Here is a 55,330-nt window from a genome sequence, read left to right as displayed (position 1 = left end):
AAGTACCCGGTGAGCTGCTGGATGAGCGCGGCGAGCACGATGCCGATGGCGACCGCGACGAGCGCGAGGATACGCGGGTCGCCGGGGTGGCCGGCGATGTCCGCCGGGACGCCCTTCAGCTCGCCGTAGGTGGCCGGCAGGTAGAGGTAGACGGCCACGGCGACGAGCACCATGGAGATGACGGCGGAGATGAAGAAGCCGCGGTTGATGGCGGTCATCCCGCTGCGGTCGGAGCGGCGCGGCGCGACCGCGAAGATGCCGACCATCGCGGTGAGCACACCGATCGCGGGGATGAGCAGCGGGAACGCCAGCCCGGCGTCGCCGAACGTCACCTTGCCCAGGATGAGTGCGGCCACCAGGGTGACGGCGTAGGACTCGAAGAGGTCGGCCGCCATACCGGCGCAGTCGCCCACGTTGTCGCCCACGTTGTCCGCGATGGTCGCGGCGTTGCGCGGGTCGTCCTCGGGGATGCCCTGTTCGACCTTGCCGACCAGGTCGGCGCCCACGTCGGCGGCCTTGGTGAAGATGCCGCCGCCGACACGCATGAACATCGCGAGCAGGGCCGCGCCGAATCCGAATCCCTCCAGCACCTTGGGCGCGTCGGCCTTGTAGACGAGCACGACGACCGAGGCGCCCAGCAGGCCGAGGCCCACCGTGAACATCCCGACCACACCACCGGTACGGAAAGCGATCTTCATCGCGCGGTGCGAGACATCGGTCAGATCCGCTTTCGGCTCACCGGGCGCGGGCGTGGCCGCCCGTGCGGCCGCGGCCACGCGCACATTCGCGCGCACCGCCAGCCACATGCCGATATAGCCGGTGACCGCCGAGAAAACGGCGCCCACGAGGAAGAACACCGAACGGCCGATTCGCTGCGAAGTGTTGTCCGAGGGCAACAGCATGAGCAGGAAGAACGCCACTACGGCGAAGATCCCCAAAGTACGGAACTGCCGTGCGAGGTAGGCGTTGGCGCCTTCCTGCACGGCAGCTGCGATGCGCTTCATGCTGTCGGTGCCCTCGTCCGCCGCGAGCACTTGACGTACCAGCACTCCGGCGAGCACCAGTGCCGCCAGCGCCACGGCCACGATGATCAGTACGAGATTCCGATTGCCGTCGGTCAGTACCGGCCCGGCGGCCAGTGCCTGAGCGATGTCGTGCGTGTGAGGGGTAAGTGGCCCCGCCATTCGTCCTCCTTGACGTTTGGCGCATGGGCGCGCGGCTCCATCCATCGACTCCCACAGCCGCGACGCTCAGCGAGCTGAGCAAAGATGGACGGATTGTAGGGAGCGGGACTAGATCAAAACAGTGCGCGGGATCAGAATTCGCCTGTGTCGGGGAAGACGGAATTCCCCACGAGCGCGTAAACCACCGAATGCGGTGAAGAATCGGGCGCGGCGAAGGGCGCGGGCGCGGCGCCGAGGGGGTGCGGAGGGCGCGGCCGTGGACGCGCGGAGGGCGCGGCCATGGGCGCGGCGTTGGGTGCGGCCGTGGGCGCGGCGTTGGGTGCGGTGGCGACTCGGGGCGGCCCGGGGGCCGGGCAGGGGCGCGAGCGGAACGCGGGCGGGGCGGCGCGGGCGGTACGGGGCAGCACGGGAGGGCGCCGCGGGGCGTGCGATTCGACCGGTGCGGCTGGGCCGTTCGGGTGAGGCGCGCCGTCAGGCGACCGGTGGCGGCGGGCAGGCCGAGGCTCGGGACGGGTCCTGGCCGGACCGGTCCTGGAGGGCGGCGGGCGGGACGGGTCCTACCGGGTCGAGCCCGTCAGGGGAGCACGACCACGGGCGCCGTCGGCCAGCTCATGCGGATGATCCCGCCGTGCTCGCCCACGGTGACCTCGACGTCGTCGACCAGGCCGCTGATGACGGCCAGGCCCATCTCGGACTCCTCGTCGGAGTCGTCCGCGCCTGCGGCCCGGGCCGACGGGACGGTGCCCGCCGGCGCGCCGGGTGCCTCGTCGCCGACCTCGATGGAGAACTTCTTCTCCTCCTCGGTCAGCAGGACCCGCACGGGCCGGTCCACGCCGTTGCTCAGGTGCAGACCGACAGCCCGGCTGCACGCCTCGCCCACGGCAAGCCGCACCTCGTCAAGGACTGCCTCGTCCACCCCCGCCCGGCGCGCTACCGCAGCCGCTACGAGCCGTGCGGTGCGCACGTGCTCGGGCTGAGCGCTGAAGAGCAGTTCTACGGTGGGCATGGCCTCCCCCTCGCTCCTATGGGTGGGCATCACAGGGGACCGGGCGACGAAACCGCCCGGTACCCCCGTCCTGCGACGATCGGGACGGTCAGTCGTTCGCCGCGACAGCCTCGTCGACCGAGGTGTGGATCGGGAACACCTTGGTCAGGCCGGTAATCCGGAAAATCTTAAGAATGCGCTCCTGGTTGCACACCAGGCGCAGCGAGCCTTCGTGCGCACGCACCCGCTTGAGACCGCCGACCAGCACACCCAGACCGGTGGAGTCGAGGAAGTCGACTCCCTCCATGTCCACCACCAGGTGATAACTGCCGTCGTTCACCAGCTCAACCAGCTGCTCACGCAGCTTGGGCGCGGTGTACACATCAATCTCGCCGCCGACCTCGACGACCGTACGGTCGCCAACGGTTCGAGTCGACAGGGACAGGTCCACGGATCCTCCAGCACCTTGCATCGAGCGGCGTCGCCCCCGGGAACCTCCCCGTCGAAAGGGAGGGTACGGATCGGCAGCCGCGATGGCATTCAATCACTTCAAAGCCGGCCGGCACGACGCCTTCCTGCGATTGTCCGTCATGCCGGTGACACACTGAGTGCCGATGGCTAAGGATCAACTGCCGCAGTCGGCGCACGGCCGCCCGTCCCCCCGCACCGTTCTTGAGCGGCTCGCCACGGGGGCAGGCCGAGCCGCACGCATCACCCATACGGAGCACTTGCCCCCGCGGGTGGGTCGCCATGCCGATTGGCCTGATCAGATCCGTCCGGAAGTGCTGAACGCCATCCGGACGGCGGGTATCGCCCGCCCCTGGGAGCACCAGGCACGCACCGCGGAGCACGCGATGCGCGGCCAGTCGGTGGTCGTCGCCACCGGAACGGCCTCCGGCAAGTCCCTCGCCTACCTCGCCCCGGTCCTCAGCGCCCTCCTGGACGGCTCGGAGGCCCCGAACGGCCGCGGGGCCACCGCGCTCTATCTGGCGCCCACCAAGGCCCTCGCAGCGGATCAGCGGCGCGCGGTGGCCGCACTCGCCCGCCCGCTCGGCTCGGCGATCCGTCCGGCCCTCTACGACGGCGATACTCCGTTCGAGGAACGCGAGTGGGTCCGCCAGTACGCCACGTACGTCCTCACCAACCCCGACATGCTGCACCGCGGCATCCTCCCCGCCCACGCCCGCTGGGCCTCCTACCTGCGCCGACTGCGGTACGTCGTCATCGACGAGTGCCACACCTACCGGGGTGTCTTCGGCTCGCACGTCGCCCAGGTGCTGCGGCGGCTGCGCCGGCTCTGCGCCCACTACGGGGCCGATCCGGTGTTCGTGCTCGCCTCCGCCACCGCCGCGGACCCCGCGGTGGCCGCCGGCCGCCTCACCGGCGTCCAGGTCGTCGAGGTCACCGACGACGCCTCCCCCCGCGGCGAACTGGCCTTCGCCCTCTGGGAACCACCGCTGACCGAGATGAGCGGCGAGCACGGCGCGCCCGTCCGCCGCACCGCCACCGCCGAGTGCGCCGACCTCCTCACCGACCTGGTCGTCCAGGGCACCCGCACCGTCGCCTTCGTCCGCTCCCGGCGCGCCGCCGAGCTGATCGCCCTGATCGCCCAGGAGAAACTGGCCGCCGTCGACCCCTCGCTGCCCTCCCGGGTCGCCGCCTACCGCGGCGGCTACCTCGCCGAGGAGCGGCGCGCCCTGGAACGCGACCTGCACTCGGGCCGGCTCCTCGGCCTGGCCTCCACCACCGCCCTGGAGCTGGGCGTCGACGTCTCCGGGCTCGACGCCGTCCTGCTCGCCGGCTATCCCGGCACCCGCGCCTCCCTGTGGCAGCAGGCGGGCCGCGCCGGGCGCGCCGGGCAGGGCGCACTCGCCATCCTCGTGGGCCGTGACGACCCGCTCGACACCTATCTCGTCCACCACCCCGAAGCGATCTTCCAGCGCCCGGTGGAGTCCACCGTGCTGGATCCCGACAACCCCTACGTCCTCGCCCCCCATCTCTGCGCGGCCGCCGCCGAACTCCCGCTCACCGACGACGATCTGACGCTCTTCGGCCCCGAGACCGCCGCGCTGCTCCCGCAGCTGGAACGCCGCGGCCTGCTGCGGCGGCGGCCCGGCGGCTACTTCTGGACCCGCCGGGAGCGGGCCGCCGACCTCACCGACATCCGGGGCGCGGGCGGCAAGGCCGTCCAGGTCGTCGAGTCCGCCACCGGCCGGCTGCTCGGCACCGTCGACGACGCCTCCGCCCACGCCTCGGTCCACGACGGCGCGGTCCACCTCCACCAGGGCCGGACGTACCTGGTCGAGCGCCTGGACCTCGAGGACGCCGTGGCGCTGGTCGGCGAGGCAGACCCCGACTACTCGACGATGGCCCGCGAGAACACCTCCGTATCCGTCCTGTCCACCGACTTGGAGGAGTCCTGGGGCGCGGCCCGCGTCCACTTCGGCTCGGTCGAGGTCACCCACCAGGTCGTCTCCTTCCTGCGCCGCCGCCTGATCACCGGTGAGGTGCTCGGCGAGACCAAGCTCGACCTCCCGCCGCGCTCCCTGCGCACCCGCGCGGTCTGGTGGACCGTCACCGACGACCAGCTGGAAGCGGCCCGCATCCACCCCGAGGAGCTCCCCGGCGCCCTGCACGCCGCGGAGCACGCCTCCATCGGCATCCTCCCGCTCTTCGCCACCTGCGACCGCTGGGACATCGGCGGCGTCTCCATCCCGCTGCACGCCGACACGGGCCTGCCCACCGTCTTCGTCTACGACGGCCACCCGGGCGGCGCGGGCTTCGCCGAGCGCGCCTTCCACACGGCCCGCGGCTGGCTCACCGCCACCCGGGAGGCCATCGCCTCCTGCGAGTGCGAGTTCGGCTGCCCGTCCTGCGTGCAGTCCCCCAAATGCGGCAACGGCAACGAGCCCCTGGACAAACGCGCCGCCGTCCGCCTCCTGGACTGTCTGCTGACCCGCGAGACGCCCCCGGACCCGGAAACCGAGCCGGATGCCGAACCAAGTGCCGAGCCGGAAACCGAGCGTGGCACCGAGCCAGGTGCCGACGGCGGCACGGGAGCGGGCCCGGCGGGGAGCTGAGGGTCAGCCGGCGGGGCGGGGCCCGCGCGGGAGCGGGCTCTCGCCCGGCCCACGGCGGCGGTGACGTCGGCGGTGTCGCCCGTCATCGCGCACCGGACGAGCCGGGCGCCCTGGGCAGTCGCCGTCCGGGCCGCCCGGGCGCAGGCGGCGGCCGGGCCGTCCGCCGCGTGGTCGGCCGCGGCCAGCGCGGCCAGGTCGGCCGCGGCGCCCGCCCGGTGGCGGGCGACGATCGCCTGGCCCATGGCCAGGGCCGCGCCGAAGGCCAGGCACAGCACCCCCATGAGCAGCGCGGCCCAGACCGTCGCCGACCCCCGGTCCCCGCGCCACCCGCCGCTCACCGGACCGTCTCCTCGGCGAGCGCCGCCGCTTCGGCGTGCAGCGCGACCTTCAACACCGGCGCCCGCGCGGTGACCCGCACCCTGACCAGCTCGCCGTCCCGGGTCAGCGACACGGCGGCTCCCCGCGGTGCGGCGGAGCGGGCCGCCGCCAGGGCGGCGGCCTCCGGCTCGGACCGCGCCGCGGCCCGCGCGCCCGCCCGCGCGGCGTCCACGCACTGGATCTGCGCCGCCACGGCCATCAGGCCGCCCAGCAGCGCCGTGGTGAAGAGCACCATGACCGGCAGCGCGACGGCGGCCTCCGCGGTGACGGATCCCCGCTCGGACAAGCCTCGACACGGCCTCTCCGGCGGACCCTCAGAAGGACACATCGAGGGCCCTCTCGATCAGTCCGCTGAGCGCCGACTTCACCGCGCCACTGGTCACGATCTTGTAGAGCACGGCGGCGAACCCGCAGGCCGCCAGCGTGCCGACGGCGTACTCCGCCGTGGTCATCCCCGCGTCCGCGGCCGACCGAAGCCGCCCGGCCGCCCTGTGCAGCATCCGGATCATCATGACGTTTCCCCCTGTGCATCGATGTCTGTCGAGCGGGATTCGGAAGGGAGTTGAGCGGGAGTCGGCCCGTGGTCGCGCACGTCGCTCTCACGGGCCCTGGCCGGAGCCGCCGGCGAGGATCCCCGCCGCCAGCCCCAGGACCACCGGCACCACTCCGACGAGCAGGAAGGCCGGCAGGAAGCACAGGCCGAGCGGGGCCGTGGCCAGCACTCCCGCGCGCCGGGCCCCGGCGAGCGCCGAACGGCCGCGGGCGGCGCGGTAGTCGGCGGCCAGGCGGGCCACCTCGTCCACCGGCGCCACTCCGCTGTGCGAGGCACGGGCCAGGCAGCGGGCGAGCCCCTTCGCGGCGGGCAGCCGGCCGAACCGCTCCCAGCACCGTTCGGGGTCGCCGCCCAGGCGGACCTCGGCCGCGACCCGTATGAGCCCGCCGCCCAGCGGGCCGCCCAGTGACCGGCCGACCGCCTCCGCCGCGTCGCTCGGCCGGGCCCCGGCCGCGAGGCAGGCGGCCATCAGGTCCGCGCAGAGCGGCAGCTGACGCGCGGCGCTCCGATCGCGGTCGCGGCCGCCGGCCGCCCGCGACCGGCGCTGCCAGTGCCGTATCCCGCACGCGGCGAGCAGGCCGGCCGCACACCCGGGAAGTCCTCCGACGAACACGGCGGCGCCGAGCGCCGCCGCCGCGACCGGAGCCCAGGTCCGCAGCGCGGGCCCGCGCGTCCACCAGGCGGCTGCGGAGCTCTGGGCGACCCGGGCCCCGAACAGCAGCCGCAGCCGGCCGAGGGCGGCGCGCTCGCGCCTCGCCTCGATCACCGTCACCACGGCGCACAGGACGGCGGCGCCGACCGACACGGCTGTCCCCAGGCTGTGGACCAGCTCGCCGGTCACCAGGACTCCTCCGCGGACCGCACGATGCGACCGGTCCAGGCGAGCCCCGCCCACTCCAGCAGGCCGCCCGCCAGCAGGCAGGCCAGCCCCGCCGGAGTGCCCAGCAGCGTCCCCACCGGGTCCGCCCCGAGGCCCGCGCCCAGCACCACCCCGAACAGCGGGAGCAGCGCCAGCATCAGCGCGGTCGAACGGGGCCCGGCCAGTTGGGCGCTCAGCTCGTCCCGCTGATCGCGTTCGGCCCGCAGGGCCGCGGCGATCCGGTCGAGGCCCGCGGCCAGCCCCGCGCCGCCGTCGACGGCGACCTGCCAGCAGGCGGCGACCGCCGCCAGCCCCTCGGCCCCCTCGAAGCGCGCCGCCGCCCGCAGCGCCTCCGGCACGTCCCCACCGAACCGGGCGGCGGCCAGCAGCAGTCGCGCCGCGTCCACCAGCTCGGGTGCGTCCGGCCAGCCGTCGTCCTCGATCGCGCCCGCCAGCGCGGGGTGCGGCGGGCTCCCGGCGCGCAGATCACCCGCCACCGTCGCGCACAGGGTGCCCACCGCGGTCAGCCGGCGCTCCACCGCCGCCCGCCGGGCCCGCTTCCGCAGTCGGCGGCCGACCAGCGGCACCGCGACCGCTCCGGCCAGCGCGGGCAGCACCGAGTGCGCCGCCAGGGCGAGCACCAGCCCGGCGGGCAGGCAGAGCAGCTCCCGTCCGAGCCGCCACCCGAAGCGCTCCCGCAGCGATGCGAGCAGCGCCTGCCCGCACGCCGTCGGCCCGCGCCACATGCCGGGTCCCCACGTCCACCCGGCGCCCGGCCGCTGGCCTCCCGCCAGCATCAGCCGGGCCCGGCGCAGGGCGGTGTCCCCGCCGTACATCAGCCACCCGGCGGCCCCGGCGCAGAACACGGCCGCCCACAGCGCCGTCCCGGGCCTCATGCCGCACCCCGCTCGCACAGGGCCGCCAGCCGGTCCCAGCCCGGCCCGCGCTCCCACGCGCCCGGAGCGCCGCACACCACCGCGGGGACGGTCACCACCAGCCCGTCGGCGCGGCGCTCCAGCACATGGATCTCGGCGACCCGCCGCAGCCCCGAACGGTCCCTGGCCAGATGGACGACGACGGACAGCGCCGCCGCCAACTGGCTGTGCAGGGCGGCCCGGTCGAGCCCCGCGGTCGACCCGAGCGCCTCCAGCCGGGCCGGCACGTCGCAGGCCGCGTTGGCGTGCACCGTCCCGCACCCGCCCTCATGGCCGGTGTTGAGAGCGGCCAGCAGCTCGGTGACCTCCGGTCCGCGGACCTCGCCGACCACCAGCCGGTCCGGCCGCATCCGCAGGGCCTGGCGCACCAGGTCCCGCAGCTCCACCAGCCCGGCGCCCTCCTGGTTGGCCGGCCGGGTCTCCAGCCGGACGACGTGCGGGTGGTCGGGACGCAGTTCCGCGGAGTCCTCCGCGAGCACGATGCGCAACCGCGGTTCCACCAGGCCCAGCAGGCAGCTGAGCAGGGTGGTCTTCCCGGTGCCGGTGCCGCCGCTGATCAGGAAGGAGAGCCGGGCGTCGAGGACGGCGCGCAGCAGCCGCGCCGTCTCGGCGTCCAGGGTGCCGGCGGTGATGAGCTCGTCCAGGCCGAAGGCCCGGGCCCGCACCACGCGCAGCGACAGGCAGGGCGAGCCGACGACGACGGGCGGCAGCACCGCGTGCAGCCGGGTGCCGTCGGGGAGCCGGGCGTCGACCCACGGCCGGGCGTCGTCCAGCCGCCGGCCCGCGGTGGTCGCGAGCCGCTGGGCGAGCCGGCGCACGGCGGCGGCGTCGGCGAACCCGACGTCGCTGCGCTCCAGGCCGTGCCCGCGGTCGACCCACACCTCCTCCGGCCCGTTGACGAGCACGTCGGTGACGTCCGGATCCGCGAGCAGCGGCTCCAGCGGACCCGCGCCGACCATCTCGGAGCGCAGCGCGGTGACGACGCCGAGCACCTCGGTGTCGCCCAGCAGCCGCCCTTCGGCACGCAGCGCGGCCGCGACCCTGCTGGGCGTGGGGTCCCCGCTGTACTCGGCGAGGCGGAGTCGGACGGCGTCCAGGAGCGCCGCCCTCGGTGCCGCACGGTCCGGGCTCATACCGGCACGCTCCCGCCGCTGGGCAGCGCCTGGGCCAGGAAGGCGGAGCAGAAACGGGCCAGCGGCCCGCGGCCGCTCGCGCCCGGTGGCCGGCAGCCCTCCCGCGCCTCCAGCAGGTCCGGCTCCGACGGCAGTTCGCCCGCCAGCCGCAGGCCGATGAGCCGGGCGATCTCCTCGTCGTCGAGCCCTGCGCCGAAGGGGCCGCGGGCGACCACCCGCAGGTCCTTGAGGAGCATGCTGACGGCCGAGGCGACCCGGGTGGCGGCGGCCACCGCCCGCAACTCGGCGGGGACGACCAGAAGTCCGACGTCGATCTGGGCCAGCGACTCCGCGACCGCGTCGTCCACCCGCCGGGGCAGGTCCACGACGACGACTCCGCCCCGGCGCCGGGCGGCGCCCAGCACCGACCGCATCGCCTGCGGCGGGATGACCACGGAGTCGCTGCGGTCCCAACTGAGGACACTCAGCGCGTCCAGCCGCGGCAACGACTCCTCCAGCGCTCCGCTGTTGACCCGCCCCCGCGAGTCCGCGAGGTCCGGCCAGCGCAGCCCGCCGGCGCGTTCCGCGCCGAGCAGGATGTCCAGGCCCCCGCCCAGCGGGTCGCCGTCGATGAGCATCGCGCGGCGGCCGTCGCGGGCCGCGGTGACCGCCAGGGCGCACGCCAGCGTGCTGGCCCCGGCGCCGCCCCGGCCGCCCACCACGCCGATGGTCAGGGCCGGCTCGGTGACTCCCTCGGCGACGTCGGCGATCCGGTCGACCAGCCACGATTCGGCGTCCGGCAGGAAGAGGACGTGGTCGGCCCCGATGTCGACAGCTCTGCGCCACACGTCCTGGTCGTCCAGATCCCGGCCGACCAGCAGCACGCCTTTTCGCCGGACCGCGCCGCGGAGCCGGCCGGTGTCGGCCGAGCCGACGAGGACCAGCGGCGCGGACTCCCAGCTCCCCGCGCGGGGCGGCGCCCCGAAGGCCACTTCGGGCTCCGCGCCCGCCGCAGCGCACAGCCTCAGCAAATCGTCGAGCAGCGCCTCGTCCTGAGTGACGATCAGCGGCCCGCCCGGTTCCCGCGCTGCCGCCGGGCTCCGGTCGGGTGTGATGGATTCAGCCACGGCCCTGCCTCCTCGTTCGTCCCGCGAGCACGGTGTGCATCGCCTGCGAACAGAGTCGGGCCGTTCCGGAGAATCAGATGATCTTGGTTCGTATCGGTGGATAACTCGGAGGTTGTGGATAACTCCGTCACTCGAACGGGTGAGTTCGCCACCGAGGCGCAACGATTACGGACCGTGACACGTCGTACCGGATGAAGGCAGCGCAAGAGGAGTGCGAGCTACCGCATAAAGGAAGGAAGAAGAGCTACCGGGACGTCGGTCCGAAAAGACATGAGGACATGCGACGACCCCCGCCGGGGGGGAGAGCGGGGGTCGTCCCCACAGTCCGACTCGGGGGGGGAGGAGCCAGACCGGGTTAGCACGGTCGCGAACGATCCGTGACTTCCATGGTGTACCCGACAGCCTTCTCAGGCAAACCCACGCGCCGCAGCTTACGCCGAATGGTGGTTGCTTATGCTCGTGCTCGTGGAAAACCACCTGTCCCCGCGCACCGCAGCATTCTTCGACCTCGACAAGACCGTGATCGCCAAGTCGAGCACCCTCGCCTTCAGCAGATCCTTCTACCAGGGCGGCCTGATCAATCGTCGGGCCGTGCTGCGCACCGCCTACGCCCAGTTCGTGTACCTCGTGGGCGGCGCCGACCACGACCAGATGGAGGGGATGCGCAAGTACCTCTCCGAGCTGTGCCGCGGCTGGAACGTGCAGCAGGTCAGGGAGATCGTGGCCGAGACCCTGCACGACCTGATCGACCCGATCATCTACGACGAGGCCGCTTCCCTCATCGAGGAGCACCACGCCGCCGGCCGGGACGTGGTCATCGTGAGCGCGTCCGGGGCCGAGGTCGTCGAGCCCATCGGCCGGATGCTCGGCGCCGACCATGTGATCGCCACGCAGATGGTCGCCGAGAACGGCTGCTACACCGGCGTGATCGAGCACTACGTCTACGGCCCGGCCAAGGCCGAGGCCATCCTCGAACTCGCCGAGGCCGAGGGGTACGACCTGGAACGGTCGTTCGCGTACAGCGACTCGGTCACCGACATCCCCATGCTGGAGGTCGTCGGCCACCCGTACGCGGTGAATCCGGACCGCGGGCTGCGCAAGGAGGCGACCGGCCGGGAGTGGCCGATCCTCACCTTCAACCGGCCGGTGCGGCTCAACCAGCGCATCCCGTCCCTGTCGATGCCGCCGCGCCCGGTGCTCGCCGCCGCGGCGGTCGGTGCGGCCGCCGCCACGGCCGGCCTGGTCTGGTACGCGGCCCGCCGGCGCCGCCCATCGCTTTTGTCCTGATTGCAGGGCAAAAGTAAAGAAGTGCGCTCAGGGGTTCCACTTCGGCCCCGGCGGCGGTAAAAAGGACTCAGAGGCCCGCGAGACCACGGACTTCCGAGAGGAAGACCGCAGAGTATTAGGCCCACGGACCCAAGCATGGAAGTCGGGCACCCACGCGCAGCCGACCCGCTGACCGGGCCAGCCGTACCAGGTGACGGGCAAAGTCCCGACCTGATAGGCGAATATCGAGCACGCATGGTAACGCGACGGACATGCCAGCGGCGGCACCCCAGGGTGCCGCCGCAACCCTTTCCAGGACGTGTCAGGTCCTCAGGTCCGGGGACTTCTCAGGCCGCGCCCCGCTGCAGCGCCTCGCACACCGCGACGCTCTCGCGCACGCCGAGTTCCAGCGCCTTCCCGCAGTGCCCGATCCAGGCGGCCATCCCGTCGGGCGTACCCGACGTGTACCCCTCCAGCGCCTTGAGGTAGTCCGCCCGCCCGAGTTCGGCGTGGCCCACCTCGGCGGGACAGATCGACTTGGGGTCGAGCCCGCTGCCCACCAGCACGATCCGCTCCGCCGCCCGCGCGACCGGCCCGTTGAACGAGCCGAAGGGCCGCAGCGACAGCAACTCGCCGTGCACCACCGCGCCGACGACCAGCGCGGGCGCCTCGCCCCCCGCGCGCAGCAGCCCGGCCAGCCCCTCGAGCCGGGCGGCCACCTCCGCCGAGTCCGGGAGCGGCAGTTCTACCAGCGGCTCGTCGACCGGTTCGCCGGCCAGCCGCGGCCGGCCCACCGTGTCGTCCGGGGCGGCGCCGCCCGCCGCCACCAGGTGCAGCCGCGCCAGCGCCTGCACCGGCGACCGGCGCCAGACGCTCAGCAGCTGCCCGGCCTCGGCGGTCAGCCGCAGCGCCGCACCCACGGTGTGCGCCTCGGCGTCGGCGGAGAAGTCGCTGCGGCGCCGGAGCTCCTCCAGCGGCCAGTCGGCACCGGCCAGCGCGGCGGAACCGCGCGCTCCGCGCAGCGCCGCCTCGGACGTCACCTCTTCGGACCGGCGGCGCATCACGCGGTGCCCGTAGACCTTGTCCACGGACTGCCGCACGGAGTCCACCGCGTCGGACACGCCGGGCAGGGAACCGAGGATGGCGAGCGGATCAGCGTTCGTACCCATGCGTACGACCCTACGCACAGCGGAACGCCCCGATGGACCCCGATCGAGTGGCCTTCCCCACTCGAAACCGTCACCCAACGTGCGTATCCGACTACCCTTGGCGAACATGAAGATCGCTTTCGTTGGAAAGGGCGGCAGCGGCAAGACCACGCTGTCCTCCCTGTTCATCCGCCACCTCGCGGATATCCGTGTGCCCGTCGTCGCCGTCGACGCGGACATCAACCAGCACCTCGGCCCGGCGCTCGGCCTGAGCGAGGAGGAGGCCGCCGCGTTCCCCGCGATGGGCGCCCACCTGCCGGAGATCAAGGAGTACCTGCGGGGTGCCAACCCGCGGATCGCCTCCGCCGAGACCATGATCAAGACAACTCCGCCGGGCAGCGGCTCGCGCCTGCTGCGGGTGATGGAGGAGAACCCGGTCTACGCCGCGTGCGCGCGCACCGTTCCGCTGGACGACGGAGCACGGGTGCGCCTGATGGCGACCGGGCCGTTCAGCGAGTCCGACCTCGGCGTCGCCTGCTACCACTCCAAGGTCGGGGCGGTGGAGCTGTGCCTGAACCACCTGACCGACGGCCGTGACGAGTACGTCGTGGTGGACATGACGGCGGGCAGCGACTCGTTCGCCTCCGGGATGTTCACCCGGTTCGACATGACGTTCCTGATCGCCGAGCCGACCCGCAAGGGCGTCGCCGTCTACCGCCAGTACAAGGAGTACGCCCGCGACTTCGGCGTCGCGCTGCGCGTCATCGGCAACAAGGTGCAGGGCGCCGACGACCTGGCGTTCCTGCGCGACGAGACGGGGGACGACCTGCTGGCCACCGTCGGCCACTCCGACTGGGTGCGCGCCATGGAGAAGGGCCGTCCGCCGAGCTTCGAGCTGCTGGAGGAGGCCAACCGGCGCGCGCTGCGGACCATGCACGAGACGGCCGACGCCTCGTACGAGGGGCGCGACTGGGACCGCTACACCCGCCAGATGGTGCACTTCCACCTGAAGAACGCGGAGAGCTGGGGCAACGCGAAGACGGGCGCCGACCTGGCGTCCCAGGTCGACCCCGTCTTCGTGCTCGGTGAGGCCGGATCGGTGACCACGGCCGGGGCAGGTGCCGGATCGGTGACCACGGCCGGGGCAGGGGCCCGATCGGCCACCGCAGCCGGGGCCGCGGCCGGAGCCGGGGCGCTGTCGGCTAGCTGACGTCCGCCCCGGGCCGGGCCGCGGCGGGCGCCGAACCGTGCCCGGAACCGGAGGCTCCCGCAGGTGCCGCGAGGAAGGCCGGCCAGCCTTCCTTCGGCGCCTGCCCGACGTCCAGCTTGCGCAGCTTCGCCAGCACCGCCGGGTCCTGGGCGTCCATCCAGTCCGCCATCTGCTTGAACGACACGCAGCGCACACCGTCCTTGCGGCACACCGACTTGATGGTGGACTCCACGGCCTTCATGTAGACGCCGCCGTTCCACGACTCGAAGTGGTTGCCGACGAACAGTGGCGCCCGGTTGCCCGAGTAGGCGCGGTCGAAGGCGGCGGCCAGGCCGCTCTCCATCTGGTGGCCCCAGTAGTCGCGCTTCGACGGGTCGCCCTTGGTGGTGCCGGACTGGTTGGCCAGGAAGTTGTAGTCCATGGACAGCGTCTCGAAGGCGCGGCCGGGGACCGGGATGTCCTGGAGCGGGAAGTCCCAGACGCCGCCGAGCTGCGACGGCCAGACCTGGCGGCCGCCCACCGAGCTGGCGTCGTAGCGGAAGCCCATCTCCCTGGCGGCCGGGATCAGGTTGCGCTGGCCCTCCAGGCAGGGGGCGCGGCCGCCGACCAGCTCCTTGCTGTAGTCGAACGGCAGCGGGGCCAGCTGGGTGAGGCCGCTGTTGGTCTTCCAGTTCCTGACGAAGCCCTCGGCCTGCTCGATCTCGCTCTTCCACTCCTCGGACGACCAGGTGCCGACCCCGCCGTTGGACCCGCAGAAGTGGCCGTTGAAGTGGGTGCCGATCTCGCTGCCGTCCAGCCACGCCTGCCGGATCTGCTCCAGCGTGTCGGTCATCTCCTGGCGGTCGGTGAAGCCGATGTCGGAGGCGCCGCGCGGGTGCCGAGGCGGGTCGTAGACCTCCTTGCGGTCGCCGGGCAGCAGGTAGACGCCGCTGAGGAAGTACGTCATGGACGCCTTGTTCTCCTTGCCGACCTCGCGGAAGTGCGAGAACAGCTTCTGGCTGTCCTCCCCCGCGCCGTCCCAGGAGAAGACGACGAACTGCGGGGGCTTCTCGCCCGGCGCGAGCCGCTGGAACCGCGGCTGGTTGGGCTGGGCCCCGGTCTCGGCGGTGGAGCCGTCGCCGATCAGCTTCATCACCCGCGCGGGCGGTTTCTGCACGGCCGCGGCGGGGCCGTCGTGCTGCCGGCTGCTCTGCCCCGTTCCTCCCGAGCCGCTCGAACCGCCGGAACAACCCACCACACCGAATGCCAACGCGGTAACGGCGGCCAGGGCCGTGCTCTTCCGCAGGGAATGCATACGAACCTCGATCCAAAGGGGCGAGCAGGGATTCGAGAGCAAAAACTGACATGTTCCCGCGATTTGGTCATCACGACCGGCCAAACCCCTTCTCGATTCACTCGATAGGAGCAAATCTCCGCCCGAGTGGATCTACGGACTTCACCGAACCGTATATCCGCATTACTCTCCTTTTACCGACGCTTGAGAGTAGCCATACAGTTACGTACGGCTACCACGTCCCGCCGCCCTGAAGGAGACGGGAACCATGCAGACGCCTCACAGGTCCGATCTGTCCGCCTCGATCACTGTCTTTCTGATCGCCGTGCCGCTGTCGCTCGGTATCGCCCTCGCCACCGGTGCGCCCCTCCAGTCCGGCCTCGTCGCCGCTGTCGTCGGCGGCATCGTCGCCGGATTGCTCGGCGGGGCCCCTTTGCAGGTCAGCGGGGCTGCCACCAGCCTCGTGGTCGTCACCGCCGAACTCGTCCAGCGCTACGGATGGCGCACCACCTGCGCCATCACCGTGCTCGCCGGCCTCGCCCAGATCGCCCTCGGCGCCCTACGGGTGGCCAGGGCGGCGCTGGTGGTCAGCCCCGCCATCGTGCACGGCATGCTCGCCGGGATCGGCGTCTCCATCGCCGTCGGCCAGGTGCACGTCATCCTCGGCGGCACCGCCCAGGGCTCCGCCCTGGCCAACCTCGGCGCGCTGCCGCGCCAGTTGGCGGCCACGAGCCCGGCCACGCTGGGGATCGGCGCGCTCACCGCCGTCGTCCTCATCGGCTGGCCCCGGCTGCCCGGCAGCGGGAGCAGGTACAGAGCCGTGCGCGCGCTGCGGGCGGTTCCGGCGGCGCTGGCGGCGGTCGCCGCCGCCACGGCCGCGGGCCTGGCGCTGACCGTGCCGCGCGTCGACCTGCCGTCGTGGACCGCTCCGGGGATGCCCCGGCTGCCGGAGGGGCCGGTGCTCGGCCTGCTCGCCGCGGTCGTCACCGTCACCCTTGTCGCGAGCATGGAATCGCTGCTGTCCGCGGTCGCGCTCGACAAGATGCAGTCCGAGTACCCGGACCGGCGGGCCCAGCCCGCGCGGCTCGACCGCGAACTGCTCGGCCAGGGCGCGTCGAACATGTTCTCCGGGCTGCTCGGCGGCCTGCCGGTGGCAGGCGGGGCGATGCGCAGCTCGGCCAACCTCCGGGCCGGGGCCGTGACGCGCTGGTCCACCGTGCTGCACGGCGTGTGGGTGCTGCTGTGCGCGAGCCTGCTGGCCGGCGTGTTGGACCTGATCCCGCTCGCCGCCCTCGCCGTCCTGGTGCTGGTCGTCGGCGTGAAGATGGTGAGCTTCGCGCACATCAAGAACATCAGGCGGCACCGGGAGTTCCCGGTGTACGCGGCCACCATCGGCGGGGTCGTGCTGCTCGGCGTCCTGGAGGGCGTGGTGGCCGGGATCGCGGTCGCGGCCTTCACCTCGCTGCGCCGCCTCACCCGCACCCGCATCACCGTCTCCCCGGAGGCGGCCGGCTACCGGGTGCGCGCCCACGGCCAGCTGACGTTCCTCGCGGTGCCCCGGCTCACCCGGGCCCTCGCCCAGGTGCCCGACGGGGCGCACGCCGTCGTCGAACTGGACGGCTCGTTCATGGACCACGCGGCGTACGAGGCACTCCAGTCGTGGTGCACCCGGCACCGCGCCCGCGGCGGCTGCGCCGTCCTCGGCGACCGCGCGGGGCGGGCGGTGATCGAACCGGGCAGCGCGCACGCCTGCCGGCCCTGGACGCCGTGGCGCAACCACCACTGCACCCGGCCCAGCCCGGCCAGCGTCACCGTCACCGCTCCGGCGGGCAACCAGCTGATCGGGGGCGTCAGCAACTTCCAGCGGCACACCGCGCCCCTGGTGCGCGACGAGCTGGCGCGACTGGCGAGGGAGGGCCAGCGGCCCACCCAGCTCTTCCTGACCTGCGCCGACTCCCGGCTGGTGACCAGCATGATCACCTCCAGCGGGCCCGGTGACCTCTTCACCGTCCGCAACATCGGGAACCTGATGCCCCCGCCCGGCTCCGACAACACCTGCGACTCGGTGGCCGCGGCCGTCGAGTACGCGGTGGACGTGCTGAAGGTCGGCAGCATCACGGTCTGCGGGCACTCCGGCTGCGGCGCCATGCAGGCGCTGCTCGGCAGTGACCACCCGCCCGGCGCGCAGACCCCGCTGGCCCGCTGGCTGCGGCACGGCCGGCCGAGCCTGGAGCGGCTGGCGCGCGGCGGCCCGGGGCTGACGGACCGGGAGCCGGCCGACGACCTGGAGCGGCTGAGCCTGGCCAACGTGGTGCAGCAGCTGGAGCACCTGCTGGACCATCCGTGCGTGGCCCGCCGCTACGCGGAGGGCACGCTGCAGCTGCAGGGCATGTACTTCCACGTCGCCGAGGCCCAGGCGTACGTCCTGGACCACGCCACGGGAGCCTTCTCGGCGGTGCACCCGGAGGTGCTGGACACGGTCTGACAACGGTCCGACACCGGACGGGGGGGCCGTGCTGCGGGGCACCGGGAACGCCACGCCGCACGGCCCCCCGTGCGGACCGCTCACGCTATAGGTCTAAACCAATTTTCCTGCGACCCTTGTCATCGTGCCCCCGGCCTGATGAGCTATGGCCGGGACATCTGGGACAGCCTGACAAGGAGTTGGCGTGAGCAGCAACGAGAGCCTGGCCAATCTGTTGAAGGAGGAGCGGCGCTTCGCTCCGCCGGCCGAGCTGGCCGCATCCGCCAACGTCACCGCGGACGCGTACGCGCAGGCCGAGTCCGACCGGCCGGCCTTCTGGGCCGAGCAGGCGCGCCGGCTGAGCTGGGCGGTCGAGCCGACCCAGACCCTGGACTGGTCGAACCCGCCGTTCGCCAAGTGGTTCGCCGACGGCAAGCTCAACGTGGCCTACAACTGCGTGGACCGGCACGTCGAGGCCGGCAACGGCGACCGCGTCGCGATCCACTTCGAGGGCGAGCCCGGCGACAGCCGCGCGATCACCTACGCCGAGCTCAAGGACGAGGTCAGCCGCGCCGCGAACGCCCTCACCGAGCTGGGTGTGCAGGCCGGCGACCGGGTCGCGGTCTACCTGCCGATGATCCCCGAGGCCGTGGTCGCGATGCTGGCCTGCGCCCGGATCGGCGCCGCGCACTCCGTGGTCTTCGGCGGCTTCTCCGCCGACGCCGTCGCCTCCCGCATCCAGGACGCCGACGCCAAGCTCGTCATCACCTCCGACGGCGGCTACCGGCGCGGCAAGCCCTCCGCGCTCAAGCCCGCCATCGACGAGGCCGTCGCCAAGTGCCCGACCGTCGAGCACGTCCTGGTGGTGCGCCGCACGGGCCAGGAGACCGCGTTCAGCGAGGGCCGCGACGTGTGGTGGCACGACATCGTCACCCGCCAGTCCGCCGAGCACACCCCGCAGGCCTTCGACGCCGAGCACCCGCTGTTCATCCTCTACACCAGCGGCACGACGGGGAAGCCCAAGGGCATCCTGCACACCTCGGGCGGCTACCTCACCCAGACCTCCTACACCCACCACGCGGTCTTCGACCTCAAGCCGGAGACCGACGTCTACTGGTGCACCGCCGACATCGGCTGGGTGACCGGCCACTCGTACATCGTCTACGGGCCGCTCGCCAACGGCGCCACCCAGGTGATCTACGAGGGCACCCCGGACACCCCGCACCAGGGCCGCTTCTGGGAGGTCATCCAGAAGTACGGCGTGAGCATCCTCTACACCGCGCCCACCGCGATCCGCACGTTCATGAAGTGGGGCGACGACATCCCCGCCAAGTTCGACCTGTCCTCGCTGCGGGTGCTGGGCAGCGTCGGCGAGCCGATCAACCCCGAGGCGTGGGTCTGGTACCGCGAGCACATCGGCGGCAACCGCTGCCCGATCGTGGACACCTGGTGGCAGACCGAGACCGGCGCGATGATGATCAGCCCGCTGCCGGGCGCGACCACCACGAAGCCCGGCTCCGCCCAGCGCGCCCTGCCCGGCATCGCGGCCACCGTCGTGGACGACGAGGCGAACGAGGTGCCCAACGGCTCCGGCGGCTACCTGGTGCTCACCGAGCCGTGGCCGTCGATGCTGCGCACCATCTGGGGCGACGACCAGCGCTACATCGACACCTACTGGTCGCGCTTCGAGGGCCGCTACTTCGCCGGTGACGGCGCGAAGAAGGACGACGACGGCGACATCTGGCTGCTCGGCCGGGTCGACGACGTGATGCTGGTCTCCGGCCACAACATCTCCACCACCGAGGTGGAGTCCGCGCTCGTCTCGCACCCCAAGGTCGCGGAGTCCGCCGTCGTGGGCGCCGCGGACGAGACCACCGGCCAGGCCATCGTCGCGTTCGTCATCCTGCGCGGCACCGCCTCGGACTCCGACACCCTCGTCGCGGAGCTGCGCGACCACGTCGGGAAGACCCTGGGCCCGATCGCCAAGCCCAAGCGCATCCTGATCGTCAGCGAGCTGCCCAAGACCCGCTCCGGCAAGATCATGCGCCGCCTGCTGCGCGACGTCGCGGAGAACCGCGAGCTCGGCGACGTCACCACGCTCACCGACTCGTCGGTGATGGATCTGATCCAGACCAACCTGCCGGGCGCGAGCAGCGAGGACTGACCGCAGGACGGGCAGAAGGGGCTTCCGGCATCGGGCCGGGAGCCCCTTCTGCCCGTAATGTGTGGATTGCCGGAAGGCATGGCGTCCGAGCCGCTAAGCTGGTCCCCGCGTCAGGAACGCGTCAACACAGGTGCGCCGGGAAGTCTGGTCGGCAACGGAGTCAGCCACGTCCAGTGGATGACGGACCGACCGGAGGCTTCTCACCCGTGACCGAGCGACCCACGACCGACCGATCCGCGACCGGGCGACCCGCTGCCGACGGCCCCGCCGCCGACGGTCCCGCCGCCGGACGGTCCTTCCTCGGCCGGCTGTCCCTTCCCGAGCGGACCTACGTCGCCGACGCGCTGCGTGCCGAGACCGTGGGCGGCGTCCTGCTGCTCCTCGCCGCCGTCGCCGCGCTGATCTGGGCCAACACCCCGGTGCACCACACCTACGAGACGGTCAGGGAGTTCCACTTCGGTCCCTCCTCCCTCGGGCTGGACCTGTCGGTGCAGCACTGGGCGGCCGACGGGCTGCTCGCCGTCTTCTTCTTCGTCGCCGGGATCGAGCTCAAGCGCGAGCTGGTCGCCGGCGAGCTGCGGACGCCGTCCGCGGCGGCGCTGCCGGTCGTCGCCGCCCTGTGCGGCATGGCCGTGCCCGCCCTCGTCTACGTGGTGGTCAACACCGTCGGCGGCGGAGCGCTGGACGGCTGGGCGGTCCCGACCGCCACCGACATCGCGTTCGCGCTGGCCGTCCTCGCGGTCATCGGCACGTCGCTGCCGTCCGCGCTGCGCGCCTTCCTGCTGACGCTCGCCGTCGTCGACGACCTCTTCGCGATCCTGATCATCGCGGTCTTCTTCACCTCGTCGATCGACTTCGTGGCGCTCGGCGGCGCCGCACTGGGCCTGCTGGTCTTCTGGGTGCTGCTCCGCCGGGAGGTGCGCGGCTGGTACGTCTACGTGCCGCTGGCCCTGGTCATCTGGGGGCTGATGTACAACAGCGGGGTGCACGCCACCATCGCGGGCGTCGCCATGGGGCTGATGCTGCGGTGCACCCGCCGGGACGGCGAGGAGCACTCCCCCGGCGAGCACGTCGAGCACCTGGTGCGCCCCCTCTCCGCCGGCTTGGCGGTGCCGCTGTTCGCGCTGTTCTCGGCGGGTGTCGCCGTCTCGGGCGGCGCGCTCGGCGACGTCTTCTCGCGGCCCGAGACGCTCGGGGTCGTCCTCGGCCTGGTGGTCGGCAAGACCGTCGGCGTGTTCGGCGGCACCTGGCTCGCGGCCCGGTTCACCCGGGCGGAGCTCAACCCGGACCTCCGCTGGCCGGACGTGCTCGCCGTCGCCTCCCTGGCCGGGATCGGCTTCACCGTCTCGCTGCTGATCGGCGAACTCGCCTTCGACGAGGACCCCGCGCTGGCCGACGAGGTGAAGGCCGCCGTGCTGATCGGCTCCCTGATCGCGGCCGTTGTCGCGGGCGTCCTGCTCAAGCTCCGCAACGACAAGTACCGGGCGCTGTGCGACGAGGAGAACCGTGACGAGGACGGGGACGGCATCCCGGACATCTACGAGCAGGACAACCCGGAGTACCACCTGCGGATGGCGGAGATCCTGGAGCGGAAGGCCGCCGAACACCGCAGGCTCGCCGAACTGGCCCGGGTCGACGGCGCGGGCGGCGGGGACTGAGGCATGATCTGTGGGTAACAGTCCCTACCACCAGGTAGCCGGGCATGGCGGGTACCGACGCATGACGGATACCGACTACCGACGGAGGATGCGATGAGCGCAGTGGAGCAGACCGAGGGCGCGAGCCGCAGTCTCGGACAGCTGTTCGCCTCCGCCACGGCGGAGATGTCCGCCCTGGTGCACGACGAGATCGCCCTCGCCAAGGCCGAGCTGCGCGAGGACGTCAAGAAGGTCGGCCTCGGAAGCGGCGCGATCGCGGGCGCGGCGGCGCTGGCGTTCTTCGCCCTGCCGATGTTCAGCATGGCGGCGGCCTACGGCATCCACGCCCTCGGGCTGGGCCTGGCGTGGTCGTTCCTGATCGTCGGCGGCGCGTACGTGCTGATCGCCGTCGTCCTCGGGGTGTTCGCGCGGGCGAAGTTCAAGAAGGTGAAGAAGCCGGAGCGCAGCATCGCCTCGGCCAAGCAGACGGCAGCCGTACTGCAGAGCGTCAAGCCGCATCCGCGAGCCCTGGAGTCCGGTGGCACGGAGGACCTCAAGGTGTGACACGCTCAGCTGCATGACGGTCGTTGCTCATTCCTCGGTCGCACGGCTCGAAGGGCCCTGGACACACCGGGATGTCGCCGCGAACGGCGCGCGATTCCACATCGCCGAGGCCGGCGACGGTCCGCTGGTGCTGCTGCTGCACGGCTTCCCGCAGTTCTGGTGGAGCTGGCGGCACCAGCTGACGGCGCTCGCCGACGCGGGCTTCCGCGCGGTCGCGATGGATCTGCGCGGGGTCGGCGGCAGCGACCGCACGCCGCGCGGCTACGACCCGGCGAACCTGGCGCTGGACGTGACCGGGGTGATCCGCTCGCTCGGTGAGCCGGACGCGGCGCTGGTCGGCCACGACCTCGGCGGGTACCTGGCCTGGACCGCGGCGGTGATGCGGCCGAAGCTGGTGCGCCGGCTGGCGGTCTCCTCGATGCCGCACCCGCGGCGCTGGCGCACGGCGATGCTCACCGACATGAAGCAGAGCGCGGCCGGCTCCTACATCTGGGGCATCCAGCGGCCGTGGCTGCCGGAGCGGCAGCTGGTCGCGGACGACTCCGCGATGGTCGGACGGCTGATCCGGGAGTGGTCGGGGCCGCTGCTGCCGGACGAGGAGACGGTAGACGTCTACCGGCAGGCGATGCAGATCCCCTCGACGGCGCACTGCGCGGTGGAGCCGTACCGCTGGATGGTGCGCTCGATGGCCCGTCCCGACGGCATCCAGTTCAACCGGCGCATGAAGCGCCCGGTGCGGGTGCCGACGCTGCACCTGCACGGCTCGCTGGACTCCGCGGTGCGCATCCACAGCGCGGCGGGCAGCGGTGAGTACGTGGAGGCGCCGTACCGCTGGCGGCTCTTCGACGGGCTGGGGCACTTCCCGCACGAGGAGGACCCCATCGCGTTCTCGACCGAGCTGATCAACTGGCTGAAGGACCCCGAGCCGGACCGGTAGGGGCGGCTGGGGCCACAGCGGCGGGCGATGCGGCACCGTCATGGAGCAACCGTTACTACTAACTGACGATCAGCCAAATGCCGGACGCATAGGCCAATTGGCCGCGCCCCGCACGATTACCGACCTTGAGGCGCGGGCACGTAGCTCCGTATGGGTTGGACGCACGACTACCGTGATGTAGAACGCAACCGCCGCACCCTCGTCGCAGCTGTCAACCGCGCGACGCCTGCGGCCGTACTCCCCGAGGGGGAGCACCAGATCGGTATCCCACGCATTCTGCAGCGGCGCGCGCGGTGGGTGGGCGCGCGCCTGCGGCACCCCCGCAGCGACTGACCGGGCCCGGGACCGTCCGTCCGGTTGGCCGTCCGTCCGATGACGAACGGCCGGCGAACGCACGGCCAGCGGGGTCCCGCCCGGCTTCCTAGAGTGCGCAGCCCTGGCTGTCGACCTGGCGGTCGGCCGTGCGGCCTGCGGTGATGTCGTCACGGATCTCGTCCGCGGTCAGTGCGTAGCCGGTGTCCGCGTCGTCGAGGGACTTGGCGAAGATGACGCCTGCCACCTTGCCGTCCGGGGTGAGCAGCGGGCCTCCGGAGTTGCCCTGGCGCACCTTCGTGAAGAGCGAGTAGACGTCGCGGTGCACGGTGCCCCGGTGGTAGATGTCCGGGCCGTTCGCCTGGATGCGCCCGCGCACGCGGGCCGCCCTGACGTCGAAGCCGCCGTTCTCCGGGAAGCCCGCCACGATCGCGTCGTCGCGGCTGTGCGCGTCGCCGAAGTTCAGCGCGGGCGCGTTCAGCTCGGGCACCTGCAGGACGGCGATGTCGCGCCGCCAGTCGTAGAGGACGACGCGGGCGTCGTAGAGCCGGCCCTCGCCGCCGATCTGCACGGTGGGCTCGCTGACCCCGCCGACGACGTGCGCGTTGGTCATCACCCGGTCCCTGGCGAAGACGAAGCCGGTGCCCTCCAGCACCTTGCCGCAGCTGGGCGCGGTGCCGACGACCTTCACGATGCTCCGGCGGGCCTGGTTGACGACGGCGCTGCTCGCGAGCCGGGGGTCCGGCGCGGGCACCGAGGTGATCGGCTCGCTGCCGAAGGGGCTGAAGACCTGCGGGAGGCCGTTCTGGGCGAGCGTGGAGCTGAAGTCGGTGAACCAGGTGTCCGCCTGCTGGGGGATGACCCGGGAGACGCCGAGCAGCACCTTCGAGGAGCGCACCTCGCGCCCTATCGTCGGCAGCGCCGTCGTGGCGAGCGCGGAGCCGATCAGCCAGGCGACGAGCAGCATCGCGGCGACGTTGACGAGCGCGCCGCCGCCCGCGTCCAGCGCGCGGGCCGGGGACCACGTGATGCGGGTGCGCAGCTTGTTGCCCAGATGGGTGGTGCAGGCCTGGCCGACGGAGGCGCAGACGATCACCACGACCACGGCGACCACCACGGCCACGGACCCGGGCGAGGAGTCGTCGGTGACCTTGTCCCAGATCATCGGCAGCAGGTAGACGGCGGCCAGTCCGCCGCCCAGGAACCCGATCACCGACATGACGCCGACGACGAATCCCTGGCGGTAGCCGACCACCGCGAACCACACGGCGGCGAGCAGCAGCAACAAGTCCAGCACGTTCATCTAGGTTGACCTCGCGAGGACGGTCCAGCTCGACCGGGGCATCGGCCGGGCTTCCCCGGGGTGCCCCCCAGGAAGACACAGCACGAGCACACGGTCTCATGCCGTCCTATGCGAGTGGCACCGTCCGGCTCCGGTCCCAGGGCTGCTCCCAGCCCGCGAAGTGCAGGATCCTGTCGATCAGACCGGCTGTGAAACCCCAGACCACGGCGTTCTCGACGAGGAACGCCGGGCCCCGGAAGCCGCTCGGATGCGTCATCGTCGCCCGGTTGGCGGGGTCGGCGAGATCCGCGACGGGGACCCGGAAGACCCGGGCGGTCTCGGCCGGGTCGACGGCGCCGACCGGGCTGGGGGTGCGCCACCAGCCGAGCACCGGGGTCACGACGAACTCGCTGACCGGGATGTAGAGCCGGGGCAGCACGCCGAAGATCTGCACCCCCGACGGGTCCAGACCGGTCTCCTCCTCCGCCTCGCGCAGGGCCGCGCGCAGCGGGCCGTCACCCTCGGGGTCGCCGTCCTCGGGGTCGAGCGCGCCGCCGGGGAACGAGGGCTGGCCCGCGTGCGACCTGAGCGAGGACGCGCGCTCCATCAGCAGCAGGTCCCGGCCGTGCTCGCCCTCGCCGAAGAGGATCAGCACGGCGGACTGCCGGCCCCGGCCGGACGGGGGCGGCAGGAACCGGCTCAGCTGCTCGGGCAGGACGTCCCCCGCGGCACGCGCCACCGGCTGCAGCCACTGGGGCAGCCCCTGGATCGACACGGCCGCCTCGCCGCCCCGCGTCGTCGTCATGCGCTCCCCTGCGTCCGGGCCGTGGTGGCCGCCGGGGCGCCCATGGGCGGTGCCGGATCACCCGGATAGTCGGACGGGGGCTTCAGACGCTGGCCGGGGGCGCCGCCCAGCTCGTACTTCAGCAGCTTCTTCGCCTTCTCCGGGTCCGTCTCGCCCTCGCCGTACGACGGGCAGAGCGGGGCGATCGGGCAGGCGCCGCAGGCGGGTTTGCGGGAGTGGCAGGTACGGCGGCCGTGGAAGACCACCCGGTGCGACAGCATCGTCCACTCGCTCGTCGGGAAGAGCGAGCCGACCTCCTGCTCGACCTTCTCCGGATCCTCGGAGGTGGTCCAGCCGAAGCGGCGCGCGAGCCGGCCGAAGTGGGTGTCCACGGTGATGCCGGGGACGCCGAAGGCGTTGCCCAGGACCACGTTCGCGGTCTTGCGGCCCACTCCGGGGAGCGTGACCAGGTCCTCGAGGCGGCCCGGCACCTCGCCGTCGAACCGGTCGCGCAGCGCCGCCGACAGGCCCAGCAGCGACTTCGCCTTGGCGCGGAAGAAGCCGGTCGGCCGGATCAGCTCCTCCAGCCGCTCCGGTTCGGCGTCCGCGAGGTCCTCCGGCGTCGGGTAGGCGGCGAAGAGGGCGGGGGTCGTCTGGTTCACCCGCAGGTCGGTCGTCTGGGCGGAGAGGACCGTCGCGACGAGCAGCTGGAAGGGGTTCTCGAAGTCGAGTTCCGGATGGGCGTACGGGTAGAGCTCGGCGAGCTCGCGGTTGATCCGCCGCGCCCGGCGGACCAGGGCGACACGGGATTCCGGTTTCTTGGCGGGCTTGAGCGAAGCTTGTTCGCTCACAGCGGAACCAGGGGTTCGGGTCACTCGCTTGGCCGTCACACCCTGCCGTTTACTCTGCGAACTCGGCGTATCAGACACCCGGCCAGCCTAAGCCTCGGCACAGACATCCGGCCGTGGCCACAAGGAACCGACCCCCAATCGGACCCCCGGGGCACGTGCTCGGCGATACATAAGACAGACTTGTGATTGATCGCACTGTTTTGCCAGCGGGCATCACGGGGGATCATCCGGCGATGTCGACAAGGAGAGAGCTCGTGGACGACGTTCTGCGGCGCGCGGCGCTTTTTGCGGCGCTCGACGATGAGCAGGCCGCTGAACTGCGCGCCTCGATGACCGAGGTCACGCTCGCGCGTGGCGACGCGCTGTTCCACGAGGGCGACCCCGGGGACCGGCTCTACGTCGTCACCGAGGGCAAGGTGAAGCTGCACCGCACGTCCCCCGACGGCCGCGAGAACATGCTCGCCGTCATCGGTCCCGGCGAGCTGATCGGTGAGCTGTCGCTCTTCGACCCCGGCCCCCGGACCGCCACGGCCACGGCGCTGACGGAGCTCAAGCTCCTCGGCCTGGGCCACGGCGACCTGCAGCCCTGGCTGAACGCCCGCCCCGAGGTCGCGACCGCGCTGCTGCGCGCCGTCGCGCGCCGGCTGCGGCGCACCAACGACGTCATGTCGGACCTGGTCTTCTCGGACGTGCCCGGCCGTGTCGCGAAGGCGCTCCTCGACCTGTCGCGCCGTTTCGGTGTGCAGTCCGAAGAGGGCATCCACGTGGTGCACGACCTCACGCAGGAGGAGCTGGCCCAGCTCGTCGGCGCCTCGCGCGAGACCGTCAACAAGGCGCTCGCCGACTTCGCCGGCCGCGGCTGGCTCCGTCTGGAGGCTCGCGCGGTGATCCTGCTCGACGTCGAGCGGCTCGCCAAGCGCAGCCGCTGACGGACCGCCCCAGCGCCTGTCGAAGGCCCCGCCCGTCACCGGGCGGGGCCTTCCGCGCGTCCAGGACGCTCCTGCGGGCCCGGACGCCCGCTGCGGCCCCACAAGACTCCCCACGGCGCCCTCGGGCCCCGCTAGCCCCCCGGCGTGACCAGGCGGGCCTCGTAGGCGAACACGGCCGCCTGGGTGCGGTCCCGCAGGCCGAGCTTCACCAGGACCCGGCTGACGTGGGTCTTGACGGTCGACTCGGCGACGACGAGGTGCGAGGCGATCTCGGCGTTCGACCGGCCCTGGGCGACCAGGACGAGGACCTCGGTCTCCCGGTCGGTCAGATCGCCGACCCGGTCCTGGGCCGGCGGCCTGGGCGTACCGAGCCGGGAGAACTCGGCGATCAGCCGCTTGGTGACGGCCGGGGCGAGCAGCGCCTCGCCGGCCGCCACGATCCGTACGGCGTCGCCCAGCTGCCGCGCCGAGGCGTCCTTGAGCAGGAAGCCGCTGGCTCCGGCGCGGAGCGCCTGGTAGACGTACTCGTCCAGGTCGAAGGTGGTCAGGACGAGGACCTTGGCGTCGGCGTCGGCCGCGACGATCTCGCGGGTCGCCTCCAGGCCGTTCATCTCGGGCATCCGGATGTCCATGAGGACGACGTCGGGACGGAGCGCGGCCACCTGGGCGACGGCCTCCCGGCCGTCGACCGCCTCCCCCACGACCTCGATGTCGGGCTGCGCGTTGAGCAGGACCGAGAACCCCTCCCGGACCATCATCTGGTCGTCGACGATCAGCACCCGGATCGTCATGCGGGTTCCCCGTTGGACTTGGCCAGGGGCCAGGGCTTCCGCTGCGGTGGGGCTTGCGGTGCCGCCGGCTCCGGGTTCGGGTCGGGTCTCGGCTCCGCCGCCACGGGGATGAAGGCCGTCACCTCGTACCCGCCTTCGGCGGTGGGTTCAGCCGTCATCTCACCGCCCAGCATCGACACCCGTTCCCGCATGCCCAGCACCCCGTGGCCCGCGCCGTGCGACGGCCGGACCTCTCCGGTGGCGGGGCCGTTGACCACGCGCAGGCCGAGGCCGCCCAGGACGTACCCGATCTCGACGCGGGTGGCGGCGCCCGGAGCGTGCCGCAGGGCGTTGCTGAGCCCCTCCTGGACGATCCGGTACGCGGAGAGCTCCACGCCCTGCGGCAGCGTCCGGACGGCGCCCGTCACCACCTTCTCGACGTCCGCGCCGGTCTCCCTGACGTTGGCCAGGAGCGGGTCGAGGTCGGCGAGGGTGGGCTGCGGGGCCTCGGGGGCGCTGTCGGCGAAGGAGTCGGGATCGTCGGCCCGGACGACGCCCAGGACGCGGCGCAGCTCCGACAGGGCGGCCACCGCGTTCTCCCGGATGATCGCGAAGCTGCGGGTCAGCTCGGCGGGCGGGTCCTCGACGCGGTAGGGCGCGGCCTCGGCCTGGATCGCGATGACGGACATGTGGTGCGCGACGACGTCGTGCAGCTCGCGGGCGATCGTCGTGCGCTCCTCCAAGACGGTGCGGCGCGAGCGCTCCACCTGGGTGACCGCCACCTGCTCGACGACCTTCGCCTGCGTCTCGCGCCAGCCCTTGGCCAGCACCACGGTGAGCAGCACGACGAACGACAGCAGCGCCATGGCGAAGGTGTCCGACGCCCGGTAGGGCATGAAGAACACGAACGCGCTGCCGAGGGCCACCGTCAGCAGCCACATCTGCGCCGCCACCCGCGGCCGGGTGCGCTTCGCGACGACCGCCATCACCACCAGGTGGGAGACGAAGCCGGTGGCCGACCACGGCCACAGCGAGAACTCGCCGGCCGCCGCGCCGGTGAGGAAGGCGGCGGCGAGCGACAGCCACCAGCCGCCGACCGGGCGGAAGATCACCGTGAAGAGCGGGATCCCGGTGAGGAGCGCGGCGGGCAGCGCCGATCCGCCGCGATCGCTCTCGAACACGAAGCCCAGCATCATGAGGAAGCAGGCGAAGGCCGCCAGGCAGGTGTGCGGCAGCCAGCGCGCGGAGTCGCGGAGCCGGTCGGGGAGCCGGCGCAGGAACACGCCGTCGGTGGAGCGGGGCGGCAGCGGGCGGAAGGCGAAGGCGTCGGTGACCAGGTCGTCACGCAGCCCCTTCAGCGCGCCCCGGGCTATACGGAGCTCGGTCCGCAGAGTGGTCTGGTCGGTGTCGGTCACGCTCACACAGTAGGCAGCGCGCGCGGGCGCGTCGTCCACACCGCAGCCGATCTCCGGGCATCCGTCTCAGGGACTACACGGGTCCGCCGGAAGGCCGCCCGCGGCGGCCTGGGCCCGCCGGCTACCAGGCGAGTTGCGCGATCTCCTCGGCGACGACGGCGCACGCGGGTGCCGCCGGGTCGATCAGCGGGAAGTGCCCGACGCCGTCCAGCACGGCCTCCACGACCTCCTCGCCCGCGAGGGCCGCGGCCTCCGCGAAAGCCCGTGCGACCTGCGGCGGGACCACGTTGTCAGTGGTGCCCTGCACGATGGTGGTGGCGATACCGGTGGGCAGCAGCGCGGCGGGATCGGCGTGGGGCAGCCGCGCCGTGACGTGCTCGGGTCCGCCGAGGAACTGCACGACGGCGTCGGAGCAGACCCGCAGCCGGATCGCGGACGCGAAGTCCGCGACCGGCGCGAGGGCGACGACTCCGCGCAACGGGGGAGGCGATGGGCGGTGCCAGGGGGAATCGGGCGGGAGGACGTTGCGGGCGGCGGCCCACAGCGCCAGATGGCCGCCCGCGCTGTGCCCGGTGAGCACGACCCGCCGGGGGTCCACGCTGTCCGCGCCCAGCGCCCGGACCGCGAGGGCGGGCAGGGCGTCGACCGCGGCGGCGATGTCGTCGAGGGTGTCGGGCCAGCGGCCCGCCGGCGGCGGGTCCTCGCGCGGGTAGGCGCTGCCGTCGCCGCCGTGCTGCGGCTCCTCGCCGCCGCGGCGGTACTCCACCGACGCCACGGCGAAGCCGAGGCCGGCGAGGTGGGCGGCGAACGGCGAGACGTGCCGCCGGTCGAAGCGGGCGCGCCAGGCGCCGCCGTGCAGGAGGACGACGAGCGGCGCGGGCCGCGGGGCCGCACCGGGCGCGACGCGCGGCCGGTAGAAGTCGGCGATCTGGTCGGGCAATTCACCGTAGGCCGCGGTCACGTCCGGGGGGACGGCCGGGTGGGCGAAGGCCGACGCCTCCTCCGCCTCCGCACGCCGGGCGGCGGCCGCCGCCCGGCCGAGGCCGGCCGGGGACGGCGCGCGGGGGGTGGCGTGCTCGGGCGTGGAGGCGGGCATGGGTTATCGGTTCCCTTCACCGGTGTCGTCGCCGGTCGGTGCGCCGGCCGCGCCGCCGGGCCCCGTCCCGGCCTCCTCGTCGACCTCGCGGAGCACGTCGGCGAGGACGCGCGCGGCGCGCTCGGCGTCGGCGAAGCGCGTGTAGAGCGGGGTGAAGCCGAAGCGCAGCACGTCCGGGCGCCGGTGGTCGCCCACGACGCCGCGGGCGGTCAGCCGACGCATGACCTCGCCCGCGTCGTCGCAGCACAGCGCGACCTGGCTGCCGCGCTCCTCGTGCGGGGCAGGCGTGATCGACGAGACCCGGCCGGACGGCACGTGGTGCTCGACGCATTCGAGGAAGAAGTCCGTTAGCGCCAGGCTCTTGGCCCGCACGTCCGCGACGGCGACGCCGTCCCAGGCGTCGAGCGCGGCGTCGAGGGCGAGCAGCGACAGGATGTCGGGCGTGCCGACGCGACCGCGGACGGAGCCGTCCGCGGGGTGGTAGTCGGAGCTCATGCCGAAGGGGTCGGCATGCGAGTTCCAGCCCGGCAGCGGCGAGTCGAAGCGGGGCTGCAGATCGCGCCGGACGTAGAGGTACGCGGGCGCGCCGGGGCCGCCGTTGAGGTACTTGTACGAGCAGCCGACGGCGAGGTCCACCCCGTGCGCGTCGAGGTCGACCGGCAGCGCGCCCGCGCTGTGGCACAGGTCCCAGACGACCAGGGCGCCCGCCGCGTGGGCGGCGGCCGTGGTGGCGGGCAGGTCGTGCAGCCGCCCCGTGCGGTAGTCGACGTGGTTGACGAGGACGACGGCGGTGCGCTCCCCCACGGCGTCCGCCATGGCCCCGGCCGCGACGGACCGTACGGTACGGCCGGTCAGCCGCGCCGCGGACTCGGCGAGGTAGCCGTCGGTCGGGAAGGTCGCGGCGTCCACGAGGATCTCGGTGCGCTCCTCCCCCGCCATCCGGACGGCGGCCACGACCGCCTTGAAGACATTGACGCTGGTGGAGTCCCCGGCCACGACCTGCCCGGGGGCGGCGCCGATCAGCGCGCCGATGCGGTCCCCGATCCGCTCGGGCGCCGTCCACCAGCCGCTCTCGTCCCAGGAGCGGATGCGCAGGCTGCCCCACTCCCGCTCGATCACGTCACGCAGCCGGGGCGCGACCGTCGCGGGGAGGGCGCCCAGCGAGTTGCCGTCCAGGTAGACGGTGTCGTCGAGGACGAACCGGTCCCGGATCTTCGCGAGCCCGTCGGCCGCGTCGAGGCGCTCGGCCCGCTCCCGCAGCGAGTCGTCAGACATGGCTGCGCGCCGTCCACAGCTCAGAGAAGACGTTCTTGGCGGCACGTTTCTCCAGCCACGCGACACCGGCGGAGCCCCCGGTGCCCGTCTTCGATCCCATCGCACGGCGGGTCGCCACCAGATGGTCGTTGCGCCAGCGCCAGACCAGCTCGGCGACCTCGGTCAGCGCCTCGCCCAGCCGCAGCAGGTCGGCGTCCGGGGAGGGCCCCTCCCCGGTGGTCCCGGACGCGGAGTAGATCCGCTGCCAGGCCCGCTCGACGGCCGGGTCGGGCTCGTAGCGCTGGGAGAGGTCGCGTTCGAGGAGGCCGGCCGGGATGTCGTGGCCGCGCCGGTGCAGCAGGCCGAGCACCTCGTCGTAGAGGCTCGGCTCGTGCAGCGCTTTCTCCAGCTCGGCGTGCACCCGCGGCGAGCCGCGGTGCGGGACGAGCATGGAGGCCGACTTGTCGCCGAGCAGAAACTCCAGCCGCCGGTACATCGCGGACTGGAAGCCGGAGCCCTCGCCCAGCGCGCTGCGGTAGGAGTTGAACTGGCCGGGGGTCAGGTGGGCGAGCGGCTTCCAGGAGGCGTTGAGCGACTCGAGTTCGTACGTGCTGCGCTTGAGCGCCGCCATCGCCGTCGGGAGGTCGTCCTCGCGGAGCGCCTGCCCCGCGGTGTGCCATTCGTGGACCAGGACGGTGAACCACAGCTCCATGACCTGGGTGGTGACCAGGAAGACCATCTCGCCGGGATCGTCGGAGAGGGTGTGCTGGAGATGGGTGAGGACGTCCGCCTGGACGTAGTCCTCGTAAGGGGTGGTGCCCTGGAAGTCGAGGTTCGGGGTCTCCGGACTCTCGGCCGGTGTTTCGGACATTTCCGTTCCCTTCATGATCTGGGGCCCGGGGTCGCCGGGCCACGCCGAGATCATCTGTCGAGGGCGGTGATTCGGCAAGGGCTCAGGTGACGGACGGTCCGCTGATGTAGTGCCCCTGACGGTCGTAGGGCCAGGCGTTCGGCTTGCAGCCGTTGAGGCCCTTGATCTGCTGCATCATCGCGGGCGCGAGCTTGCCGCGGCCGGGGCAGCCCTCGTGGCCGTGGCCGAGGCTGTGCCCGACCTCATGGTTGATGATCAGGGCGCGGTAGTCGGATATGGGGCCGGTGAACGTCGGTGAGCCGAGGATCCAGCGTCGCAGATTCACCACGACTCCGCCGGGCACCTCGCAGTTCAGCTCGTTCCCGGTGTCCATGTGGATGGCCGCCAGGCAGAGCGCGTCCGCGGTGTCGGGCGTGGCTATGCGGATGACGAGGTCGGCGGTGCCGGACGACACCTGGCGGAAGCCGTGCTTGCCGTCGCGGGTCCAGCTGCGGGAGTCGGCGAGTATCGCCGCCACCTCGTCCACCGCCTGGTCGGCGGAGAGCGCGATGCCGTCCTCCACCTGCACCCGGTAAGTGAGGATGGTGCCCTGGCCGACCGTGGAGCCGCTGCCCTTGCCCTTGCCCGCCCTGAAGGTGCCGGGCCCCGACTTGGGCACGGGGATCGGCTTGTCGTCGGCCTTCTTCGTGGTGGGCGACGCGGGGGTCGTGGGGGCCTTGGACGCCGTCGTGCTCGGGGCCGCGTCCTTCGACGCGGCGGGAGCCGCGGAGGACGGGCCGGGCGGCGACGAGGAGGCGGACGCGTCCGCCGCGTCGTCGGAGCCGCCGCTCCACCACGCGGCGGCACCGCCGACCAGTACGGCCAGCACGGTGAGGGTCAGCATCAGCCGCACACGCCGTTGGGCACGTCGACGCCGGCGCGCGGCCTCGCCCCGACTTCCCCGCCGGCTGGGACCTCGCTGTCGGTCGCCGCCGGCCACCGGTGTGTGATGGGTCAAAGCTCCCCCTGAAGGCATCACCGGAGTGGCTGCCTCCCGGCCGCCGACTGCTCCCGCAGTGCTCACAGACAATGACGCTCACAATCACACACGGGTTCGGTGCAACGCCAAACTGCGTGATTTTTTGTCTGTTTCTGCGCTGGTTCGGGAGCAATCGACAGCCGGACCGGAGGAGGGGGAATCCGCCCAATGCAGCGACCTCGCGGGCGACTTCCGTCAGCCGGAGGTCAGCTCAGGGTGTCGGCCGCGGTCGGCGAGCTGTCGCGGAGGAAGGCCGAGCAGCGCTCGTACTCCTCCTGCTCGCCGATCGCCTGCGCCGCGCGGGCGAGAGCGTGCAGCGCGCGCAGGAAGCCCCGGTTCGGCTCGTGCTCGAACGGCACCGGGCCGTGGCCCTTCCAGCCGGCACGGCGCAGCGCGTCCAGGCCGCGGTGGTAGCCCGTGCGGGCGTAGGCGTACGACTCGACGACCCGGCCGCCTTCGAAGGCGTCGTCGGCGAGCTGGGCCCAGACCAGGGAGGAGGCGGGGTACTTCGCGGCCACCTCGGAAGGGGCAGTGCCGGAGGCGAGCAGCTCGCGCGGCTCCGGGTCGTCGGGCAGATGGGTCGGGGGCGGGCCCCCGAGGAGGTCTTTGTGAATGGCCATGGTTTCCAGTCTGCCTTGTCCGGGACGGCAAGAGGCCCCCCGGGCCGGAACGGCGGGCCCGGGAGGCCTCTGCGGTGCGGTGCCGCGCGCTGCTCGCCGCGGCCTTCCGCGACGTACGGCGAGCGACCGCCGCCCACTGCGTACTGCGACTTACTCGATGTACTGGGCGTTACTTGATCTTGTTGCCCGCGGACCGCAGGTTCTCGGCGGCGACGACGACGCGCGCGGCCATGCCGGCCTCGGCGGACTTGCCCCAGACGCGGGGGTCGTAGACCTTCTTGTTGCCGACCTCGCCGTCGACCTTCAGGACGCCGTCGTAGTTGCGGAACATGTGGTCGGCGACCGGGCGGGTGAAGGCGTACTGCAGGTCGGTGTCGATGTTCATCTTGACGACGCCGTTCTCCAGGGCCTCGTTGATCTCCTCGATCGTCGAGCCGGAGCCGCCGTGGAAGACGAAGTCGAAGGCGTTGGCCTTGCCGTGCTTCTCGGCGACCGCTACCTGGAGCTCCTTGAGGATCTCCGGACGCAGCACGACGTTGCCCGGCTTGTAGACGCCGTGCACGTTGCCGAAGGACGCGGCCAGCAGGTAGCGGCCCTTCTCACCGAGGCCGAGGGCCTCGACGGTGCGGAACGCGTCGTCCGGGGTGGTGTAGAGGGAGTCGTTGATCTCGTGCGAGACACCGTCCTCCTCGCCGCCGGTCGGGGTGATCTCGACCTCGAGGATGATGTTGGCCTTGACGGCCTGGGCGAGCAGCTCCTGCGCGATGGCGAGGTTGTCGTTGAGGTTCTCCGCCGAGCCGTCCCACATGTGGGACTGGAAGAGCGGCAGGCGGCCCGCGGCGACGCGGTCCTGCGAGATCTTCAGCAGCGGGCGCACGTACGCGTCCAGCTTGTCCTTCGGGCAGTGGTCGGTGTGCAGCGCGACGGTGACCGGGTACTTCTCGGCCACGATGTGGGCGAACTCCGCGAGCGCGACCGCGCCGGTGACCATGTCCTTGCTGTACTGGCCGCCCAGGAACTCCGCACCACCGGTGGAGATCTGGATGATGCCGTCGCTCTCCGCCTCGGCCAGCCCGCGCAGCGCGGCGTGCAGCGTCTGCGACGAGGTCACGTTGATGGCCGGGTAGGCGAACTTGCCTGCCTTCGCCCGGTCGAGCATCTCGTTGTAGACCTCGGGGGTTGCGATGGGCATTTGTCCGCTCCTCGTGATGTGCGGGTCCTGATACTGCGGTACGACGCCGTTGTCGGCACCATCCTCCCAGAGACGCGCTCGAACACCACCTCGGTGCCGCCCCCGTATGCGAAGACCCCCTGGACGTTCCACGTGGAACGTCCAGGGGGTCGGAAAACGCGCAGGTCAAGCCGTTACGGCAGGGCAGCGGCCGGACTCAGCCGAGGTCGAGATCGGCCAGCGAGTAGGCGGCGAGGTACGGCAGCCCGGCCGCCTCGATCGCCGGGGCGGCGCCGCGCTCCACGATGACGGCGACGGCCACGACCTCGCCGCCGGCCTCGCGCACCGCTTCGACGGCGGTCAGCGGCGAGCCGCCGGTGGTCGAGGTGTCCTCGACGACCAGGACGCGGCGGCCCTTGACCTCGGTGCCCTCGATCCGGCGCTGCATGCCGTGCGCCTTGGTCGCCTTGCGGACGACGAAGGCGTCGAGCCGCCGGCCGCGGGCGGCCGCCGCGTGCAGCATCGAGCCCGCCACCGGGTCGGCGCCGAGCGTCAGCCCGCCGACGGCGTCGAAGTCGAGGTCTTTGGTCAGGTCGAGCATCACCTGGCCGGTCAGCGGCGCCGCCTCGCCGTCCAGGGTGATCCGGCGGAGGTCGACGTAGAAGTCGGCCTCCAGACCGGAGGAGAGGGTCACCTTGCCGTGGACCACGGCCTTGTCCTTGATCTGCTGCAGCAGGGCTTCGCGCACGTCACTCATGGCGTCGAGATTAGCCGCCGCGATCGGCTCGGGCGGAATCGGCGGCCGGAGCCAGGCCCGGCCGCCCCCGCCGGGACTCGGCCCGACCGCCCCGGCCCGAGACTCAGCCCAGCCGCTCCCAGGACCACACCGTCGTGATCTCCAGCGGATCGATCGGGGTGACGAGGCGCGGCAGCGTGTTGAGGCCGTTCGGCGGCCCGGACTGCGGCTCGACGCACACGGCCTCGGGCTGCTCGTCGTAGACCACGACCCATTCGCTCGGGCTGGTCACCCGCACCCGCAGCTCCTCGGGCCAGGTCAGCGACACGTCCACACCGTCCGGCATGCCGAAGCAGTCGTCCCACGGCGAGGGCTTCGGGTCGATGCGCTTGCCGGTGGGCAGGTGGTCGTCGCCGCGCTCCTCCTGCCACGCCGCGCTGAACTCCAGCTCGACGTCGCGGCCGCCCTGTCCGAGGTTGCGCAGGAACCAGGGGTGCCAGCCGGCCTGAGCCGGGAAGGAGTCGTCGGTCGCCTCCACCGACAGGGTCATCCGCAGTTCGCTCTCCGCCAGTTCGAGCGTCTGCGTCACCCGGCCGCGGTACGGCCAGGGGTCGGCCAGGTCGAAGTAGTACGACGCGGCCACGTCCGATCCGCCGCGGGCCTCGCGCCACGCGGTGTGCCGCCCGGTGCCGTGGATCGCGTGCGGTGCCGCGTCCACCGGCAGTTGGTGGACGATCCCGCCGTTGCGGAACCGGCCGTTCTCGGTCCTGCCGCACCACGGCACCATGATGAACGCGCCGTAGCGGTCGCCCTGGCGCAGCAGTTCGGTCCCTCCGACCGTCAGCGAGGCGATCCGGCAGCCGTCCTGCGGCACCACGGTCAGTTCGGCGTCGCCCGCCGTCAATTTCTTCCCAGTCGTCACCCTACGAGCGTAGGGCCTGCCCCCGGCTCGCGGGCCGCCCGGCCGCCCCCGCGCACGTCAGGAGCCCTCCGGACAGCGCCGGAACCGACCGGACACCGCCGGATCCGGACGCCGCCGGACCCGGCCGGACACCGCCACCGCCGGCCCCGGGCACCGTCCCCGCGCGGCGCTACCTGCGGCGCCGCAGCACCCGGCCCACGACGACCGCGGAGGCGACCAGGACCGCGGCGGCGGGTCCCGCCCAGCGCAGGGTCGCGGTGGTGGAGGTGGTCGCCGCGGAGGGCGCGGGGGCGTAACGGCCGCGGGGCGGGGCGTGGTCGACCTCCTCCGCGCTGCGGCCGATCATGGTGCGGCGCGCGTGCGCCGCCTCGGCCGGGGGTTCGAGGTCGTCGAGCTCCGCGGCGGTCTCCGGGACCTCCACGTCGACCTCGACGTCCTCGTCGGTCAGTTCCACCTCGACGAGCGCGATCTCCTCGCCCGCGTCCGCGTCCCCGCCCTCGTCGGCGCCGTCGAGGCCGTCCACGACGTCGGGTTCCTCGGGCAGCGCCGGGAGCCCGGCCGACAGTTCCGCCGTGAAGCGGTCGAGGAGCCGGCGGGCCGCGGCCTCACGGACGCCGTCGGCGAACGCGGCGAGCCGCCCCTCGGCCGTCGTGCTGCCGTTGAAGGAGAACATCGTGCCGGGGACGGCCTGGTCGGCCTCCTCCACGAGCACCGTGAGCGTGAACTTCACGGTGCCGGTGCCACGGGCCTCGACGCCGTCGCCGTCGACGGAGAACCCGCCCTCGCGCTCGGTGACGCGGATCGAGCCCCGGTACGTGATCGTCGAACTGCCGACCCGCACGCGCAGCTTGCCGGTGAGACCGTCGCCGCCGGGGTCGGGCTGCCAGCCGGGCAGGCTCGCCGCGACGCGGGCCGGGTCGGCGAGCGCCTGCCGAATGGTTTCCGCCAGGACCGGAACGAACACCTCATGCTCCATGCGGGGAGCCTACCGACCCCCGGCCGCCCAGGGCACCTGGTCGCACCTCCCGGCCCGGCCACCACCCGGGGCACGGTCCCGGCGTCCCGCGGGGGCGCCCGCCGCGCAAACGGAACCCCTCGTGCCCCGGACGCACGGCAGCCGCGCGTGTCATCCGGCCACCCCCGGCAGCGGTTCCCGTCATCCGCCCACCCGCGACAGCCGCCCCCGTCATCCGCCCACCCGCGGCCGCATCAGTGTGGACGGCGGCAGCCCGTCCTCGCGGGTCGCCCAGGCCGCCGCGCCCAGGGACCGCAGGGTCTCGGGCGACAGCGAGCGCAGCGGTGGCGCGTCCGGGGCGAGCCGCAGTTCGGGCGGCGTGCGCGAGGCCAGCACGAAGCCCCAGTCCGTGGGGCCGGCATCGGCCCGGCCGGACCAGCGGTCGGGCCCCGACGGGGGCCCGCAGTCCCGCCCGCCGGTCAGGTACGGCACGGAGCGCAGCCCCGTGGCCCGCACCGTCGCGTCGATCGTCCAGTAGGAGTGCGGGCTCGCGCTCGGCGAGCCCGCGTGGACGGCGAGCCGCCCGTCCCCGGCCAGCGCGCGGCCGGCCAGGCCGTAGAACTCCTCGGAGTAGAGCTTCGCGCTGCGCGAGATCCCCGGGTCGGGCAGGTCGGCGAGGATCACGTCGTACGGTCCCGGGCGGTCGGTCCGCAGCCAGTCGAAGGCGTCGGCGGTGACGGTGCGGACCCGCGGATCGGCGTAGGCGTGCCGGTTGAGCGCGACGAGGTCGGCGTCGGTGCGGGCGAGCCGGACCAGCTCGCCGTCCAGGTCCACGACGGTCACCGACGTGACGTCCGGGTACCGGAGCACCTCGCGCAGCGCGAGGCCGTCCCCGCCGCCGAGGATGAGGACGCGCGAGTGCCGGCCGGCCATCGCGGGGTGCACCAGCGCCTCGTGGTACCGGTACTCGTCGGCTCCGCAGACCCGCAGCCGGCCGTCGAAGAAGAGCTGGACGGGGGTGCCGGAGCCGCCGGTGAGGACGATCTCCTGCACGTCGGTCTGCTCGGCGACGCGCACGTCCCCGCCGTACACCGCGCGCCGCGCGGCCTGTTCGAACTGGCCGGCCGTCAGGGCGGCGCCGCCGAGCAGTGCCAGCACGCCGAGGTTGGCGACGAGCAGCCAGTTGCGGGCGCGCCGGGTCAGGTCGCCGCGGAACAGCCACAGCACCATCGCGGCGCCGCCGACCGCGTTCACCGCGCCGGTGACCAGCGCTCCGGTGAGCTGGCCGAACGTCGGCAGCAGCAGGAACGGGAAGGCGAGGCCGCCGACCAGCGCGCCGACGTAGTCCGCGGCGAACAGGTCGGCGACGGCGCCGCTCGCGTCCTGCAGCCGGATCCGCTGGATGAGCGTCATGAGCAGCGGGATCTCGGCGCCGATCAGCACCCCGATGGCGAAGGCGCAGGCGATCATCGCCGGACGCGCCATCCCGAACCAGGCGAAGCACGCGTGCAGGGCCATCACCGAGAGGCCGCCGACCAGCGCGAGCGCCGCCTCGACGCCCGCGAAGCCGACGGCCGCGACGCACCGTATGTGCTTGGCGAGCACCGAGCCGACGCCCATGGCGAAGACCATCACCGAAAGGATGACGGAGGCCTGGGTGACGGAGTCACCGACGAGGTACGAGGCGAGGGCGACGAGTTCGAGTTCGTAGACGAGCCCGCACGCGGCGCACACGAAGACGGCGGCGAGGACCAGTGCACGGGCCGGGCCGACCGGTACAGGGAGCCGCACGGCGGACACGCGGCTTGTCTGGTCGATCATGAATGAACGCTATGTCAGGGTTGCGGTCGGATTTGTCACCCACAGGGGTGCATTTCCCAGCACTTGATGTCACTTGAGGGCGCCTTGCGTACCACCAGGGCTCGCAAGAGCACTGATGCGCGACCTTGTCGCCACCAACCGCCCTTCCTGCGGATAAGCGTGCCACGTCCGCCACCGGACGCTGCCCTCGCTGTGCTGGACGAGCATCGCGGTGAAGGCGTGCGGGTCCCCGGGAAACGTTCCCGCGAGTCCGTGCGGGTGGTCCGCCACGAGCGCGAGCAGTTCCTGCGCCCGGCCCGCGAAGGAGCCGCGCGACAACGTCTCGACCCGCGCGGCGAATTCGTAGTCCCAGGTGCCGATCCGCTTGGCCACGCCGAAAGGGAGCGGGGTCTGGCTTCCGGGGATGCAGGCGACGGTCTCCGAGCAACCGCCGTCGTCGGGGTCGCCCGATCGGATGGAGTCGATGGAGTCGATGAGTACCTGGTGGGAGGCGCCGAGCAGGCGCATCTGCACCTGGAACGGGGGCTGGCCCGCGCCGCCCAGCCGGAGGTCGAGCACGGCGAGCGCGGGTAGCGCCTCCTTGCCCAAGCACCAGGCCAGGTCTCCGGCACGGGTATCGGTGTAAGCGGTCTGGAGAGTGGTGAGCATGGGTCGGCTCCGCAAGCACGCAGTGGATGATGGGCCGACCCGCACCAGTTGGGTGATCTGGCGGGAACGTACGTCGGCTCGTGCCCACGTGGGGTCCGGTAGATACGGAATCATGAAACGCGGGGTGCCCCCTGCCTTTTACCCAACTGCGCGCGCTTTACATCCCCAAGAGCGCGTACCGGTTCAGGTGTTCACTACAACAGCGCCCGGCGGGTGACGGTTCCGCCGGGCGCATATGCGAATGGGCATGCGCCACACGCAATTCCATCGATCAGCTGCTGCCGCAGCCCCCGCCACCACCGCAGGACGACCCCCCGCCGCAGGAATGACCGCCCCCGCAGGAGTGGTGACCGCCCCCGCCGTGGTGACCGCCGGAGCCGCCCCCGTCCGAGTCGCCGAACGCCCACCAACTGCTGCCGCCACCGGCGGTGGCGCCCGTGCTCCGGCTGCCCGAACGGCCCCTTCCGCGCCGCCGTGCCGCGCGCGGACCCACCGCTCGGCCCCGCCCGCGCAGTTGCAGCACCATCGTGATGATGACGACCAGTGCGATCAGACCAACGAGGAATGCACTCATCTTCCCCGCCCCCCGTCTTCGTGAGCTGTGACTTTCTTCGTGCGACGGTGATGCCCCCGCCGAATCCGCGCGAAAGCAGAGTTGAGGAAGTCCAGAGGTTCGAATCCTCGGGTAACGAAGTCAGCGCGCCCGGACCAGCTGGTCGACGGCGGCGCGCACCGATTCCTCGCGCTTGCAGAAGGAAAATCGCACAAGCCAGGAAGGGGCGTCCTGCGCCTGGTAGAAAGCCGAGGTCGGAATGGCCACGACACCCGCCCGTTCCGGCAGTTCCCGGCAGAACGTGACGCCGTCCGCATAGCCCCAGGGCCGCACGTCCGCCTGCAGGAAGTACCCGGCCTCCGCGCGGTACGGGCGCAGCCCCGCCTGCTTCAGGCCGTCGCTCAGCAGGTCGCGGTTGGCGCGCAGGGTGTCGCGCAGCTCCGCCGCCCACTCCTCGACGGAGCCGAGCATCCGGGCCAGCGCCTCCTGGTACGGGGTGCCGGAGGCGTAGGTGAGGAACTGTTTGACGGAGCCGGCGGCGGCGACCAGCGGGGCCGGGCCGCAGATCCAGCCGATCTTCCAGCCGGTGACGTTGAAGGTCTTGCCCGCCGAGGAGATGATCAGCGTCCGCTCCCGCATGCCGGGCAGCGCCGCGATCGTCCGGTGCGGGTTCTCGTCGTAGACCAGGTGCTCGTACACCTCGTCGGTCACCACGACGAGCGAGTGCTCCCGGCAGACCTCGGCGATCTCCTCCAGCTCCGCGGCCGTGAACACCTTGCCCACCGGGTTGTGCGGGGTGTTGAGCACCAGGACCCGGGTCCTGGGAGTGACGGCGGCGCGCAGCGCGGCGGCGTCCATGGCGAAGCCGTCGCCGTCGGCCTCCAGCGGGACGCCGACCAGCCGGGCGCCGCTGAGCCGGGCGGCGGCGGGATAGGCGTCGTAGCAGGGGTCGAAGGCGAGGATCTCGTCGCCGGGGTCGCAGAGCGCGAGCAGCGCCGCCGCGATCGCCTCGGTGGCGCCGGTGGTGACCAGCACCTCGCCGTCCGGCCGGTAGTCGAGCCCGTAGCGCCGCCGCTGGTGCTCGGCGACGGCGGTGCGCAGCGCCGGGAAGCCGGTGGCGGGCGGGTACTGGTTGCTGCCGGCGAGCACGGCGTCCGCCACGTCCTTGAGCAGCGTCGCGGGGCTGTCCAGCTCGGGCACGCCCTGCCCCAGGTTGACGGCCCCGGTCCTCCTGGCCAGCTCCGTCATCTCGGTGAAGATCGACGTTCCGACGCCCCGCGCCCGCGCGGCCGGACTCCACTCACCCATGCGTTCCCCACTTCCTCGACGGTTCCCTGACCCACGAGGGCTGCTGAGCCCACGGGGGCCCACGATAGGCGGCGGGGAAGGGTCCGCAGGGGGACTACCGGGTCCGTTCCGGCTGGAATCCGTCGTTGACGATGTCGTGCGCGACCTCGCTGAGCAGCCGGCGCTCGGCGCGGGTGTGGCGGCGCATCGCGTCGAAGGCCTCCTCCACGGTGGCGCCCCAGCGGGCGGCCAGCACGCCCTTGGCCTGCTCGATCGCGATCCGGCTGTGCAGGGCGGTGTGCAGCTGGGTGGTGAGCGTGACGTGCCGGTGCAGCGCCTGCTGGTGCAGGATGCCGATCGTGGCGGCGTCCGCCAGGGCCTGCGCCAGCCGGACGTCGGCGCTGCTCAGCGGCGCCGCCCCGGCGCGCAGCAGGAGCAGGGAGCCGATCACCTCGCGGCGCAGCCGCATCGGCAGCGCGCAGACCACGCCGAACCCGGCCCGGCGGGCCTGGCCGGCGAAGGCGGGCCACTGCGGCGTCGAGCGGGCGACGTCGAACGGCCCGACGGGCGCTCCGGTGCGGTAGCAGTCCAGCGCCGGGCCCTCGCGCTGGTTCAGCGCCAGCAGGTCCGAGACCTCGGCCCGGTCCTCGGAGGCGGCCGCCGGCTGCAGGTCGGCACCGGGCAGCGCGAGCATGATCGCCGCGGTCGAGACCTCCAGCAACTCCACGCACCGGATGGACAGCTGATGGAGGAAGTCGATGACGTCGAAGTCGTCGATCAGCGTGTCCGCCAGCTCGACGAAGATGTCGGCCAGCCGTTGCTCTCGGTCCATGCCCGTCTGCCTTTCTGCCGCCGCTCGTGGTCCCGGGGCCCCACGGTGCACCACGCCGTCCCGGGCCGTCCCCGTCCCGTCCCCGTCCGTCACGGCGACTCCGGGTCGCGGGGCAGGTACAGGCGATTGCTGATGATGTCGCGGGCCACGTCCAGGATGGGCCGTTCCGCGGCGTAGGCGTAGGCACGCAGCCGGACCAGGGCCTCCGGCAGCGGCACGTCCAGCCGGACGCTGCTGATCCCGGCCGCCTGGTGCACCTCCGCGCGGTGCAGGTCCCCGAACCCGACGAGGAAGCCGGTGCCGAAGCCGCCGTTCCCTTCGTCACCGGTGCCCTCGCCTCCCCGTCCGACGGGGGACCCGCCGGCGGTCCCGGCGGCGAGGGTGGCGGGACCGGTCTCGCGCGGGCCCAGCGCCAGCAGGTAGACGGCCATCGCGTCGGCGATGGTCAGCGCGTCCGCGACGGCCTGCTCGCCCAGCGGTCCCGACCGGTGCCGGTGGCCGGTCATCGCGCCGAAGCAGATCGCGCCGAGCCGCAGCGGGAACGCGAAGACGGCCAGCACCCCGGAGTCGACGGCGGCGGGCACGAAGGCGGGCCAGCGCTCCCCGAACGCGCGCTCCAGGTTGGACTCCAGGTTGAGCGAGCCGTCCCGGGCCGCCTCCACGCTGGGCCCTTCGCCGAGCGTGAACTGCAGGTCGTCCAGGCGGGCGCTGGCCTCGTTGCTGAACCACAGCAGCTCCGTGCCGTCCGAGGCCACCGAGATCGCGATGCCGTCCACGTCGAGCACTTGCGCGCAGACCTTGGCCCAGTCCCGCGGTGGTCCCTGACCGCCACTCAGAACCAGGATCCGGATCAGTTCAGTGACCTTGGAATCCACCATATCGCGCTTCCCCTGCCGAGCTGACGCTGCGGTGTCCGCGCCCAACGATGATCCGCCAAAGCCCTCCTGCGACACCGTTCGATTCCAGGATGCCCCTGCCCCCCAGGGCGGGCAAGGGCCTCCGCCGAGTGGGTGAATGCTACTCGGCGTGTGTCCGGCAGCACGTTGCGCACAGGATGATCCGGCCAAAAACCCGCATAGTCGTACCGTCATACCCGCCGCTCCGAGCGGAGCCGGTCGGACCCGACGGCGCCCCGACCGGGCCCGAAAGGAGCGGTACGGTGCACACGGCCGAGCCCGTCTCGTCCAGCCCCCGAACCACCGGAACGCATCCCGCGCGCGACGCGCCGCCCGGCCGCGCCCTCGTCCGCCACGGCTCCCTGCGCCGGGCCGCCCCCGCGCTGATCCTCTTCGCCGCCACCCGGCTCGTCGGCGGCGTCCTGGTGACGGCGTGGGCGCTGCGGGCCGGACTGCATCCGCGCAGCCTGTTCGGGCAGAGCTGGGACGCGCGCTGGTACGAGCGGATCGCCGAGTGGGGGTACGGGACGTTCTTCCCGTCCGCCGGCGCCCAGGGCATGAGCTTCAGCGACCTGGCGTTCTTCCCGCTCTACCCGGCGCTGATCAGGGCCGGCGACGCCGTCCTGCCCATCGGCCGGGTCAACACGGCGCTGCTGATCGCCTGGAGCGCCGCCGCCGTGGCCGCCTGGGGGATCTACGCCATCGGTGAGCGGCTGCACGGCCGGCGGGCCGGGATCGCGCTGGTGCTGCTGTGGGGGCTGCTGCCGCACTCCGTGGTGCTGACGATGGCGTACACCGAACCGCTGCTGACCGCCCTTGCCGCCTGGGCCCTGTACGCGCTGCTCACCCGGCGGTGGCTCCTCGCGGGCGCGCTGTCGGTGCTCGCCGGGCTGGCCCGCCCGAGCGGGATCGCGGTGGCGGCGGCCGTCGCGGCCACCGTCGCCGCCGACGCCTGGCGGCGCCGCCGGGAGGGGCTGCCGCAGGACCGGGCGGCCTGGGCCGCCGCGCTCGCCGCTCCGCTGGGCTGGTGCGGGTACGTCGGCTGGGTGGGGGCGCAGACGGGCCGGCCGCTGGGGTACTTCGACGTGCAGGACCGCTGGGGTTCGCGGTTCGACTTCGGCCGCGACTGCCTGCTGTACGTCAAGCACCTGGTCCTCGGCCGCGAGCAGCTGATGAGCTACATGGTGCTCGCGGTCGTCGGCGCGGCGCTGGTGCTGCTCGCGCTGGCGCTGCTGGACCGGATCCCGCTGCCGCTGGCGGTCTACTCGGTCGTGCTCGTGGTCATCGCGCTGGGCGGCTCGCACTACTTCGGCTCCAAGCCGCGCTTCCTGCTGCCGGCCTTCCCGCTGCTGCTCCCGGCCGCCCTGGCACTGGCGAAAGCCCGGCCGCGCACCGCCGCCGTAGCGGTGGCCGCGCTGGCCGGGCTCTCGTTCTTCCACGGGACGTACCTGCTGACGGTCGTCTCCGCGCCGATCTGATCCGCGTCGCGGAACGAGCGGGTCAGGCGGGTCAGGCGTTGTCGCCCTCGGTGCCCTCGCCATCCGCGGGGCCGCCCTCGGCGTCCACGTCCTTCTCCAGTCCGAGGGTCTCCACGACCCACTTGTCGAACTCGATCGAGGCGCGCACCCAGCTGACGGTGCTGGAGACGAAGTGCTCCAGGTTGACGCCCAGGCCGATCAGCATCTGCGCCTCGCCGATCAGGCGGACCGAGCCGTCGTCGTGCGTGTGCGTGTACACCTTCGGCCACAGCGTGCGGCGGTTCCAGTCGTCGATGACCTCGTGCAGCTGCGGCTTGTCATCGACGGTGTACGGCCGGTCGTAGAAGGTCCGGACCGCGAAGATCTGCTGGTCCTCCTCGCCGCGGAACATGAAGTACGCGCGGAATTCCTCCCACGGCGCCGCGAGGTCTCCCTCGTCGTCGACGACGTACTTCAGCTCCATCTGTTCGAGCAGCTGCTTGACCAGGTCCTGGTCGGGGATGACCGCGCTGGCAGCGGGGCCGTTCTGCTCGGGGTCCGGCTGGCCCCCGAAATTCGGAATCGAGGACGGATCGATGCTCACCGTGGAGTTCCCTTCGTACGGATTCCTGCCATCCTCCCCCATGCGCCCAGCGGTCTGGCAACCCCCGGCGTCCGCACGCCGGGGGCCGCGGGCTCAGACCGCCTTGGACAGGGAAGGCGCCGGGCCGACGATCAGCCCCTCGCCCGCCCGGTCCACCCGCACGGTGTCGCCGTCGACGACCTCGCCCGACAGAATCGCGCGGGCCAGCGGGTCGCCGATCGCGGTCTGCACCAGGCGGCGCAGCGGCCGCGCGCCGTAGGCGGGGTCGTTGCCCTCCTCGGCGAGCCAGTCCAGGGCCGCGTCGGTGACCTCCAGGACGAGCCGGCGCTCGCGCAGCCGCTCGGCGAGCCGGTCGGTCTGCAGCCGGGCGATGTGCCGCAGCTCGCTCTTGGACAGCGCGCTGAAGACCACGATGTCGTCCAGCCGGTTCAGGAACTCCGGCTTGAAGGACATCCGCACCGTCTCCAGGACGCTCTCCTTCTTCTCCGTCTCCCCGAGCACCGGGTCGACCAGGTACTGGCTGCCCAGGTTCGACGTCAGGATCAGGATCGCGTTGCGGAAGTCGACCGTGCGGCCCTGGCCGTCGGTGAGGCGTCCGTCGTCGAGCACCTGGAGCAGCACGTCGAAGACGTCGTGGTGCGCCTTCTCGACCTCGTCGAGCAGCACCACGCTGTACGGGCGGCGCCGGACGGCCTCGGTGAGCTGGCCGCCCTCCTCGTAGCCGACGTAGCCGGGCGGGGCTCCGACGAGGCGGGCGACGGAGTGCTTCTCGCCGTACTCGCTCATGTCGATGCGGACCATGGCCCGCTCGTCGTCGAAGAGGAAGTCGGCCAGCGCCTTGGCCAGTTCGGTCTTGCCGACGCCGGTGGGGCCGAGGAAGAGGAACGACCCGGTGGGCCGGTCCGGGTCGGCGATGCCGGAGCGCGAGCGGCGCACCGCGTCGGAGACGGAGCGGACGGCCTCGGTCTGGCCGATGAGCCGGCGGCCCAGCTCCTCCTCCATGCGCAGCAGTTTCTGCGTCTCGCCCTCCAGCAGCCGGCCGGCCGGGATGCCGGTCCAGGCGCCGACCACGTCGGCGATGTCGTCGGGGCCGACCTCGTCCTTGACCATGGTGTCCTTGGCCGCGGCCGCCTCGGCCTCGGTGGCCTCGGCCAGCTCGGCCTCCAGCCGCGGCTTCTCGCCGTAGAGGAGCTTGGACGCCGCCTCGAAGTCACCGTCGCGCTGGGCGCGCTCGATGTCGGTGTTGACCTCGTCCAGGCTCTCCTTGAGGGCGCCGACGCGGTTGAGGCCCTCCTTCTCCTTCTCCCAGCGGGCGGTCAGGCCGCGCAGCTCCTCCTCCTTGTCGGCGAGGTCCTTGCGCAGCTTCTCCAGCCGCTGCACGGAGGCGGGGTCGGTCTCGTTCTTGAGCGCCATCTCCTCCATGCGCAGCCGGTCGACGGAGCGCTGCAGCTCGTCGATGGCGACGGGCGAGGAGTCGATCTCCATCCGCAGCCGGGACGCGGCCTCGTCAACGAGGTCGATGGCCTTGTCCGGCAGGAACCGGGAGGTGATGTAGCGGTTCGACAGGGTGGCGGCGGCCACCAGCGCCGAGTCCGCGATCTGCACCTTGTGGTGCGCCTCGTAGCGGCCCTTGAGCCCGCGCAGGATCGCGATGGTGTCCTCGACGGACGGCTCGGCCACCAGCACCTGCTGGAAGCGGCGCTCCAGCGCCGGGTCCTTCTCGATGCGCTCGCGGTACTCGTCGAGCGTCGTGGCGCCGACCATCCGCAGCTCGCCGCGGGCCAGCATCGGCTTGAGCATGTTGCCCGCGTCCATGGCGGAGTCGCCGCCGGCGCCCGCGCCGACGACCGTGTGCAGCTCGTCGATGAAGGTGATGACGCGGCCGTCGCTCTCCTTGATCTCGGAGAGCACCGCCTTCAGCCGCTCCTCGAACTCGCCGCGGTACTTCGCGCCCGCGACCATCGCGCCGAGGTCGAGCGAGACCAGCCGCTTGTTGCGCAGCGACTCGGGCACGTCGCCCTTGACGATGCGCTGCGCCAGGCCCTCGACGACGGCGGTCTTGCCGACGCCGGGCTCGCCGATCAGCACCGGGTTGTTCTTGGTGCGGCGGGAGAGCACCTGGACGACCCGGCGGATCTCCTGGTCCCGGCCGATCACCGGGTCGAGCTTGCCCTCGCGGGCGGCGGCGGTGAAGTCGGTGCCGTACTTCTCGAGCGCCTTGTAGGTGCCCTCGGGGTCCTGGCTGGTCACGCGTTGCCCTCCCCGGGCGGCTTCGAAGGCGTCGAGCAGTTTCTTGGCGGTGGCCCCGCGCTGGTTGAGCAGTTCGCCGGACCGGCCGCCCTTGACGGCGATGCCGATGAGCAGGTGCTCGGTCGAGATGTACTCGTCGCCGAGGTCCTTCGCCCGCTGCGACGCGTCCGCGACGACGGCCAGCAGCTCGCGGTTGGCCTGCGGGGGCGCGACCGTGGCGCCCTGCACGACGGGCAGCGCGGCGATCAGCCGCTCGGCGCCCGCGCGCAGCTCCGCCGCGTCGGCGCCGACCGCCGCCAGCAGGTCCACGATGTTCTCGTTGTCGGCCCCGCCCAGCAGGGCGAGCAGCAGGTGTGCGGGGGTGAGGTCCGGGTTCCCCGCGGACACCGCGTGCGCGTTCGCGGCATTCAGCGCTTCCCGGCTCTTGTTGGTCAGCTCCGCTTCCACGGCCACCTGAACCTCCTGTTCGATCGCTCAGTCAAGTTGAGTCTATGACACTCAACCCTGGAACGGTAGCGTCCATTCCCATGGCACGAGACCCCCGCACCCCCGAAGCCGCCTACCTGTCCTTCTGGCGCGAGCACCACCTGTGCACTCTCACGACACCACGGCCCGACGGCAGCCCGCACGTCGTCGCGGTCGGCGTGACGTACGACCCCGAGGCCGGCCTCGCCCGGGTGATCACCAACAAGGCGACCCGCAAGGTCGCCAACGTCCTGGCGGCGGGTCCCGACGGCGCCCGGGTGGCGGCCTGCCAGGTCGACCGGGGCCGCTGGGCCACCCTGGAGGGCATCGCGACCGTCAGCAGCGATCCGGAGCGCGTCGCCGAGGCCGTCCGCCGCTACGCCGAGCGCTACACGCGGACGCCCGCCGTCAACCCGGACCGCGTCGTCATCGAGATCGCGCTGACCCGCGCGATGGGCCGCACCTGACCCCGGCCGCCCTGTACGCGTCGAGCCGTGCACTGGTGCTGGAGAAGTACGGGATGACGCGGACGCCCGTCGTGGGCGGCGCCTTCGACCCGGCCACGCAGGAGGCGGTGGGCACCGTACCCGCTCTCAGCCCCGTCCCCGCCCTCAGCCCCGACCTCGTGGGCCGCGTGGCGTGCGTCGTGCGCCACGGCTACGTCATGGGCCCGCGTCTGGTCCGTGCCCAGCAGGTGCTGGTGCACGCGTCGCCCGACGCGTCAGCGCGCGAGGTGGTCGAGGGCTCCGGCCTTCGCGGCGAGCAGTAGCGCGCGGAGCGCGCGCGGGGTGGTGGTGACGACCGATCTCGGGTCGTCACTCTCTCTGACGTGCACGTATCCATCGGCTCCGGCCGCCACCTCGACGCATTCGCCCTGCTCGCCCGTACTGAACGTGGACTTCCGCCATTCGAGCTGGGACATGCCGCTCCCCTTCACAGGTTGTACATCATGTGCTGGATCAAGCCGAGGGAGTCCCGCCCTTCGTGGGACTCTGGCGCCGATTCCGGATCGACGGGAGGCAGGGCCAGCTCCGCCAATCTCTCGAACATCCTGCCGTATTCGTCGACTTGACCGCCATCCCCCAAGAACGAGGCGCTCTGGGGATGCTCGACATACACCGTGCTCAGCTCGGGTGTGGACCCCTGGAAGAGGAGAAAAGGTCGGCCGAAAGCAGAGTACGGCCCCTGTTCGAACGGGAAGATCTGGAGGGTCACGTCGGGGAGCCTGGCGACCTCGATCAGGCGCAGCAACTGCTTGCGCATCACCGCGACATTGCCGACCTGGACGCGGAGCGCCGCCTCGTACAGCACCGCGTGATACGTGGTCGGGCGCTCGCCCGTGAGCGCCCGCTGCCGGTCCATCCTGAACTGCACGTACCGCTCGCGCCGTTCGGTGTCCCGGCCGACGGCCGAGATGACCTCGCGGGCGTAGTCCTCCGTCTGCAGCATGCCCGGGATGAAGAGCGGCTCGTGCACGCGCACGCAGGTCGACCGCGACTCCAGCTCGGCCAGATCGAGGGCGTCGCGTCCCATCACATCGCCGTACTCGTCCCACCAGCCCTTCCCGCGTTCCTGGGCCATCTCCATCAGCCCGTCGAACAGCGGCCCCGCCGGGCAGCCGTACTCGCGCAGCAGCAGGTAGAGGCGGTTGCGGGACACGTCGATGCGGCCCGCCTCGATGTTGCTGATGCGCGTGCGATCCGCGTCGAGCAGGGCCCCGGCCTGGTCTCCCGACAGTCCGGCGCGGTTGCGCAGCTTGCGCAGTTCCGCGCCCAGCCTGCGCTGGCGCTCGCTGGGTACGCTCCTGGGTGGCATCTGGGACCTCCTTCGCCCCGGAGTCTGCCGTGATCAACTCCCCTGGTCCATGCGGTTGTTCGTCCATCACCCCGCCGGGTGGGAATATGCGGAAACGGTTGCAACTACCGAAGACCGTTCCCTAGCGTCATGGGAAGCCATCCACCCGCTGGAAGCGTCAGCGCACGGCTCACCGGATCCGGGCCGGCCCTGCACCGCGACACAGCGCCCCCCACGGAAGCGCGAACCCATGCCGAATGGAACCGACTTCTCGCTCGTCTTCCCCCCCGACCCCGTATGGGTCCGCTCCGCCCGTGAGGGCGTCCGGACGCTGCTCGCCGCCACGGACACGTCATCACTCGCCGACATCGCCCTGCTGCTGACCTCGGAAGTGGTCACGAACGCCGTCAACGCGTGCCACCGCTCCAACACCGACACCCGGCTGACCCTCTTCGCCGAGTGCGCGACCCCCGGCGCACTGCGGGTCCTGGTCACCGATGGCGCGCCCGGGATGCCGGAAACCCGCCCCCGGCCCGGCGCCGACGAGGAACGCGGGCGCGGGCTGCCGCTGCTCAGCGCGTGCGCGACGGCGTGGGGGGTGTGCGAGCACGGGCCGGGGCCCGGGAAGGGGGTCTGGTTCGAACTCGACGAGAGCTAGGACCGGGGGCCAGGGGCCGGGCTCGGATCGGGACCGGGGCTCTGGGGCCGGGGCCGGGACTCTAGGACTGGGGCCGTGGCTCCTAGAGCTAGGGCCAGGACTGGGGCCGGGGCCGTGGCTCCTAGAGCTAGGGCCAGGACTGGGGCCGGGGCCAGGACTGGGGCTGGGCCGCCGCTTCGCCGTCCGCCACGACCTTCGCCAGGAAGACGTCCAGGTTCCGGACCGTCCTGGCGATCTGCTCCTCCAGGGTGAGCGTCTCCTCGAACCGCTGGGCCAGCGCGGACTTCTTCCTCCCCCGCACGTAGAGCGAGCAGGCCAGGTCGGCGCAGATGTACGTGCCGATCGTGTTCCCGTTGCGGCCCTCGGGGCCGGCCTTCGGGGCGACGAGGAGGTCGACGCCGCCGCTCGCGTGGCTGGTGACGCAGACCGAGCAGAGACTGGTGCGCAGCATGTTGCGGCGGGCGCCACCCGCGCTGCGCAGGGTGATCCCCGTGAGCCCGCCCTCGTGCGGCACCACCAGGTACCCGCGGTCAGGGGCTCCGGGGTCGCGCCAGCCGAGGAAGTCGAGATCCGCCCAGGGCAGGTCGGCGAAGTCCCGGGGCAGGCTGAGACGGCGTGCTTCTCCCTTGGAACAGTTCACGAAGGAGGCACGGATCTGCTGTTCGACGAGCGGGTCCATGAAATCCGACGCTAACAGCCGCCCCCGGACCTGTCGTCCGGATATTCGCCGCGGCCCCGGCCGCCCCCGGGGCCGTCGAGGTCAGGTCTCCCCGGGCTCGGCCACGGGGAGGAACTGGCGGGCGACCTTCACGAACATCTCCTGCAACGCGGCGGGCACGCCCATCCTGCGGGCGGCCTCCTCCGGGGTGAGTCGCAGCCGCGGATCGGCGACCGGGCCTTCCTCCAGGGCGTCGGTCGGGGCGTCGGCCGGGGCGCCGCCCGGCCCGTCGCCCGGGGCGGGATGGATCGGCAGATCGGTCTCGGAGAGCTTCCCCGAGCGGATGAGGACGTCCCGCAGCGGCACCCGCAGGACGGTGGAGAGCCGCCGCATCGTGTCGAGGTCGGGCATGCTCTGCCGCTGGAGCAGCCGGCTGACCGCCGCCCGGTGCACTCCCGCGTCGTCGGCGAGCTTGGACTTGCCGCCGCCGCGCGGGCTGTCGATGTCGTAGCCGCGCGAGCGCATGATCTCTTCGATCCAGGTGGCGAATTCCTCCAGGCCGGAAGCCCGTGAGTCGGTGCGGGCAGGCGTGTCTGCCGGGCGCACGCCGCCGGTCCGCGCAGTGGACCCCATGTCGGTGTTCTCCCCTCGGTCGCACCGGCAGGTTATCGCGCGCACGCGCACGTTAGGAGTGCGCGGTCGCACGGTCTTGGGCCGACCTGCGGATTCTCCCGATCCGAAGTGGCCGGATCTCACGGTTGATTGGCCGAACGAGGGGGCAACCACCGTCATTCACTTGCGCGCGGCCTCGCAACAAGTAATCCTGCATCCACGTCCGCATTTTTCGAACTCGCGTTCGAGAGCGTCGGGAAGGGTTACCTGTGAACAAGTCCGTGTACGCCCCTATACCTGCCACAACCTCGCATTTTTCCGAGATCGACGGAGCTCCCGACTGGCGGTTGTCCGCCGCCTGCCTGGACCTCCCACCACAGTCCGTATTCACCCTGCGGCGCTCCGAAGCCGGAGACGTGTTGCGCGCCTGCAATCAGTGCCCGATCCGGCGGGAGTGCGAGGCCGTCGTCGACCCCACCCACAGCTGGTTCGACGGCGTGAGCGGTGGCCGATTGTGGCGCAACGGACGCGAGGTACGGCAGGCCCGCACCACGGATGCGTACGCGGTGCCCGAGATCGAGGAGTCATGGTGAGCACCGGCCTGTGGATCGAATCCCTGATTCGCCAATATCCCGTTCTGCTGGAGGAGTTGGTACCGAGTCCGCAGCGGCGCTCAGGGCCGCGCGGGCCGGCCCCGTCGGGCGGCGGAACCGCCCCGATGCGGATCTTCATCTCCGACACCATCCGCGACATCTCGGACGGCGTCACCGAGCTGGAGGAGGCCGTGCGTGAACGGCTCGGGCTGCGGCCCGCACGAGCCGTCTCCGTTCCCGTCCGGCTGCAGCGCATCGCCGGACTCCTCGACCGCGTCGACCAGGACCCGGCCCTCTCCGCACACGTGCTGGAGGAGGTCCGGCGGATGGCGCGGAGGTGCGCCCGGGCGCTCGGCGATCCCGAGCAGATCGTCCGGATCCCCGGCCGCTGCCCGTTCTGCGACTCGGTGTCGCTGCGCGCCTTCCCCGAGCGGGGCACGGTGCTCTGCGCGAATCCGGCCTGTCGCTGCTCCGACGACGCCTGCCCGTGCGGCGACACCCCGGAGTTCCGGCACGGATGGAACACCACGGACCTCTCGACGGACTTCTCGAAGGACCTCCCGACGGACCGCGCGACGGATCTCCCGACGGATCTCCCGGCGGAGGGTGCCCGATGACATCGCTGATCACCGCCGACCTCGCGTCGGCCGAAGTCTCCGTCAGCCAGGCGACCATCCGGAAGTGGGTCCAGCTCCGGTACCTCGTACCGGCAGGCAAGCAGGGCCGGGCCCAGCTCTTCCGGCTCGAGGACGTCTTCGCCGCCGAGCGCCGCACCCGCAGGACCGGCCGGACGCGCACCGACAGCGAGCCCGACTGACCACCGCTCGCCCGCCCCCCGCTCCCACCCCCGAATGCCCCGCCGCAACCCGACTGCGGCGGGGCATTCGTATGTCCGCCCCGACAGCGCCTCGGTACCGCCCCGGTGCCGCCCCGACACGGCCTGCGGGAAAGCGAGTTGCGGGATCCGGGAGGCTCGATCACACTTGGAGCAGCGGCAGAGCTGCGCCCGGGGAACCGGGCGGCGGACCTGCCGCTTTGTGTTGCCCGGACTCCGCCCCCTGGACTCCGGGCGACCCGGCCGGCGGCGCGGTCCAGTTCTCCCCCTGGGTCGCAGCCGCGCCGCCGGCTCCTCCGGCCCTCCTGATCGGAACGGAGCATCCATGTGAGCACCATCGTGTTCCCCGACGTCGAACGCCTCGTCGTCGACCACCTCAAGAACCGTGCCGAGCTGGCCGGGGTCGTCGTCGACAACCGACCGCCGGCCGGCTTCGACGGCACGCAGAAGGCCGTCCTCGTCTCCCGCGCCGGTGGCGCGTGGGTCGACGACCTGCACCTGGACCGTCCGCTCGTCGACCTGGAGGTCTACGGCCCGGACAAGACGACGGCACACTCCGTCGCCCTGAGCGCCCGGGCCGCGCTCCTCGAAGTGGTCGGCACCTCGTACGGCGGCGCCCTCGTCGCCGACCTCGCGGAGGCGGACGGCCCGCGCTGGCTGCCCGACTACAACCGGCCGAACGGCAACCGCTACCTGTCCACGGTGCGGCTGTCCGTACGTCCCGCGTAGTCCCCTCCCACCGCACCACCCCCAGATCGGGCCCTGCCGGACGGCAGGGCCTTTGTCATATCCCGTCATATCTCGTCATATTCCGTCGTATCCCTAGGAGTTCTGATGGCAGGCAACAACGGCGCCGAGATCCGCGTAGCGGGCACCGGCCGGATCCTCGTCGCCCCGCTCGGCACCGCCGGTCCGGTCGACACGGTCGCCGCCTGGGACGCCACCAAGTGGCGCGACCTCGGCTACACCACCACCGACGGCATCAAGTTCAACAAGAAGGACAAGCTCGACCCGGTGGAGACCTGGCAGTCGGTGAGCCCGGCGCGCTTCATCTACGCCGACCGCGACCTGACCGTGAAGTTCCAGCTGCTCCAGCTGAACAAGGACACGTTCCCGTTCTTCATGGGCGGTGACGCGGTGGTCGCCGGCACGCCCGCCGGGCAGTTCAAGTACGACCTGTCCACCACCCCGAAGCAGGACGAGCGGGCGCTGGGCATCGAGTTCACCGACGGGACGGCCGCCACGTACCGCTTCTACATCCCGCGCGGTCAGGTCACCGAGACCGAGGAGCTCTCCATGACCCGCACCGGCGCGGTGAAGCTCGGTGTCACCTTCACCGCGCTGGCGGTGGACGACGTCAAGCCGCTGGCCACGATCCTGATGAAGGACCCGGCCTACGTCTGATCCCCGTCCGGGTCTTGAGGTCGTGGGAGCTCTGCACGTGGGAGTACAGACTCGCGACCTTGACGTCGAAGCGGCGGGCCAGTGCCGAGACGGTCACCTGG

General features: G+C 72.4%; 55 protein-coding genes and 2 pseudogenes (1 of these 57 cut by a window edge). 19 read left to right on the top strand and 38 right to left on the bottom strand.

What is annotated here, in order from left to right:
- The 3 genes from ABZ721_RS34060 to bldG form a co-directional block, all read right to left on the bottom strand.
- Positions 1-1,184, bottom strand: the start of a protein-coding gene (locus tag ABZ721_RS34060) for a sodium-translocating pyrophosphatase (RefSeq protein WP_358792656.1). Its footprint begins 1,213 nt before the window's first position; the window shows 1,184 of its 2,397 coding nt (coding positions 1-1,184); it begins with the start codon at positions 1,182-1,184; its stop codon lies beyond the left edge, outside the window.
- Positions 1,185-1,758: 574 nt separating this feature from the next.
- Positions 1,759-2,190: an ATP-binding protein gene (locus ABZ721_RS34055; RefSeq protein WP_358792655.1), complete on the bottom strand. Its 432-nt coding sequence runs from the start codon at positions 2,188-2,190 to the stop codon at positions 1,759-1,761.
- Between the two features lie 88 nt (positions 2,191-2,278).
- A complete protein-coding gene (gene bldG, locus ABZ721_RS34050; RefSeq protein ID WP_138357092.1) occupies positions 2,279-2,620 on the bottom strand; it encodes an anti-sigma factor antagonist BldG in 342 nt (113 codons plus the stop codon).
- Positions 2,621-2,783: 163 nt separating this feature from the next.
- On the opposite strand from bldG, the gene ABZ721_RS34045 reads away from it, so the two are divergent.
- Positions 2,784-5,249 carry a DEAD/DEAH box helicase gene (locus ABZ721_RS34045; RefSeq protein ID WP_358792654.1) on the top strand — a complete coding sequence of 822 codons (2,466 nt, stop codon included), beginning with the start codon at positions 2,784-2,786 and terminating at the stop codon, positions 5,247-5,249.
- Positions 5,250-5,266: 17 nt separating this feature from the next.
- Here ABZ721_RS34045 and ABZ721_RS34040 read toward each other — a convergent pair.
- From ABZ721_RS34040 to ssd, 7 genes and pseudogenes are all read right to left on the bottom strand, one after another.
- A pseudogene (locus ABZ721_RS34040) lies at positions 5,267-5,587 on the bottom strand (Rv3654c family TadE-like protein); the annotation flags it as partial.
- Positions 5,584-5,913, bottom strand: a complete 330-nt coding sequence (locus ABZ721_RS34035) for a TadE family type IV pilus minor pilin (RefSeq protein WP_358792653.1) — start codon at positions 5,911-5,913, stop codon at positions 5,584-5,586. The gene ABZ721_RS34035 and the pseudogene ABZ721_RS34040, both read right to left, overlap by 4 nt.
- A gap of 28 nt (positions 5,914-5,941) precedes the next feature.
- Complete coding sequence (locus ABZ721_RS34030) at positions 5,942-6,127, bottom strand: DUF4244 domain-containing protein (RefSeq protein ID WP_358792652.1); 186 nt, start codon at positions 6,125-6,127, stop codon at positions 5,942-5,944.
- A 99-nt stretch (positions 6,128-6,226) separates the two neighbouring features.
- Positions 6,227-7,021, bottom strand: a complete 795-nt coding sequence (locus ABZ721_RS34025) for a type II secretion system F family protein (RefSeq protein ID WP_358792651.1) — start codon at positions 7,019-7,021, stop codon at positions 6,227-6,229.
- The gene (locus tag ABZ721_RS34020) at positions 7,018-7,935 is read right to left on the bottom strand and encodes a type II secretion system F family protein (RefSeq protein ID WP_358792650.1); all 918 of its coding nucleotides are present in this window, start codon (positions 7,933-7,935) and stop codon (positions 7,018-7,020) included. The genes ABZ721_RS34025 and ABZ721_RS34020 overlap by 4 nt, the downstream gene beginning before the upstream one ends.
- Complete coding sequence (locus tag ABZ721_RS34015) at positions 7,932-9,107, bottom strand: TadA family conjugal transfer-associated ATPase (protein WP_358792649.1); 1,176 nt, start codon at positions 9,105-9,107, stop codon at positions 7,932-7,934. Before ABZ721_RS34015 ends, ABZ721_RS34020 begins: the two co-directional genes overlap by 4 nt.
- On the bottom strand, positions 9,104-10,213 hold the full coding sequence (gene ssd / locus ABZ721_RS34010) for a septum site-determining protein Ssd (RefSeq protein ID WP_358792648.1): 1,110 nt from the start codon (positions 10,211-10,213) through the stop codon (positions 9,104-9,106). Before ssd ends, ABZ721_RS34015 begins: the two co-directional genes overlap by 4 nt.
- A 453-nt stretch (positions 10,214-10,666) precedes the next feature.
- On the opposite strand from ssd, the gene ABZ721_RS34005 reads away from it, so the two are divergent.
- Positions 10,667-11,500, top strand: coding sequence for an HAD family hydrolase (locus ABZ721_RS34005; protein WP_358792647.1), 834 nt, complete (start codon positions 10,667-10,669; stop codon positions 11,498-11,500).
- 326 nt (positions 11,501-11,826) lie between these two features.
- Here the strand turns inward: ABZ721_RS34005 and ABZ721_RS34000 are convergent, their stop codons facing one another.
- The gene (locus tag ABZ721_RS34000) at positions 11,827-12,648 is read right to left on the bottom strand and encodes an oxidoreductase (RefSeq protein WP_358792646.1); all 822 of its coding nucleotides are present in this window, start codon (positions 12,646-12,648) and stop codon (positions 11,827-11,829) included.
- Between the two features lie 106 nt (positions 12,649-12,754).
- Between ABZ721_RS34000 and ABZ721_RS33995 the strand changes: the two genes are divergently transcribed.
- Positions 12,755-13,837 carry an ATP-binding protein gene (locus ABZ721_RS33995; protein ID WP_358792645.1) on the top strand — a complete coding sequence of 361 codons (1,083 nt, stop codon included), beginning with the start codon at positions 12,755-12,757 and terminating at the stop codon, positions 13,835-13,837.
- On the opposite strand, the gene ABZ721_RS33990 is transcribed toward ABZ721_RS33995, so the two are convergent.
- Positions 13,830-15,131 carry a hypothetical protein gene (locus ABZ721_RS33990; protein ID WP_358792644.1) on the bottom strand — a complete coding sequence of 434 codons (1,302 nt, stop codon included), beginning with the start codon at positions 15,129-15,131 and terminating at the stop codon, positions 13,830-13,832. The genes ABZ721_RS33995 and ABZ721_RS33990 overlap by 8 nt on opposite strands.
- Positions 15,132-15,378: 247 nt before the next feature.
- Here ABZ721_RS33990 and ABZ721_RS33985 point away from each other — a divergent pair, with 247 nt between their 5' ends.
- From ABZ721_RS33985 to ABZ721_RS33960, 6 genes are all read left to right on the top strand, one after another.
- The gene (locus tag ABZ721_RS33985; RefSeq protein ID WP_358792643.1) at positions 15,379-17,595 is read left to right on the top strand and encodes a SulP family inorganic anion transporter; all 2,217 of its coding nucleotides are present in this window, start codon (positions 15,379-15,381) and stop codon (positions 17,593-17,595) included.
- 184 nt (positions 17,596-17,779) lie between these two features.
- Positions 17,780-19,738, top strand: coding sequence for an acetate--CoA ligase (gene acs / locus ABZ721_RS33980; protein WP_358792642.1), 1,959 nt, complete (start codon positions 17,780-17,782; stop codon positions 19,736-19,738).
- A gap of 308 nt (positions 19,739-20,046) precedes the next feature.
- Entirely contained in the window at positions 20,047-21,396 is a 1,350-nt protein-coding gene (gene nhaA / locus ABZ721_RS33975) for a Na+/H+ antiporter NhaA (protein WP_358792659.1), read from the top strand.
- 93 nt (positions 21,397-21,489) lie between these two features.
- Entirely contained in the window at positions 21,490-21,939 is a 450-nt protein-coding gene (locus ABZ721_RS33970; protein WP_358792641.1) for a phage holin family protein, read from the top strand.
- Positions 21,940-21,952: 13 nt separating this feature from the next.
- A complete protein-coding gene (locus ABZ721_RS33965; RefSeq protein WP_358792640.1) occupies positions 21,953-22,876 on the top strand; it encodes an alpha/beta hydrolase in 924 nt (307 codons plus the stop codon).
- A 150-nt stretch (positions 22,877-23,026) separates the two neighbouring features.
- Entirely contained in the window at positions 23,027-23,209 is a 183-nt protein-coding gene (locus ABZ721_RS33960; RefSeq protein WP_358792639.1) for a hypothetical protein, read from the top strand.
- Between the two features lie 88 nt (positions 23,210-23,297).
- On the opposite strand, the gene ABZ721_RS33955 is transcribed toward ABZ721_RS33960, so the two are convergent.
- The 3 genes from ABZ721_RS33955 to nth all read right to left on the bottom strand — a co-directional run bounded on the left by ABZ721_RS33955 (position 23,298) and on the right by nth (position 26,129).
- Positions 23,298-24,491, bottom strand: coding sequence for a MarP family serine protease (locus ABZ721_RS33955; protein ID WP_358792638.1), 1,194 nt, complete (start codon positions 24,489-24,491; stop codon positions 23,298-23,300).
- A gap of 106 nt (positions 24,492-24,597) precedes the next feature.
- Positions 24,598-25,275, bottom strand: coding sequence for a CoA pyrophosphatase (locus ABZ721_RS33950; protein WP_358792637.1), 678 nt, complete (start codon positions 25,273-25,275; stop codon positions 24,598-24,600).
- The gene (gene nth, locus ABZ721_RS33945; RefSeq protein ID WP_358792636.1) at positions 25,272-26,129 is read right to left on the bottom strand and encodes an endonuclease III; all 858 of its coding nucleotides are present in this window, start codon (positions 26,127-26,129) and stop codon (positions 25,272-25,274) included. The genes ABZ721_RS33950 and nth overlap by 4 nt, the downstream gene beginning before the upstream one ends.
- 230 nt (positions 26,130-26,359) lie before the next feature.
- Here nth and ABZ721_RS33940 point away from each other — a divergent pair, with 230 nt between their 5' ends.
- Positions 26,360-27,034 (top strand): Crp/Fnr family transcriptional regulator, encoded by a 675-nt coding sequence (locus tag ABZ721_RS33940; RefSeq protein WP_358792635.1) that lies wholly within the window; start codon positions 26,360-26,362, stop codon positions 27,032-27,034.
- A gap of 131 nt (positions 27,035-27,165) precedes the next feature.
- Here ABZ721_RS33940 and ABZ721_RS33935 read toward each other — a convergent pair whose 3' ends face one another.
- From ABZ721_RS33935 to ABZ721_RS33860, 16 genes are all read right to left on the bottom strand, one after another.
- Entirely contained in the window at positions 27,166-27,825 is a 660-nt protein-coding gene (locus tag ABZ721_RS33935; protein ID WP_358792634.1) for a response regulator transcription factor, read from the bottom strand.
- Complete coding sequence (locus ABZ721_RS33930; RefSeq protein WP_358792633.1) at positions 27,822-29,219, bottom strand: histidine kinase; 1,398 nt, start codon at positions 29,217-29,219, stop codon at positions 27,822-27,824. Before ABZ721_RS33930 ends, ABZ721_RS33935 begins: the two co-directional genes overlap by 4 nt.
- Positions 29,220-29,340: 121 nt before the next feature.
- Positions 29,341-30,315 (bottom strand): alpha/beta hydrolase, encoded by a 975-nt coding sequence (locus tag ABZ721_RS33925; RefSeq protein WP_358792632.1) that lies wholly within the window; start codon positions 30,313-30,315, stop codon positions 29,341-29,343.
- 3 nt (positions 30,316-30,318) lie between these two features.
- On the bottom strand, positions 30,319-31,590 hold the full coding sequence (gene kynU, locus ABZ721_RS33920; RefSeq protein WP_358792631.1) for a kynureninase: 1,272 nt from the start codon (positions 31,588-31,590) through the stop codon (positions 30,319-30,321).
- Positions 31,583-32,440, bottom strand: coding sequence for a tryptophan 2,3-dioxygenase family protein (locus tag ABZ721_RS33915; protein WP_358792630.1), 858 nt, complete (start codon positions 32,438-32,440; stop codon positions 31,583-31,585). Before ABZ721_RS33915 ends, kynU begins: the two co-directional genes overlap by 8 nt.
- Before the next feature lie 82 nt (positions 32,441-32,522).
- Complete coding sequence (locus ABZ721_RS33910; protein ID WP_358792629.1) at positions 32,523-33,323, bottom strand: DUF3152 domain-containing protein; 801 nt, start codon at positions 33,321-33,323, stop codon at positions 32,523-32,525.
- A gap of 341 nt (positions 33,324-33,664) precedes the next feature.
- Positions 33,665-34,078: a DUF3151 domain-containing protein gene (locus ABZ721_RS33905; protein ID WP_358792628.1), complete on the bottom strand. Its 414-nt coding sequence runs from the start codon at positions 34,076-34,078 to the stop codon at positions 33,665-33,667.
- A gap of 169 nt (positions 34,079-34,247) precedes the next feature.
- Positions 34,248-35,270, bottom strand: coding sequence for a class II fructose-bisphosphate aldolase (fbaA, locus tag ABZ721_RS33900; RefSeq protein ID WP_164294589.1), 1,023 nt, complete (start codon positions 35,268-35,270; stop codon positions 34,248-34,250).
- Positions 35,271-35,466: 196 nt separating this feature from the next.
- Positions 35,467-36,006 (bottom strand): orotate phosphoribosyltransferase, encoded by a 540-nt coding sequence (pyrE, locus tag ABZ721_RS33895; protein WP_138357064.1) that lies wholly within the window; start codon positions 36,004-36,006, stop codon positions 35,467-35,469.
- A gap of 103 nt (positions 36,007-36,109) precedes the next feature.
- Complete coding sequence (locus ABZ721_RS33890) at positions 36,110-36,907, bottom strand: aldose 1-epimerase (protein ID WP_358792627.1); 798 nt, start codon at positions 36,905-36,907, stop codon at positions 36,110-36,112.
- Between the two features lie 169 nt (positions 36,908-37,076).
- Positions 37,077-37,883, bottom strand: a complete 807-nt coding sequence (locus ABZ721_RS33885; RefSeq protein WP_358792626.1) for an SRPBCC domain-containing protein — start codon at positions 37,881-37,883, stop codon at positions 37,077-37,079.
- Positions 37,884-38,093: 210 nt separating this feature from the next.
- Positions 38,094-39,683, bottom strand: a complete 1,590-nt coding sequence (locus tag ABZ721_RS33880; RefSeq protein WP_358792625.1) for a polyamine aminopropyltransferase — start codon at positions 39,681-39,683, stop codon at positions 38,094-38,096.
- Between the two features lie 69 nt (positions 39,684-39,752).
- Positions 39,753-40,331 (bottom strand): DUF2617 family protein, encoded by a 579-nt coding sequence (locus ABZ721_RS33875; protein ID WP_358792624.1) that lies wholly within the window; start codon positions 40,329-40,331, stop codon positions 39,753-39,755.
- 694 nt (positions 40,332-41,025) lie between these two features.
- A complete protein-coding gene (locus ABZ721_RS33870) occupies positions 41,026-42,192 on the bottom strand; it encodes an aminotransferase class I/II-fold pyridoxal phosphate-dependent enzyme (RefSeq protein ID WP_358792623.1) in 1,167 nt (388 codons plus the stop codon).
- Between the two features lie 94 nt (positions 42,193-42,286).
- Positions 42,287-43,003, bottom strand: coding sequence for a GAF and ANTAR domain-containing protein (locus ABZ721_RS33865; protein WP_358792622.1), 717 nt, complete (start codon positions 43,001-43,003; stop codon positions 42,287-42,289).
- 89 nt (positions 43,004-43,092) lie between these two features.
- A complete protein-coding gene (locus tag ABZ721_RS33860; RefSeq protein WP_358792621.1) occupies positions 43,093-43,881 on the bottom strand; it encodes an ANTAR domain-containing protein in 789 nt (262 codons plus the stop codon).
- A 281-nt stretch (positions 43,882-44,162) separates the two neighbouring features.
- Between ABZ721_RS33860 and ABZ721_RS33855 the strand changes: the two genes are divergently transcribed.
- Complete coding sequence (locus tag ABZ721_RS33855) at positions 44,163-45,377, top strand: hypothetical protein (RefSeq protein ID WP_358792620.1); 1,215 nt, start codon at positions 44,163-44,165, stop codon at positions 45,375-45,377.
- Positions 45,378-45,408: 31 nt separating this feature from the next.
- Here ABZ721_RS33855 and ABZ721_RS33850 read toward each other — a convergent pair whose 3' ends face one another.
- Together ABZ721_RS33850 and clpB are read right to left on the bottom strand one after the other, a co-directional pair.
- Positions 45,409-45,960 carry a YbjN domain-containing protein gene (locus ABZ721_RS33850; RefSeq protein WP_358792619.1) on the bottom strand — a complete coding sequence of 184 codons (552 nt, stop codon included), beginning with the start codon at positions 45,958-45,960 and terminating at the stop codon, positions 45,409-45,411.
- A gap of 93 nt (positions 45,961-46,053) precedes the next feature.
- Positions 46,054-48,657: an ATP-dependent chaperone ClpB gene (gene clpB / locus ABZ721_RS33845; RefSeq protein ID WP_358792658.1), complete on the bottom strand. Its 2,604-nt coding sequence runs from the start codon at positions 48,655-48,657 to the stop codon at positions 46,054-46,056.
- A gap of 80 nt (positions 48,658-48,737) precedes the next feature.
- Here clpB and ABZ721_RS33840 point away from each other — a divergent pair, with 80 nt between their 5' ends.
- Both ABZ721_RS33840 and grpE read left to right on the top strand, forming a co-directional pair.
- Positions 48,738-49,142 carry a TIGR03618 family F420-dependent PPOX class oxidoreductase gene (locus tag ABZ721_RS33840; protein ID WP_358792618.1) on the top strand — a complete coding sequence of 135 codons (405 nt, stop codon included), beginning with the start codon at positions 48,738-48,740 and terminating at the stop codon, positions 49,140-49,142.
- Positions 49,143-49,177: 35 nt separating this feature from the next.
- A complete protein-coding gene (gene grpE, locus ABZ721_RS33835) occupies positions 49,178-49,444 on the top strand; it encodes a nucleotide exchange factor GrpE (protein WP_358792617.1) in 267 nt (88 codons plus the stop codon).
- Here grpE and ABZ721_RS33830 read toward each other — a convergent pair.
- Complete coding sequence (locus ABZ721_RS33830; protein WP_358792616.1) at positions 49,397-49,597, bottom strand: DUF397 domain-containing protein; 201 nt, start codon at positions 49,595-49,597, stop codon at positions 49,397-49,399. The two genes, grpE and ABZ721_RS33830, sit on opposite strands and share 48 nt — an antisense overlap.
- An 11-nt stretch (positions 49,598-49,608) precedes the next feature.
- Positions 49,609-50,490, bottom strand: coding sequence for a helix-turn-helix transcriptional regulator (locus ABZ721_RS33825; RefSeq protein WP_358792615.1), 882 nt, complete (start codon positions 50,488-50,490; stop codon positions 49,609-49,611).
- A gap of 229 nt (positions 50,491-50,719) precedes the next feature.
- Between ABZ721_RS33825 and ABZ721_RS33820 the strand changes: the two genes are divergently transcribed.
- The gene (locus tag ABZ721_RS33820) at positions 50,720-51,127 is read left to right on the top strand and encodes an ATP-binding protein (RefSeq protein ID WP_358792614.1); all 408 of its coding nucleotides are present in this window, start codon (positions 50,720-50,722) and stop codon (positions 51,125-51,127) included.
- 127 nt (positions 51,128-51,254) lie between these two features.
- Here the strand turns inward: ABZ721_RS33820 and ABZ721_RS33815 are convergent, their stop codons facing one another.
- Complete coding sequence (locus tag ABZ721_RS33815) at positions 51,255-51,806, bottom strand: FBP domain-containing protein (RefSeq protein ID WP_358792613.1); 552 nt, start codon at positions 51,804-51,806, stop codon at positions 51,255-51,257.
- Between the two features lie 81 nt (positions 51,807-51,887).
- Positions 51,888-52,310 carry a helix-turn-helix transcriptional regulator gene (locus ABZ721_RS33810; RefSeq protein WP_358792657.1) on the bottom strand — a complete coding sequence of 141 codons (423 nt, stop codon included), beginning with the start codon at positions 52,308-52,310 and terminating at the stop codon, positions 51,888-51,890.
- Between the two features lie 356 nt (positions 52,311-52,666).
- On the opposite strand from ABZ721_RS33810, the gene ABZ721_RS33805 reads away from it, so the two are divergent.
- From ABZ721_RS33805 to ABZ721_RS33785, 5 genes are all read left to right on the top strand, one after another.
- The gene (locus ABZ721_RS33805; RefSeq protein WP_358792612.1) at positions 52,667-52,990 is read left to right on the top strand and encodes a WhiB family transcriptional regulator; all 324 of its coding nucleotides are present in this window, start codon (positions 52,667-52,669) and stop codon (positions 52,988-52,990) included.
- A 125-nt stretch (positions 52,991-53,115) separates the two neighbouring features.
- The gene (locus ABZ721_RS33800; protein WP_358792611.1) at positions 53,116-53,607 is read left to right on the top strand and encodes a hypothetical protein; all 492 of its coding nucleotides are present in this window, start codon (positions 53,116-53,118) and stop codon (positions 53,605-53,607) included.
- Positions 53,604-53,807: a hypothetical protein gene (locus ABZ721_RS33795; RefSeq protein WP_358792610.1), complete on the top strand. Its 204-nt coding sequence runs from the start codon at positions 53,604-53,606 to the stop codon at positions 53,805-53,807. The genes ABZ721_RS33800 and ABZ721_RS33795 overlap by 4 nt, the downstream gene beginning before the upstream one ends.
- 345 nt (positions 53,808-54,152) lie before the next feature.
- Positions 54,153-54,554, top strand: coding sequence for a hypothetical protein (locus tag ABZ721_RS33790; protein WP_358792609.1), 402 nt, complete (start codon positions 54,153-54,155; stop codon positions 54,552-54,554).
- 105 nt (positions 54,555-54,659) lie between these two features.
- A complete protein-coding gene (locus ABZ721_RS33785) occupies positions 54,660-55,229 on the top strand; it encodes a phage tail protein (protein ID WP_358792608.1) in 570 nt (189 codons plus the stop codon).
- Positions 55,230-55,236: 7 nt separating this feature from the next.
- On the opposite strand, the pseudogene ABZ721_RS33780 reads toward ABZ721_RS33785, so the two are convergent.
- Positions 55,237-55,330, bottom strand: a pseudogene (locus ABZ721_RS33780) (TetR family transcriptional regulator); the annotation flags it as partial.

The organism is Streptomyces sp. NPDC006733, assembly GCF_040636125.1.
GTDB lineage: Bacteria > Actinomycetota > Actinomycetes > Streptomycetales > Streptomycetaceae > Actinacidiphila.
The sequence above is the reverse complement of the archived record's forward strand: the minus strand, read 5'-3'. Positions and strand labels throughout refer to the sequence as shown.

What these genes read in the sequence shown, in the direction of transcription:
- ABZ721_RS33800 (WP_358792611.1), top strand. Translation starts at nt 53,116, where the DNA reads ATGCGGATCTTCATCTCCGACACCATCCGCGACATCTCGGACGGCGTC.
- ABZ721_RS33815 (WP_358792613.1), bottom strand. Translation starts at nt 51,806, where the DNA reads ATGGACCCGCTCGTCGAACAGCAGATCCGTGCCTCCTTCGTGAACTGT.
- ABZ721_RS33965 (WP_358792640.1), top strand. Translation starts at nt 21,953, where the DNA reads ATGACGGTCGTTGCTCATTCCTCGGTCGCACGGCTCGAAGGGCCCTGG.
- pyrE (WP_138357064.1), bottom strand. Translation starts at nt 36,006, where the DNA reads ATGAGTGACGTGCGCGAAGCCCTGCTGCAGCAGATCAAGGACAAGGCC.
- ABZ721_RS33960 (WP_358792639.1), top strand. Translation starts at nt 23,027, where the DNA reads ATGGGTTGGACGCACGACTACCGTGATGTAGAACGCAACCGCCGCACC.
- fbaA (WP_164294589.1), bottom strand. Translation starts at nt 35,270, where the DNA reads ATGCCCATCGCAACCCCCGAGGTCTACAACGAGATGCTCGACCGGGCG.
- ABZ721_RS33810 (WP_358792657.1), bottom strand. Translation starts at nt 52,310, where the DNA reads ATGCGCTCGCGCGGCTACGACATCGACAGCCCGCGCGGCGGCGGCAAG.
- ABZ721_RS33820 (WP_358792614.1), top strand. Translation starts at nt 50,720, where the DNA reads ATGCCGAATGGAACCGACTTCTCGCTCGTCTTCCCCCCCGACCCCGTA.
- ABZ721_RS33935 (WP_358792634.1), bottom strand. Translation starts at nt 27,825, where the DNA reads ATGACGATCCGGGTGCTGATCGTCGACGACCAGATGATGGTCCGGGAG.
- ABZ721_RS33865 (WP_358792622.1), bottom strand. Translation starts at nt 43,003, where the DNA reads ATGGACCGAGAGCAACGGCTGGCCGACATCTTCGTCGAGCTGGCGGAC.
- ABZ721_RS34055 (WP_358792655.1), bottom strand. Translation starts at nt 2,190, where the DNA reads ATGCCCACCGTAGAACTGCTCTTCAGCGCTCAGCCCGAGCACGTGCGC.
- ABZ721_RS33885 (WP_358792626.1), bottom strand. Translation starts at nt 37,883, where the DNA reads ATGGAGCATGAGGTGTTCGTTCCGGTCCTGGCGGAAACCATTCGGCAG.
- ABZ721_RS33840 (WP_358792618.1), top strand. Translation starts at nt 48,738, where the DNA reads ATGGCACGAGACCCCCGCACCCCCGAAGCCGCCTACCTGTCCTTCTGG.
- ABZ721_RS34030 (WP_358792652.1), bottom strand. Translation starts at nt 6,127, where the DNA reads ATGCTGCACAGGGCGGCCGGGCGGCTTCGGTCGGCCGCGGACGCGGGG.
- ABZ721_RS33830 (WP_358792616.1), bottom strand. Translation starts at nt 49,597, where the DNA reads ATGTCCCAGCTCGAATGGCGGAAGTCCACGTTCAGTACGGGCGAGCAG.
- ABZ721_RS33785 (WP_358792608.1), top strand. Translation starts at nt 54,660, where the DNA reads ATGGCAGGCAACAACGGCGCCGAGATCCGCGTAGCGGGCACCGGCCGG.
- ABZ721_RS33915 (WP_358792630.1), bottom strand. Translation starts at nt 32,440, where the DNA reads ATGTCCGAAACACCGGCCGAGAGTCCGGAGACCCCGAACCTCGACTTC.
- ABZ721_RS33860 (WP_358792621.1), bottom strand. Translation starts at nt 43,881, where the DNA reads ATGGTGGATTCCAAGGTCACTGAACTGATCCGGATCCTGGTTCTGAGT.
- ABZ721_RS33825 (WP_358792615.1), bottom strand. Translation starts at nt 50,490, where the DNA reads ATGCCACCCAGGAGCGTACCCAGCGAGCGCCAGCGCAGGCTGGGCGCG.
- ABZ721_RS33880 (WP_358792625.1), bottom strand. Translation starts at nt 39,683, where the DNA reads ATGATCGACCAGACAAGCCGCGTGTCCGCCGTGCGGCTCCCTGTACCG.
- ABZ721_RS34000 (WP_358792646.1), bottom strand. Translation starts at nt 12,648, where the DNA reads ATGGGTACGAACGCTGATCCGCTCGCCATCCTCGGTTCCCTGCCCGGC.
- ABZ721_RS33875 (WP_358792624.1), bottom strand. Translation starts at nt 40,331, where the DNA reads ATGCTCACCACTCTCCAGACCGCTTACACCGATACCCGTGCCGGAGAC.
- ABZ721_RS33910 (WP_358792629.1), bottom strand. Translation starts at nt 33,323, where the DNA reads ATGCTGACCCTCACCGTGCTGGCCGTACTGGTCGGCGGTGCCGCCGCG.
- ABZ721_RS33985 (WP_358792643.1), top strand. Translation starts at nt 15,379, where the DNA reads ATGCAGACGCCTCACAGGTCCGATCTGTCCGCCTCGATCACTGTCTTT.
- ABZ721_RS34020 (WP_358792650.1), bottom strand. Translation starts at nt 7,935, where the DNA reads ATGAGGCCCGGGACGGCGCTGTGGGCGGCCGTGTTCTGCGCCGGGGCC.
- ABZ721_RS34005 (WP_358792647.1), top strand. Translation starts at nt 10,667, where the DNA reads ATGCTCGTGCTCGTGGAAAACCACCTGTCCCCGCGCACCGCAGCATTC.
- ABZ721_RS33795 (WP_358792610.1), top strand. Translation starts at nt 53,604, where the DNA reads ATGACATCGCTGATCACCGCCGACCTCGCGTCGGCCGAAGTCTCCGTC.
- ABZ721_RS34045 (WP_358792654.1), top strand. Translation starts at nt 2,784, where the DNA reads ATGGCTAAGGATCAACTGCCGCAGTCGGCGCACGGCCGCCCGTCCCCC.
- ABZ721_RS33990 (WP_358792644.1), bottom strand. Translation starts at nt 15,131, where the DNA reads ATGCATTCCCTGCGGAAGAGCACGGCCCTGGCCGCCGTTACCGCGTTG.
- ABZ721_RS33905 (WP_358792628.1), bottom strand. Translation starts at nt 34,078, where the DNA reads ATGGCCATTCACAAAGACCTCCTCGGGGGCCCGCCCCCGACCCATCTG.
- ABZ721_RS34015 (WP_358792649.1), bottom strand. Translation starts at nt 9,107, where the DNA reads ATGAGCCCGGACCGTGCGGCACCGAGGGCGGCGCTCCTGGACGCCGTC.
- ABZ721_RS33925 (WP_358792632.1), bottom strand. Translation starts at nt 30,315, where the DNA reads ATGCCCGCCTCCACGCCCGAGCACGCCACCCCCCGCGCGCCGTCCCCG.
- ABZ721_RS33870 (WP_358792623.1), bottom strand. Translation starts at nt 42,192, where the DNA reads ATGGGTGAGTGGAGTCCGGCCGCGCGGGCGCGGGGCGTCGGAACGTCG.
- ABZ721_RS33955 (WP_358792638.1), bottom strand. Translation starts at nt 24,491, where the DNA reads ATGAACGTGCTGGACTTGTTGCTGCTGCTCGCCGCCGTGTGGTTCGCG.
- ABZ721_RS33995 (WP_358792645.1), top strand. Translation starts at nt 12,755, where the DNA reads ATGAAGATCGCTTTCGTTGGAAAGGGCGGCAGCGGCAAGACCACGCTG.
- ABZ721_RS33970 (WP_358792641.1), top strand. Translation starts at nt 21,490, where the DNA reads ATGAGCGCAGTGGAGCAGACCGAGGGCGCGAGCCGCAGTCTCGGACAG.
- kynU (WP_358792631.1), bottom strand. Translation starts at nt 31,590, where the DNA reads ATGTCTGACGACTCGCTGCGGGAGCGGGCCGAGCGCCTCGACGCGGCC.
- ABZ721_RS33950 (WP_358792637.1), bottom strand. Translation starts at nt 25,275, where the DNA reads ATGACGACGACGCGGGGCGGCGAGGCGGCCGTGTCGATCCAGGGGCTG.